The sequence below is a fragment of the Bhargavaea cecembensis genome, assembly GCF_001619585.1.
GTDB lineage: Bacteria > Bacillota > Bacilli > Bacillales_A > Planococcaceae > Bhargavaea > Bhargavaea cecembensis_A.
In genome coordinates this window covers 169,452-222,888 of record NZ_LQNT01000013.1, presented here as the reverse complement: position 1 = coordinate 222,888, position 53,437 = coordinate 169,452, and the positions used below count along the sequence as shown (strand labels likewise).

The window sequence follows — 53,437 nt, the reverse complement described above, 5'->3', positions numbered from 1 at the left end:
ATATCATTTGTTCCGTTTCCCCGACGGGGGTCGGGTTCCGGGAACTCATTTCATCAGCGTTTTGCTGTTCAGTTTTCAAGGTTCATTGTGTTCATCGCGTGTTGCCTCTCGGCTGTTGGCGACTTTACTATCTTAACACCCTCTCTCAGGAGTGTCAAGAAGTTTTTTTAGGCCGCTTGGCCCGTCCCTTAAGGACAAGAACTACTATACATGATAGGGCCGGCGGAAATCAACCCCTTTTCCCAAGAAAGAGTTTTCTGATTTTCCGCCCGTCCAAAACAAACAATGTAATCCCGGCCAGGACGATGAGTCCGCCCACGATCTGTGTAGGGATCAGAGTCTCGTTAAAGATGTAGTATGCCAGCACTGCCGCGCCTACAGGCTCAAACAGGATGGCAATTGAAATGACGTTTGTACTCACATAGCGAAGTGACCAGTTAAACAGGGTATGTCCAAACAGGTTTGGCAGAATGGCAAGCATCGCAAACCAAAACCAGTCCATCGCCGGATAAGGGCCGAACCGCTCGCCGGCGGCAATCACATAGAAGAATATTGCAATCGTGCTTACGCTGTAAACGATAAATGTATAGGTAATGAGGGAAATCCTCTTCCTGACATCCTGGCCGAACAACAGATATCCGGTAATCAGTGCACAGGCAGCCAGTGCCAGCATATCCCCGAAAAACGCTTCCCCACCCAGACGGAAGTCCCCCCAACTGATGAGGACACTTCCGCCGATGGCAATCAGTCCGGAGAGGATGGTCTTTAACGTAAGCTTCTCTTTAAAGAACAGGTATGTCCCTGCAAAGGCAAAGATCGGCTGAAGTGTCACGAGGACAGTCGAACTTGCCACCGATGTGTAATTCAGTGATTCAAACCATAGAATAAAATGAAACGCCAGAAAGACGCCTGCAATTACTGAAAAAAGCCAGTCTCTCTTGGAAATCAGCTTCACTTCATGTCTGTACTTAAGCAAAAAGGCCGGTGCCATAACAAGAACTGAAAACAGCATCCTGTAAAATGCGGTCACTCCTGAATCAGCAGAAACCAGCTTCACGAAAATGGCGGAGAAAGCCAGCGTGATGACACCGACCATGATCGGAATATATGGATGAATTGGAGGTTTGTCCACTTGCACATCTTCTCTCTTATATATAAAAGTCTTTCCCGGCGTTTCGCGCCAGCCCGGGAAGTGAATACAGATTATAGCCTAACAGAATTGGCGCCGTCTGCCCATAGTTGACGGAAAAGGGGGAATCCTATGGATTACTTGTTCGATACACGGTTGATTGAGACCGGTGTCCTTTTCAAGTTGGGCTTTTCAGGGTTGCTCAGTCTGGTCATCGGAATTGAGCGTGAGCTGAAGCGCAAGCCGGTCGGTCTGAAAACAAGCGTGGTCATCGCCACGTTCAGCTGTCTTCTGACAATCATCTCAATCGAGACTGCATACTCCACCCCGCCGCGCGACGACATCAATATCACGATGGACCCGCTCCGGCTCGCCGCTCAGATCGTCAGCGGCATCGGTTTTCTCGGAGCGGGAGTCATACTGAAGCGGGGCAATGATAACATCACCGGCCTTACTACGGCAGCAATGATTTGGGGAGCCGCAGGCATCGGAATTGCAGTAGGTGCGGGATTCTACATTGAAGCGGCCGTAGCTGTCGCAATCGTCATGATTGGCGTGGAGTTCCTCCCTCCCCTCATGAATATTGTGGGGCCAAAAAGACTTCGGGTAAAGGAATACACCCTTGTCACGGTTGTATCAGGGAGGGAAAATATCGAGGAACTCATCCGCTGCCTGGGGACACATGGCGCCGATCCGGAAAACATCAGGATGAAGATGATAAATGATGAAGGGCAACTCCCCGGCAGTCATGAAGTGGAGCTAAGGTTGTCCGTGCAGCCGAAAGTGAACTCATCCGAAATTTATGCCTGGCTGCATGAGCTTGACTACATCAGAGACGCAGAACTGACCGCAACACAATAACCGGAGGTGCACAATGAAAGAATTCTGGACGCTATTGAAGCAGGGAAATAAGCCTTCTCTTCTCGCGGCTGTCGTCAATACCTTTATCGCACTTATGAAAGGTGCAGGCTTTCTATTTACCGGTAATGTGGCACTCTTTGCCGAGACCATGCACTCGTTCGGAGACGCCGCCAACCAGTATTTCGTCTATGTCGGTTCAGCCCTATCGAAGAAAGCGCCGACCCGGCGCTTTCCGAATGGATTCGGGCGAATCGTCAACCTCGTCTGCCTGTTTGCAGTAGTCATCGTAGGCATCATGGCTTACGAGACAATCAAAGAAGGATGGCACCATATCTTCCATCCGTCGGAATCCAGCGGCTTCTGGATCAGTTTCACCATTCTCCTGATTGCCACTCTTCTTGAATTTTTCGTTCTGTATAAGGCGGGCAAGGAAATTCTGCATGATGCCGGCATCAAGGGCGGCCCGCTTGCACCGGTCACTTCCAGCTTCGCCAACCTGAAATATGCCCGTCCCGCGACAAAGCTGGTCTTCATGGAAGACACCGTTGCAACGGCAGGCGGTCTGCTTGCCCTCATTGCGGTAGTATTGGCGAAACTCTTCGGACTTAACTGGACTGAGGGTGTCGCCTCTGTCCTGATCGGTGCCATGATGTTCTACGTGGTCGGCATTATCTTCCTCGAAAATGCCCGCGGAGCAATCGGGGAGACGGACGAAGAGATGCTGAACCATATCGCTTTCCTTCTCGCGGAGGATAAGGATGTCCGGGACCTTCAAAAAGTGGAGGTCATTAAGGAAGGAGAATCCCTTCACGTCGAAGTCGTTGCCGAAATTGACAAGACGCTCTCTTTCGAGAAAGTCGACGATATTCGTGACAGGCTGCTCGATCTGATCGCAAGCCAGCGGAATGTTGCAGATGTCACCATCTCATTTGACGAGGACGATGGCATTAAGACCTGGAAACGTGATGGCCTTGGCAACAGGCCGACACCAGAAGACCTTGGAAAATTGCACTAAGAATATAAAAAGTTGCCGGTTCTGCAGAACCGGCAACTTTTTTATCTCTGTATTACAGGCTGTTATTCAGAATAGATTCTACTTCTTCCTTCTCGAGAGCAGCGAATTGGCCTACCGGAGCACCTGAATAGGATTTTTCCGCCATCAGGCTGATATTCTTGTCATCGATTCCGTAATCGGCAAGACGCTCCGGCGCTCCGATGGACGACCAGAAACTGCGGAGCCGGCTGACACCTTCAAGCGCAATTTCCTCGGTTGTTTTCCCTTCCGGATCAACGCCAAACACATTGACAGCCAGCTGTGCAAAGCGCTCCGGCCGGGTACCCTTGCGGATATTGTACTTCATCCATTCCGGGAACAGGATCGCAAGTCCGCCGGCATGGGGGATATCATAGATTGCAGAAACCGCATGCTCGATATTATGCGTTCCCCAGTCTCCCCTGTAGCCCATCTCCAGGAACTTGTTGAGCGCGATTGTTCCTGCGAACATAATAGTCCCGCGGAGTTCTGTATTCTCCATATCCTCCATCAGTTTCGGTGCCGTCCGGATAATTGCCCTCAGCACACCTTCGCACATTTCATCCTGCACGGGTGTATTGACCGCATTGTTGAAATACTGTTCAAAGATGTGGGACATCATATCCACGATGCCGTAGACGGTCTGATCTTTCGGAACGCTTGTTGTGTAGGCAGGGTCCAATATGGAGAACTTCGGGAAATTCTGGGGGCCGCCCCAACCGTACTTTTCCTGTGTTTCTTCATTTGTAATGACGGATCCGGCATTCATCTCGGAACCTGTCGCAGCAATAGTGAGGACCGTGCCAATCGGCAACGCTTCTTCAGGGATCGCTTTTCTCGTGACGAGATCCCATGCATCACCGTCATATTTTGCAGCAGTTGCAATCAGTTTGGAGCAGTCGATGACAGATCCCCCGCCTACTGCAAGGACGATATCGATCCCCTGCTCTTTACAGATGGCGGCACCCTTTTCGGCAGTTGTCACACGAGGGTTCGGTTCCACACCGGACAATTCGTGAACCTCGGCACCAATCTCCCCCAGTTCTCGCATGACATCATCATAAACTCCGTTCCGCTTGATGCTGCCTCCGCCGTATACAAGCAGGACCTTCTTGCCATACAGCGGCAATTCAGTTTTAAGTTTCTCGATCTGGCCTTCGCCGAAAATCAGTTTGGTCGGGTTTTGAAATGTGAATGAGTTCATTTCCTCGCCTCCTCCGGTATATTTTCTCATGAAGAACAGATGTTTTCCATTGTTCCGTCATCTTCCAGGCGCATAATCTTCGGGCCATGCGTCTATCCTATGGGTTGAGGAGGTGGCCTTATATGGAAGCTTTCCGCAAGATCGCTCTTGCCCTTACCATCATCGGTGCCCTTAACTGGGGCCTGGTATCGCTGTTCGATTTCGATGCCGTTGCAACGCTGGCCGGTGGCAGAGATACCATCATGGCCCGCATCATCTATGGAATCGTCGCAATCGCCGGCCTGGTGAGTCTCAGCTACCTGTTCAGGGATGAACCGGAACGGCACCATCGGATTGAGCGTGACGATTACGAATGGCAGACACGACCGCCTGCAGGGATGATGGAAGAGAAATGACAAAAGGACCGTCCCCTTTACGGGGACGGTCCTGACTTGTTACCTCACGCCCAGCCGCGGAAACGGGCAGCTTCAGCGGTTCTGCGGATGCCGACCATGTATGCAGCGAGACGCATATCAATGTTGCGGGATTTGGCTGTGTTATAGACATTTTCAAATGCCTCGGTCATCTTCTGGTAAAGCTTCTCATGGACCTCTTCTTCCGTCCAGTAGTAGCCCTGGTTGTTCTGGACCCATTCGAAGTAGGAGACGGTGACGCCGCCTGCACTTGCAAGAACATCCGGAACGAGGAAGATTCCGCGCTCGGTCATGATCTTTGTTGCTTCTGATGTGGAAGCACCGTTGGCCGCTTCAACGACGATTTTTGCTTTGATGTCGTGTGCATTGCCTTCATGGAGTTGGTTTTCAAGTGCTGCAGGAACGAGAATATCACAGTCCAGCTGGAACATTTCATCGTTCGTAATCGTGTCTTCGAACAGAGTCGTCACCGTACCGAAGCTGTCCCGGCGGTCCAGAAGATAGTCGATATCCAGGCCATCAGGGTTATGAAGTGCTCCGTACGCATCCGAAATTGCGATGACTTTTGCACCGGCGTCGTGGAGGAACTTGGACAGGTAGCTTCCGGCGTTGCCGAAGCCCTGGATGATGACGCGTGCGCCTTCGACTTCGATGCCGATGCGCTTTGCAGCTTCGCGGATCGAGATGATGACGCCTTCCGCAGTTGCACGGTCACGTCCCTGTGAACCGCCGAGGACGATCGGCTTGCCCGTGATGAAGCCCGGGGAGTTGAATTCGTCGATCCGGCTGTATTCATCCATCATCCAAGCCATGATCTGTGCGTTGGTCATGACGTCAGGCGCAGGAATATCCTTTGCAGGACCCATCACCTGGCTGAGCGCACGGACATATCCGCGGCTCAGGCGCTCGAGTTCTCCCATGGACATTTCACGGGGATCACAGATGATGCCGCCCTTGCCGCCGCCATATGGCAGGTCAACAATACCGGCCTTCATCGTCATCCACATTGCCAGCGCTCGGACTTCATCAGCCGACACGCCCGGATGGAAACGCACGCCGCCCTTTGTCGGACCGACTGCATCGTTGTGCTGTGCACGGTAACCCGTGAAAACTTTTACTTTTCCGTCGTCCATGCGGATCGGAATCCTGACTTCGGTCATACGGATCGGCTCTTTCAGCAGATCGTACATGCCTTCATCGTAGCCCAATTTATCCAATGCTTCATGGATCACTTTTTGTGTGGAGGTAACAAGATTTGTGTTCTCGCTCATGGTATTGATTCGCCTCTTTAAATCATATTAGTTGCTCGGCAATATTGTAACATAGTTCACCGGTTCGATGTCGACTTAAGTTCACAATTCATACACAGTCGATTATGCCGCAAATACCTCGCGGATTTTGCCGAGAGCCCAGTCAATTTCTTCTTTCGAGATAATGAGCGGAGGAGCAAAGCGGATGACCGTGTCATGTGTCTCTTTGCAGAGAAGGCCAAGCTCTTTCAGCTTCTCGCAATAAGGACGCGCTTCGTTATGCAGCTCGAGGCCGATAAAGAGTCCGCGGCCCCTTACTTCCTTGATATCCGTGTTGTCGATTTTGCTCAGTTCTTCCATGAAGTATTCACCGAGTTCAAGAGCTTTTTCCGCCAGGTTCTCTTCTTCAAGCACCTCAAGGGAAGCGATCGAGACTGCGCAGGCCATCGGATTTCCACCGAATGTGGAGCCGTGGGAACCCGGATTGAATACGCCGAGGACATCCTTGTCTGCAGCCACGCAGGAAATTGGGAATACTCCGCCGCCGAGAGCCTTGCCGAGAATATACATGTCCGGGTCAACATCTTCCCATTCACAAGCGAACATTTTGCCTGTCCGTGCCAGCCCCGCCTGAATTTCATCTGCGATGAAGAGGACGTTGTTTTCACGGCAGAATTCGCGTGCCTCTTTAAGGAAACCTTCACGCGGAATGATGATGCCTGCCTCGCCCTGAATCGGCTCGAGAATAATTGCGGCGGTATTGCCGTTGACAGCGCCTTTAAGTGCTTCGAGATCACCGTAATCGATATGGACGATGCCCGGCAGCATCGGACCGAAGCCGCGCTGATATTCAGGATCGGATGACATGGATACAGCAGTCATCGTACGGCCGTGGAAGTTGCCGTTGCAGACGATGATTTCAGCCTTGCCCTCTTCAACGCCTTTCACATCATAAGCCCAGCGGCGCGCCGCCTTGAAAGCAGTTTCGACTGCTTCTGCTCCCGTGTTCATCGGCAGGACCATTCCCTTGCCGGTGAGACTGCTGACTTTCTCATACCATGGAGCCAGCTGGTCATTGTGGAACGCACGCGACGTCAGCGTTACCTTGTCTGCCTGGTCCTTCAGCGCCTGGATGATTTTCGGGTGGCGGTGGCCTTGGTTCACTGCGGAATAAGCAGAAAGCATATCCATATACTTGTTTCCTTCAGGATCCTTTACCCAAACCCCTTCTGCTTCGGAAATGACGATCGGCAGCGGATTATAGTTTCTCGCACCATACTTGTCCGTCTGTTCAATGATCTGCTGTGTCTTTGTCATCCTTCTCATCCTCCCTCATATAAAAGGCGGACTCACACTGAGCGGTCCGCCATGAATAGTTAATAGTATAGACCTTTTTCGTTGATCAGTGCATCTCGGAAACGGTTTTCGCCTGCATATGAAGCGCAAGGTAGTCAGGTCCGCCCGCTTTCGAGTCGGTTCCGGACATGTTGAATCCGCCGAATGGCTGGTAGCCGACAACTGCAGCCGTGCAGCCTCGGTTGAAATAGAGGTTTCCGACGTGGAAGTCTTCGCGCGCCTTTTCAAGATGGAAACGGTTATTGGAGATCACCGCACCTGTCAGGCCATAGTCGGTGTTGTTGGCAATATCGATCGCTTCGTCAAAGTCTTTCGCTTTTGTGAAGGCGACAACCGGCCCGAAGATTTCTTCCTTCATGATGCGGGCTTCCGGATCGACATCTGCGAAGATTGTCGGGTTGACGAAGTAACCTTTGGAATCGTCACCTGTACCGCCATGAACAAGACGCCCTTCATTCTTGCCGATTTCGACATAGTCGAGAATCTTGTCATACGACGCTTGGTCGATGACAGGCCCCATGAAGTTGTTGTAGTCTTCCGGGTCTCCGACTGTAAGTTCTTTAGTCAGCTCAGCTACACGATCCAGCACCTGGTCATAGACGTCGCTCACGATTACTGCGCGCGAACATGCCGAACATTTCTGGCCGCTGAAGCCGAATGCGGATTTGACGATCGACTGTGCAGCCAGTTCGAGGTCTGCATCGCTATCAACGACAATCGTGTCCTTGCCGCCCATTTCCGCGATGACCCGCTTGAGCCAGATCTGTCCTTCCTGGACTTTTGCAGCGCGCTCGAAGATGCGTACGCCAACGTCACGGGAACCTGTGAAGCTGATGAAGCGTGTTTTTGGATGATCGACGAGATAATCACCGATATCACGGCTGGATCCCGGCACAAAGTTGATGACGCCCGCAGGGAGGCCTGCCTGTTCCATAAGTTCTACAAACTTATAGGCGATAACGGATGTATTGGATGCAGGCTTCAGGAGAACCGTATTCCCCGTAACCGCAGCGGCAACTGCCGTACCCGCCATGATGGCGAATGCGAAGTTCCAAGGAGAGATGACGACGCCGACTCCAAGCGGGATGTAGTTGAATCGGTTGTCTTCGCCCGGACGCTGTGCGATCGGAACACCGTCTTTCATGGCGATCATCTGACGGCCGTAATATTCGAGGAAGTCGATTCCTTCAGCCACATCAGCATCCGCCTCAGGCCAAGGCTTGCCTGCTTCCTTGGACAGGAGCGCCGAAAGCTCGAACTTGCGGCGGCGTGCAATCGCTGCTGCACGGAAAAGGATATCCGCGCGGACTTCAGGATTCACTTTGCGCCAGGTTTTGAATGTCTCTTGTGCAACCTGCATGGCTTGTTCCGCATGATCCTGGGTAGCCTTCGATACATATCCGATGATTTCTTCACGGTTGGAAGGGTTGAAGTTTTCCATTTTATCATCGGTATAGATGCGTTCTCCCCCGATGATGAGCGGAATCTCCTGACCGAGGTACTCTTTGACTACGTTGAATCCCTGCTCGTATGCACGTCGGTTCTCTTCATTCGTGAAGTCTGTAAGTGGCTCGTGTTTGTAAGGAATCAATTGAACTCCTCCTCCTGGTTATAATCGAGACGCTAAAAATATTTGCGCTCTTTTCATTTCACACTTATAATAATGCAAAAGATCATTGCGAATTTCAAGTCTAATCATTTGAAAAACGCAAAAAACTATTTTTGAGGTGGACCATGGCTATCGAAAAAGACGCGCTATGGCCCTTCTACGAATTCGCCGTGGAGCATGCCGCACTTGGCATCCACGCCGTTGACATGAATGGAAGGACCGTCATCTACAACGAAAAAATGAAACAGATCGAGGGACTTGACCTCGACGACCTTGCTGACCGGAGCGTGCTGGATATGTTCAGGTTCGGCCAGGAGGAAAGCACGATCATGAAAGTCATCAGGAGCGGGGAACCGGTACGGAATGTAAAGCAGACCTACTGGAACCGGAACGGACAGGAAATCACAACCGTCAATGACACCTATCCGGTCGTCGGGCCGGATGGGATGATCGGAGCGGTGGAGCTGGCCCGGGACGTGACCACGCTTGAGAAGTTTGTTCATCAGCCGCTCCGGACCTACGATGAGACCATTACGTTCTCTTCCATCACAGCTGAAAGCGAGGCGATGAAATCTGTGGTCGCCACCGCAAAAAAAGCTGCAGATGCGCATCTGCCTGTTTTACTGACCGGGGAAACAGGCACAGGTAAGGATCTTCTGGCCGGAGCCATGCACAGCAGTTCGGCAAATGCCGGAAGCCCGTACTATACGCTCTTTTGTCCGGGGCTCGACTCCGCCGACATCCACCGTATCCTGAAAGCGATCAGTAAAGATAAAACCTGTACGGTCTTCTGTGACCGGATTGATCTCATGCCGGTAAAGCTGCAGGAAGAACTGCTCAAGGAACTGGAATCACTCGGTGATGACTCCAGGCAGTTTATTGCAAGCATTGGCGGAGATGCATTCGATCTGATTGCAAACGGATCGTTATTGAAGGGACTTTACTATTTCTTCTCGTCCATCACCATTTATATCCCGCCGCTCAGAAAGCGGATGGACGACCTGTGGCCGTTCATCGATGATTACCTGGAGCGCCACCGCCAGCGTTTCGGTTCAGCGGTAAAGGGCCTCTCCCCCTTGGTTCGGGAGACGTTCGATTCCTATACGTGGCCGGGTAACCTGAAGGAGGTCGAACTGCTTCTGGAAGAGATCACTTCCCTTTTGACGACGGAGACCGAGATCACCCAGGAGTTGCTGCCCCACCACTTCAAACTGAAGGTGCAGGAGGAATTCTCCCCTGCCAAGCGTCCTCAGGACTTCGTCATGAGTGAAGGGCAGGAGTTTCTTCCATTGGACGTTTACCTGCGCGAAGCGGAAGATTATTATTTGTCCAAAGTGATGAATGTGTTTGAAGGGAATGTCACGAAAGCTGCACATGCACTCGGCATGAGCCGCCAGAATCTCCAGTACCATCTGAAGAAGATCCGCAACGGCCAATAAATGAAGGGGCCGTCTTTACGAAAAAAAAGCAAGGAAGCCGCCGGTTGCTGCCGGTTAGGCTTCCTTGCTTTTTGTTATTGGCCGGACTGGCGAATCCAGTCCTGGAGTTTGTCGCGGAGCGTGTTGAATCCGTCCGGTTCACGCTCATCGATGCGGTCCTGGAGGGATTTTCTCGGGCGATCCTCGCGGCGTGTCTGCGGACGTTCCTGAAGAGCGCGGAGCGAGAGGCTGATCTTGCCTGCCTCCTCATCGACGTCGAGCACTTTCACCTGTACTTCTTCCCCGACCGTCAGGTAATCATTGACGTCCTTAACGAAACCATAAGTGATTTCGGAAATGTGGACGAGGCCTTGTGTATCCTTGTCCAGGGCGATAAATGCCCCGTATGGCTGAATGCCGGCAACCTTTCCGGTTACGACATCTCCCGTCTGATAATTGCTTGCCATAAATACCGCTCCCAATCGCTTTGATTTACGAATCTGCCATTTGGCCATTGCAAATTATACCATACGGGAGTGCTTACGGCAAAAAGCGGTCGGGATTACGGGGCGTCCTGGCGGTCTACCAGCCAGAGGCCTTCAGGAGTGTAAGTCAGCCAAATCTGCTTCTGTTCGAAACCGGAGAATGGCTGGACATTGACTGGGGCTCTAACACCGGTTTCGTGAGGCACGACCTCGTATTCAGAAAATGAGAGGTGTACTTCTTCAAGCGCTTCTGTCTTTACTGTTTTCAACAACTTAGTGATATAAGCCGGGTTTCCGTCTGAAGCAAGTATTTCCATCATGTTTAAATCTTCTCTGTCAGCCGCCAATAATGCGAGTGCAGCCACCATAACCGGAGTGCTGTCCAATAGCAATGACCGATCGCCAGCAGCCGTCAGGTCCCGATACAAAGTTTCCGTCCTTACCCGAAAATCAGAGTTTCCGAAAGAACCATCCAGAAAAACATGATCGTCTATTTCTGAATATCGGTCATGCCCTTCACGCGCACCTTTCAGTGCAGATTGATAACTTGCTGTTACCAGCAGATCATAAGATTTCGACCGCTTCCATCCGGTCTTTTCCATCTCGGCCACGACCGGCGCCAATAATTTCCCGGAAGGAGACTCGGGCCGTCCGGCCAGTCGCTTCCAGAGCTCCCTCCGTTCCGCCAAAACTTTTCCGTCTTCTCCGAACACCCTGCCGCTCTCGCCTCCAAACACGAATTCCCCAAAATACCGAACAGCCAATTCTTCCGGCATTCTCCACTGATCACTTGTCTTCCTATCACCGGCCAGCTCTTCCAGTTTGATCAGTGTTTCTTCCAGTACAACCGGCTCTTGATCAGAAATTTTCTGCAGAGGCACCCTTTCTGCCACCCTTACTACCCTTGCTACCGACTCTTCAAGTCCATCCGCATGTTCTCCAAGGGTCGGCAGTTTTTCGGGAATCACATATACATGATCACCAAAGCGAATGATTTCTTCCGACAAATCGTAGCCTTCTTGCTCCATCAGCTGCAGAGCGTGCCGGAGGGATTCGGGATATTCATCGGCATTGGCGAGGAAGCCTTCTTTATCAAATTTCTCGCCATGAATTGCAGCCTCTATAAAATTCATGTGTTCCATTAATCGGTTTGAGAAGATCATCGCCAATTCCTGTTTCCGCATTTCAAATACGCGTATATATTCCCTGCTTTTTAGTTGATCATTATTAATCGGCTGTTCACTGAGCTGCATGGCCATCTCGGAAGGAAGGTCAAACACATCCAAGATTTCAGCCAGCTCCTCGTTCGCCTCCTTCTTTGTCGGTGCTTGACCTTTCTGTACGGCACGGTCAAGTCGTGAGATGAACAGCCTGAATTCCGACTTTCCTTCCTGAATCGTTATCAGATCCATCATATCCATGTCTTGCGCACCGATTTTTTCCTGGAACCTTTCTTTCTCTTCATCAAATCGGGTCTCCAGCTTCTTGACGTATGCGGCATCAACCGGCCCAGCCTGTACCGGGAGGATGAATGCTGCGGCGATCAGGAATCCGACTGCGGCAAGAAGCCCGGCCCCTGCCGCCCACCACCGTACACTCTTTGGTCCGTCTTTTTCTTGTTCAGCCAAAGCCAAAGTCGCCGGCTGATCGACCACGGGTTCCGGATATCGGATCCGGCCATAGGCACGACGCAGCAGACTGAGCTGCCGGTCAAGATCCCAATCCGGATCAGCTTCTGTGAGTATCCGTTCCCCCGTCTCCGCTGCCGTCCGTACCTCATCGGCCGTCAGCCGGCACACGGAACCCGCTTCTGCAGGATTGAAATCATGAAGCCTCATCAGGATAAACGGCAGTCTGATTCGGGCAGGAAGATCCCGAATTTCCCGATGAAGCTGATGGTCTTCTTCAAACCGGAAAAGATCCTCAGGTTCCTCCCCGTCAGGAGTACCTGCAATTATTCTTGCGGCCGTCCTGAACAAGATGACTTGGGGATTTGCTCCGTCAGTCAGTTCTTCCGTTGCCTCCCCGATTGCCCGCTCTGCGATCTCCCCTACCCTCTCATGCGGCACCCCTGCCTGGTGAAGAAAGCGGCGGACAATTCCCCCGAAAGATTCCGCCAATTCATGCTCCCCGTAGTCTTTTTCTTCTTCCCCCATTCCACACATCCTTTTCTTGTTTCTTCCTTTATTATATCAAATTTGCCTAATATTGAATTTTGTATTTTCAATTAGTGATATGGTCGTACTTTCTTTTTGGACAACTTGTTGTACAATGGGGGAATCAGTTTTCGGAGGGATCAGCTATTTATGTCAAATCGAGAAAATTGGACTTCCAAGATCGGCTTCATCCTGGCGGCGGCAGGCAGTGCCATCGGGCTCGGCGCCATCTGGAAGTTCCCATATATGGCGGGTACGAATGGCGGCAGCATCTTCATTTTGCTCTTCATTCTCAGCACCTTCCTGATCGGCCTTCCGATCCTGATTGCGGAGTTTCTGATCGGCCGGCGCGGCCAGGCGGACGTGGTCACGACCTTCCGCCGGCTGGCACCCGGCACGGCATGGCCGATTTTCGGTTTTCTTGGCTTCGCCTTGTCCATTATCGTTCTTTCCTTCTACAGCGTAGTCGGGGGCTGGATCCTTTCTTACCTGATCCGCTCAGCCGCTTACCTATTGGGAGGCGGAGCTCCTCAGGACTTCGGAGCTCTTTTTGATTCGATTATCGCCAGACCGGGTGAGGCACTCCTCGCTCAGGCCGTCTTCATGTTCCTGACCATCTGGATTGTCTCGCGGGGCATCAAGGGAGGCATTGAGCGCGCGAGCAAGTGGATGATGCCGATGCTGTTCGTCTTCTTCATCATCCTGGCCGTCCGCTCTCTCACTCTGGACGGTGCGATGGAAGGGATCCGCTTCATGTTTGTGCCGGACTTCTCATACCTGAACGGCGAGACGGCCCTGCTGGCACTGGGACAGGCTTTCTTCTCGCTGAGTGTCGGGATCGGCAGCATGATCACGTATGCATCTTATTTGCCGAAAGATGAGAACCTGATGAAATCAGGCTGGAGCGTGACAGTGCTGAACATCGTCATCTCCATCCTCGCGGGTCTTGTCATCTTCCCTGCCGTCTTCGCTTTCGGAGGGTCCCCCGCGGAAGGTCCCGGCCTAGTCTTTGTAATCCTGCCGGCCATCTTCGAATCAATGCCGTTTGGCTTCCTGTTTATGCTTCTGTTCTTTATCCTGATGCTGTTCGCCACTTTGACTTCAAGCATTTCGATGCTGGAGATCACCGTTTCGATCGGGATCCGGAACAAGTATGAACGGCGTAAAGGCGCAGCCTTCCTTTACGGCCTGATTGTATTTCTTGTCGGCATCCCAAGTGCGTTGTCATTTGGCATCCTGTCGGACGTGAAAATATTCGGCCTTTCGTTCTTCGATCTGGCAGACACGATTGTCTCCAAGTTCGGCATGCCGATCGGGGCATTCCTCATCTCCCTGTTCGCAGGTTACTATCTGTCCCGCCAGATTACCGAAGAAGAACTGGGCAGCTCAGGTTTCCAGGCGTCCGCCTGGCGCTTCCTCGTCCGCTATGTATGCCCGCTCGCCATCGTATTGATATTCATCTCCACCATTTGGGGATGAGGAAATACAATGAAATGAAAAAAACCGCCGTGAATGGCGGTTTTTTTATTTATAACGGACATCCTGCCCCGTATTTCAGGGCAATCAGTTTATAGGAGATCTCCATGCAGGCCTCATGCGGAATCCAAAGTTCAAAGGAGTGCTCATAGATCAGACGAATCCGCTCCGCCAGTTCAGACGGGTGGACGGCTTCATGAAGAGCTGCGATGACGTCGGCAATCTCGGTTTCGTAGGCTCCCTGTCCCTGATTGAACGGGTCCCACCGATCGAGAAGATCCGCCGCAAAATGATTAATTTCGATGGTATCCAACAGTACTCACCTATTTTTCAGTTCTTTGAATGATTATTAGCTATAATAGCACAGCCATAAAAAAAAGAAAGGGAGAAATTTTGGCTCCATTGGCGAACCCGCCTGCCGATAATTTGTTTCCCGGGAAATAGGACTTTAAATTTATCCATCATATAAAAATAAAAACAGCCGGCCTCATTGAGAGGGCGGCTGTTTTGCGTTCCGTTCGGCCAGAATGCGCTGCTCGAGTTCATGCGTCGCTTTTTCCTGCTCGGCGGATTTCTTTCTGATCCACCGGAAAGCCAGGTAGCAGAGGAACATGCAGACGAGCAATGACGCTACTGCCGGGATATACAGGGTCTTGTCTTCCGGAAAATAGAGGAACGGCATGAGAAGAACCGCTTCCATGATGATTCACTTCCTTGATGTGGATTCCGGGTGCAGGGTTACTTTTTAAGAATTTCAATCGACTGGATGACGACATCCTCAACAGGCTTGTCTTGAGCGCCTGTTTTAACGCCGGCAATCTCATCGACAACGTCCAGGCCTTCGACCACTTGGCCAAATACGGTATGGCGCTGGTCAAGCCAAGGCGTACCGCCTTTTTCTGCATAAGCCTCAATGATTTCTTTCGGGAAGCCTGCTCCCTCAAGCTGGCCGAGCATCTGAGAAGGGACATTCTTCGCCTGGACAATAAAGAACTGGCTGCCGTTCGTACCCGGGCCTGCATTTGCCATCGAGAGCGCGCCTCGGAGGTTGAACAGCTCCGGCGAGAACTCATCTTCGAAAGTGGAGCCGTAGATGCTCTCCCCGCCCATGCCGGTTCCTGTCGGGTCGCCGCCCTGGATCATGAAATCCGGAATGATGCGGTGGAAGATGATCCCGTCGTAATAGCCGTTCTCGGCGTGTGTGAGGAAGTTCTCGACCGTCTTCGGTGCCTGTTCAGGAAACAGCTTTACCTTGATCGGGCCATGGTTTGTATGAATGATCGCGAGTGCTTCGTTTTCTGCAGCTTCGTTCACCAGTTGAGGAAACATCGTATCTCTCCTTTTCTCCAGGTGCCGGGCGGCACGGGAGTATCAGTATCTTCATAAGTGTAACATACTGACCGGAAGGAAAACGATGAATAAGTCATGACACTTTTTTCGGGTTACGAAATGCTTTATAATGGGGATACTACGAAATAAAAAGGACGTTCGATAGATGTCTATACAAAAACGGAACTTTATCATCATCCTGGTGACCAACTTTCTGGTCGCCGGTACGATGACCATGATCATGCCGTTCCTGTCCCTTTACATCGACACATTCGGCAATCACTCCGATGCGTTTGTATCGAAGTGGGCAGGTCTCATCTTCGGCGCAACATTCGTATCGGCATTTATCATGTCGCCAATCTGGGGGCGGATCGGCGACAAATACGGCTTCAAGCCGATTCTCCTGATCAACGCATTCGGCATATCCGCGTTCATGTTCATGATGGGGTTTGTCGACGATGTGTACACATTCTTCTTTCTTCGCCTGGCAATGGGCGTTGTGACCGGCTTCATCCCGACTTCCCTTGCCTTTGTCAGTGCCCAGACCGCAAAAGCCGAAGCCGGCAAGACGCTCGGCACCCTGCAGATGGGGAGCGTATCCGGCACCCTCTTCGGCCCCGCCCTCGGAGGCCTGCTGGCGGACTCATTCGGATTTGAACTCGCCTTCATCATCTCTTCGGCGGCCATCTTCATCGCTGCCCTGATCGTGGCATTCGGAATCAAGGAACAGAAAAAAGAAAAAAAGAACCGCGATCATGTCTATTCCAGGAACACCATCGTCCGTTCCATTCTCAATCACCGGCTGATGCTGAACGTCATGATCATCACTGCACTGATCCAGATCGGGAACTTCAGCATCCAGCCGCTTCTTTCCCTCTATGTTGCGGAACTCACGGAAGCCGACCAAGTGGCATTTCTGGCAGGCCTCACGTTCAGCGCCGCAGGTGTCGGAAACCTTCTCTTCGCAAGAAAATGGGGGCAGCTCGGGGATAACTATGGGTATGAGCGGATACTGACGGTGCTATTGCTGCTGACGTTTGTATTTATGATCCCACAGGCACTTGTCACAAATCTTTGGCAGCTGATTATTCTGCGTCTCCTGTTCGGCATTTCGATCGGCGGACTCATTCCGGTCACCACTGCCCTGATCCGTAGGGAAGCGCCAGTGGATATACAGGGTGAGGTGCTCGGCTACAATACCAGCTTCCGCTTTTTCGGGAACATCATCGGTCCGATGTTCGGAGGAATCGTAAGCGGCTTTATTGGCATTTCGTCCGTCTTTTACGTAACGGCCGCCCTTTTCCTGATTGCCGTTGTCTCCCTGCACTTTACGCGAAAGCGCCCTTCAGAGGATTTCGAGGATGTGCTCGAGCGGCAGGAAATGCTTCACCCGCACTGAGACACTCCGCTTCAACACACAAAAGATGGATACAGAAAAAGTGCGCGGCTTCTGCCGGGCACTTTTTCGTGATGTTCATAAAGTTTTCATCATGGATTTTTTCCTGCTATTTTTAAATAGGAAGATCTCCTGCATCCATTGCAGAAACGACGGCGGGTACCAGTTTTCTTCAATGCAACCGCTTTACAATTGAGTTATAATGAGTCCTGTTACCCATCAACATAAACAAGTTTTGAAAGGAGGATCCTTCTTGATATCCGTGCTGCTGTTATTCGCACCGGTCGTGGCCGCTCTGTTCGTCCCGCTTTTGGCCAGCCGGCTGCGCGGAATTCATACCGGATGGTTCGTGCTCGCTGTTCCGGTATTGCTGTTCATTTATTATCTGGGCTTCCTGCCCCAAGTGAAAGACGGCGGGGTACATATCGGGGAGCTGTCATGGATTCCGTCATACGGTATTTCACTCACTTCCTACATAGACGGCCTCAGCCTTCTGTTCTCCCTCCTCATTACAGGAATCGGGGCCCTGGTCGTTCTCTATTCAATCTTTTATTTGGATAAGACGAAAGAGCGGCTTGGCAACTTCTATGTTTACCTGCTCATGTTCATGACAGCGATGCTCGGTGTCGTGCAGTCAGACAACATGATCGCCCTCTACGGCTTCTGGGAGCTGACATCGATTTCGTCGTTCCTGCTCATCGGATATTGGTACACCAGGGACGGCTCCAGATTTGGTGCGCTCAAGTCGATGATGATCACCGTATTCGGTGGCCTCATGATGCTCGGGGGCTTCGTTCTTCTTTACATCATGGGGGGGACGTTCTCGGTTCGCGAACTCGCGTCAATGGCCCCTGAATTGGCAGAACATTCTCTTTTCACCTGGGCACTGGTGCTCCTCTTGCTGGGGGCATTCACCAAGTCAGCCCAGTTCCCGTTCTACATCTGGCTTCCGGACGCGATGGAAGCGCCTACTCCGGTCAGTGCGTATCTCCACTCCGCGACCATGGTCAAAGCGGGACTCTATCTCGTTGCACGCTTTACACCGATTTTCGCGGCATCCGAAATCTGGGTGTGGCTGGTCACTTCGATCGGGGTTCTCACCCTGTTCTGGGGGTCCTTCTTTGCTGTGAAGCAAACTGACCTGAAAGGGATCCTTGCCTTTTCGACTGTCAGCCAGCTCGGGCTGATTATGTCCCTCCTCGGTGCTTCCGCTGCGGCATTCCATGTAGAAGGCGCTGCCGAAACGATGTTCAAGTATGCCGGCTTCGCCGCGATTTTCCATCTGGTGAACCACGCCGCATTCAAAGGCAGCCTGTTCATGGTCGCCGGAATTGTCGATCATGAGACCGGTACGCGTGACATCCGCAAACTTGGAGGTCTCATGGCACTGATGCCGGTCACGTTCACCATCGCGCTGATCGGTTCCCTGTCGATGGCGGGCCTTCCGCCATTTGGAGGTTTCCTCAGTAAGGAACTGTTCCTGACGGGAATGCTGAGCCTGGGAGAACTGGACCTGTTTGCCCCTGCTTCCTGGGGAACTGTGCTTCTCATAGTTGCATGGATCGCAAGTGTGTTCACGTTCATATACAGCTTCTATTTTGTGTTCCGCACGTTCACAGGGAAACACAAACCGGATCTGCTGCCAAAATCGGCACATGAAGCACCTGCCGGGATGCTCATCTCCCCTGCAGTGCTCGGTCTGATTGTTGTTGCGATCTTCTTCGTTCCCAACTTCATCGGAGACTGGATCGTCAAGCCTGCGGTTGCAGCCGTGCAGCCATTTATGTACGGATCCCCGGCTGATGTCGATGTCCATGTAGCCGCATGGCATGGACATGTCACTCCTGAATTGATGATGACGATCGGCATTGTCATCACCGGACTGGTCCTGTATTGGCTCTTGCCGAAGTGGCAGGGCGGCTACCGGGCTTTCCCTGAATACCTGACACTCAACAAGCTGTATGATTCATCGATGATTTTCGCGGAGAGCGGTATGAACCGGCTATCCCGTTCGTACATGAACGGACTGATCAGGAGCTATCTGATCTATATGTTTGCCGGAATTGTGATTATTGTCCTCGGATCAATGTTCGTAAAAGATGCCTTTGCCGTCTCGTTCGAAGGGACAGCGCCAATCGGCCCGGCCGAAATCGGACTGCTCACAGTGCTTGTCGGCTCAGTGCTGACCACACTCGTGGCCAGGAAGCGTCTTACAGCGATACTGGCCCTGGGGGCAGCAGGCTATGTGGTCGCTCTCCTGTTCGTCATCTTCAAGGCGCCTGACCTTGCGTTGACTCAATTGGTCATCGAGACGGTCTCTGTCGCCCTTTACCTGCTGGCGTTCTACCACTTGCCGAAACTGAGCCGGCATGATGAGAAGCGTAAATTCCGTGTCGGCAATGCGATCATTGCGGCGGGAGTCGGCCTGATGATGGCTCTCCTGGCCATGTCGGCAGCTTCGCAGAAAGCCCTGCCTTCCATCTCGCAGTTTTACAAAGACACTGTCTATTCGGAAGCAGGCGGCGGTAATATCGTCAACGTTATCCTTGTTGATTACCGGGGCTTTGATACGCTGTTTGAAATCGCCGTACTGTCAATTGCCGCGATCGGAATTCTTGGCATGATCAAACTCCGCCTGACCAGAAAGGGGGATCAGCATGAGAAGCAGTGATGTCATCATCCAGACAACCACCAAGGTCGTCTTTTACATCATTTTCCTCTTCGCCATCCACATTTTCTTTGCCGGACACTATACGCCCGGCGGAGGCTTTGTCGGCGGGCTGCTGACGGCCTCGGCCATCGTCCTCCTGCTGCTGGCCTTCGATATCCGGACTGTTAAGAAGGCATTGCCGATCAACTATACGGTGCTTATTGCAACCGGTCTGGTTCTGGCACTCGGGACGGCTTCAGCATCAATTCTGTTCAACGTCCCTTTCTTCACGCATGCCTATGATTACTTTACTCTGCCGCTATTCGGGGAGACTTCCCTTCATTCGGCGATGCTGTTTGATCTTGGTGTCTATCTGGTCGTCGTCGGCGCGACGATGAACATCATTCTTTCGATTGGAAGTGATGACTAAAATGGAAATTCTCATGTCGGTCATCATCGGTTTTCTCTTTATGGCAGCCGTCTACCTGATTCTCTCCCGAAGCCTCATCAGGGTCGTCATCGGGACAGGGCTGCTGAGCCACGGTGCCCACCTTCTCATTCTGACGATGGGCGGTTTCTCAGGGTCTGCTCCTCCCGTGCTGGAAGACAGCGTGACGGATTTCGTCGACCCGCTGCCGCAGGCACTGATCCTGACGGCAATCGTCATCAGCTTCGGGGTAACGGCAGTGTTTCTGGTCATGGCCTACCGTGCCTATCAGGAACTCGAGACGGACAATATGACTCTACTGAAAGGAAATGACGAACATGATTAACCTCCTGTTATTTCCGGTCCTGATCCCGTTCCTGACGGCAATGATCCTTATGTTCTTCCCTAAACGGGTGTCTGCCCAGCGGACAGTGACAGTTATCGGGATGATTGCGTCAGTAATCTCATCGGCTATCCTCCTTTACACGGTCATGCGGGATGGTGTCCAAGCCGTGACGCTCGGCAGCTGGCCTGCCCCGTTCGGTATCACGATGGTGTCGGATCCCCTATCCGCCGGTCTTGTCCTGACTTCTAATCTGATCACTCTTGCGATCGTATTCTATAGTTTCAGGTCCATCGGCGCAGGACGGGAAAAGCACTTCTACTACCCGGCGATGATGTTCATGCTCACAGGTGTGAACGGGGCTTTCACGACGGGCGATATCTTCAACTTATTCGTATTTTTTGAAGTCCTGCTCATGGCGTCTTATGTCCTGATCGTTCTCGGCGGCGAGAAGCGCCAGCTCCGGGAATCGATCAAATACATACTCGTCAACATCGTGTCATCCGCTTTCTTCGTAACAACCGTTGCCATGCTGTACTCCGTTACCGGAACGCTCAACATGGCCGACATTGCTGCGAAAGTGTCCGAAATCGGGCAATCCGGCATCCTGACGGTCATCGCGGTCATGCTCATACTGGTCTTCGGGCTGAAGGGCGCAATTTTCCCGCTGTACTTCTGGCTGCCAAGCTCCTATGCCGCCCCGCCGGTACCGGTTCTTGCCCTTTTTGGGGCACTCCTGACCAAAGTCGGCGTCTACGCCATCATGCGCACTGTGACTCTCCTGTTCCCTCATGACCCCGGGTTCACCCATGAGATGCTCATGATCCTGTCCATCCTCACAGTTGTGGCCGGCTGTATTGGAGCTCTTGCCTACTTTGACCTGAAACAGATTGTCATCTATAACATCATCATCGCCGTCGGAGTCATCCTGTTCGGTGTCTCACAAATGAACATGGCGGGACTGGAAGGCGCTGTCTTCTACCTGATCCACGACATGTTCATCAAAGCCGGCCTATTCATGCTCATCGGGGTGATCATTGCCATCACCGGAACTTCAAATCTCCGTGAAATGGGTGGTCTGCTGAAAACTTATCCCGCACTGGCCTGGACCTGGCTGGTTGCCGCTTTCGGTCTTGCAGGGATTCCGCCGCTGAGCGGATTCTTTGGAAAACTGCTGATCACCCAGGGCGCATTTGAAGCAGGCAATCTCTGGGGTGGCATCATTATCCTTGCTTCGAGCCTGATTGTCCTGCTGTCTGTCATCCGGATCTTCATCCACGCCTTCTGGGGCGAGCCGAAGCCGGTCAAAGGAACGAGCAAACAGATTTACCGCGGCCTCTTCGTGCCTGCCGCCCTGATTACAGCTCTGACCGTCTTCTATGGTGTCGGAACGGAATGGCTGCGTCCGGTCATGTTCGATGCCGCGGAAATCCTCCACCAGCCATCGATCTATATCGATGCGGTGTTAAAGGAGTAGATGGATCATGGCCTTTCAAATTCTATTGAATTTCATTCTTGCGTTTACGTGGATGTTCATCCTTAACTCGTTTGATGCGTCCACCTTCATCATCGGCTGGCTGCTGGGTCTTCTTCTGCTGACAATGATGCGGAGATTCTTTAAAGGACCTCTGTATACTCGGAGGATCTGGGCGATTATCAAACTGACCCTGCTCTTCCTTAAAGAACTCTGGCTCGCAAACATCCAGGTGTTCATGCTTGTCATCAAGCCGAAGCTGGATATCCAGCCTGCCATTTTCAGATATCAGACCAAGCTGACCAATGATTGGGAAATCACACTGCTCTCTGCACTGATCACCCTGACCCCCGGCACGGTGGTCATGAATGTGTCCGAGGATAAGAAGATGCTTTATGTACACGCCATCCATATCGATGATGTCGAGGAAGCTGTCACATCCATCCGGGATTCGTTTGAAAAAGCCATTATGGAGGTGAGCAGACCTTGATGATTCTATTCTGGGCATCCCTTGTGCTGATCGTCGTCTCTATGGCGATTATCCTATATCGGCTCATCAAAGGCCCAACAGCTCCAGACCGGGTCATCGCACTCGATGCAATGGGGGTCACACTCATCTCTGTAGTCGGCCTGCTGTCGATCCTGGTCGGGACGCGTTTCTTTCTCGAAGTAATCCTGCTTCTCGCCATCCTGTCCTTCCTCGGCACTGTCGCCTTCTCCAAGTTCATCGAGAAAGGAGAGGTTTTCGACCGTGGAGATTCTGATTAACATCCTGGTCGCTGTGCCCTTGATTGTAGGGGTCGTCTTTACTCTGGTGACGGCAATCGGCCTCAACCGTTTTCCCGACCCCTATACCAGGGCACATGCTGCCTCCAAGAGTTCTACAGTCGGGGTGCTGGGTATCCTACTCTCCGTCTTTCTTCACTTCTGGCTGATTGAAGGTCACTTTAGCCCCCGCATTCTGCTGGGTATTCTCTTCCTGTTCATCACGGCTCCGGTCGGTGCCCATATGATGGGACGGGCTGCCTATTTCTCCGGCGTAAAGCCGAGCGAACTGACCGTGAAGGACGAGCTTGGCGAGGATATCCGTCGCCATGAAGGCAAATAAAAATTAAAAAGCTTCTGCGGATGTGATTCCGCAGAAGCTTTTCTGTCTGTTACCAATAATATGGCCGGTACGGATATCCGTACGGATAATAATACGGATATGGATACGGATAGTACGGATAGCGGCCTCCGCCATAGAAGAGTGCACCACCCAGCAGACTGCCGGCAAACCCGCCAAGGAACGGACCGAAGAACAAATCGTTTCCCCCTCTCCGGAAAGGATAGCGTCGGTAACGAGGCATTTGCCTCCTCCCTTTCTCCGCTATCCTATGCCGGAAGCCCGGCCGGGACTGGGCGTTATTCGACTGCTGCTTCTTCCGCCATCAGGTCGACAAGCGTGGCAAGCGTACGCACCATGACGCCTGTGCCGCCTTTTGGTCCAAGATCGTGTGCGGACGAAGCACCGGACGTTCCCGCGATATCCAGGTGAATCCACGGGGTGTCTTCTGCAAACTCGCCGACAAATCCGCCGCCGAAAATCATATGGCCATCGCTTCCCGGTGAGTTGTTGAGATCCGCCACATCGCTCTTGCGGATCCGCCTCTTGTCGCTTTCGATAAGCGGGAGCCGCCAGACAAATTCTCCGGTTTCAGAGGCGGCTTCCAAAAAGGTTTCAAAGAATCCTTCATCGTTGGTGAGTGCACCTGTCTTATCATAGCCAAGAGCGGTGATGACGCCTCCTGTGAGCGTCGCGACGTCCACAAGGTAATCTGCCCCCGACTGCTTGGCATACGTGACGGCATCGGCCAGGACAAGCCGTCCTTCGGCATCCGTGTTCAGCACTTCGATCGTCTTGCCGCTCAGCGAGGTGATGACATCGTCCGGCTTGAAGGCGCTTCCTGAAATCATATTGTCCGTCGATGCGATCACCGCGATTACATTCTTCTTGGGACGGAGCTCCCCGATGATCCGCATGGCACCGAGAACTGCGGCTGCACCGCCCATATCGCCTTTCATGCCGACGATGCCGGTCTTCGTCTTAATAGAGTAGCCGCCCGTATCGAAGGTGATTCCCTTGCCGACGAGACCGACCACGTCCTCCCACTTTTCGGTTCCTTCATATTTCAGGGCGATCAGGCGAGGCTCTTCCACCGAACCCTGGTTGACTGCCAGGAGAGCACCCATGCCGAGTTCTTCCATCTCGGCGCGGCCGAGGACCTCGATTCCGAAGCCGTACAGCTCAGCCAGACGTGCTGCATAATCGGCCATTGCGGTCGCCGTAAGAATATTGCCCGGCGTATTCACGAGATCCCTTGCCTCGTTGACGGCATCCGCATAGACCCGCCCCACACCAAACGCGGGCTTGATCACATCTTCACCCGCATCCGCCAGAAGCGTGACCTCTCGAAGCTCGACCTGCTTCTCGTTGGACCCGGTTTTATAATCTTCGAATGAATAAGTGCCGAGCCCCAGGCCCTCCGCGGCCGCAAAAGCGATGTCCGCATCTTCAAAATCCCCGGAAGTGAACGATGCAGCCCAGATGGCTGCAGTTTCCGCTTTCATCTTGCGGAGTTCTTTGCCGGCCCCTGCAAACACTTTTCTGAGATCATCTGCACCTAGCGTCTTGTCATTTCCGAGTCCGGTGAAGAGGACACGTCTGAATCCGGCATCCGGCATGGCCGGTACGCGTGAGAACTCACAGCGCCCGGATGCGACATCCCCGGAACGGACCCACCCGGTAAGAGCCCCTCCGAACAAAGCATCCAGATGATCCCACCCTTCCACATGCTCAGGATGTTTCGGTACGCCCACGATCAGCACATCCGCCGTCATGTCCTTCAGGCTGTTTTTCTGTACGTTGACTTCCATCTTGATCCCTCCATCCAGCTTTCGTCCTCATTATACCGGAATGTCGGACTGTGGGTCAGCCGGCTCCTAGTGGTATGTTATAATTTTTATTATCTTCTGCCTGAAAGGTTGTGCCTCCATGTCCCTATTTCAAAACGCTCCTCTATGGGTGGCGGTGTTCAGTATTTTCTTTGCACAGTTCGTCAAGATCCCGATCCATTATCTGGCCACCCGGAAAGTGGATTGGAGGCTATTCACTTCAACGGGCGGCATGCCGAGCTCCCATTCCGCAGCGGTGTCCTCGCTGACGACTGCCATAGGATTCGAGCACGGCCTGGATTCCACCATCTTTGCGGTCTCTGCCGTCTTTGCGATCATCGTGATGTTCGACGCATCCGGTGTGCGATTCCAGGCGGGCCAGCAGGCGGTCGTCATCAACCAGATGCGTACCGATTTCCGGAATTTCATCCAAACGACCAGGGAATGGCCGCAGAAAGATGAGCAGCAGAAGATCGAGGAGCTGAAAACCCTCCTCGGTCACAAGCCGAGTGAGGTGTATGCCGGCGCTCTTACCGGTATTCTTCTGGCCGCCATTCTGTATGCATTCATACTCTGACCGTTCCAAATAACAAAAAAGCGTCCCGCGAGAGCGGAACGCTTTTTTTGTCTTATCAGAACATCCTGTAGCCCATTCTCCGAAGAATGATCATGACGATGCCTGCGAGGATGGCGCCGACCAAGCCGCCTATCAGGATGATGATATCTGCGGCGTGAAGGGAGACAAGTTTGTCTCCAAGGCTGCTGAAAGCCATGCCCGGGCTGGTGATGTAATCCAGTATCCGTACTTCATCCACGATCAGGATGACGATAACCGGATAGACGATCGCCATGAGCCAAGTCATGCGGAGCAGCATATTCAGAAGGAAGCCGATCCCGAAGAACATGACCATGAACAGCAGGAACGACAACAGAACTTCTACAATGGATAATGAACCGTCCAATTCGCTAACCTCCGATTTCCTTTCACCAGTTTACCGGAACGGGGGCCCGCTTTCAATAAGCCGGGTCCCGTTCACCAATCTGTCAGAAATCAGGGCCGGCTCCGCCTTTCCGGAAAAAGAACTTGTAACTCGTGTATCCGAAGATGTCTCCCGGCCAGGCTCCATGCACTTCAGGCAGACCGCCGTCGACGGCTTCGCCCGCAATCTCATGGATCAGCAGCGATGAATCCGGAGAGGCCGCCAACTCGCCGGGTGTCATCCATCTGGCTTCCGCAATTTCCCGTTCCTGTGGAATCACCGGTTGTGCATCCGAAACAGGCCGGAGAAGAAACAGCGCCATGTTATCGCTGATCTCCCCTTTCAGCACACCGGTCCGGAACCCAGCCATCCCGGTGAGCTCAGTCCGGATACCGGTTTCTTCGGCCACCTCTCGGACGGCCGCCTCATCCGCCCGTTCTCCGGGTTCCACGAAACCGGCCGGAAACGACCATTTGCCTTTCAGGCCGCCGTACGTCTTTTTCACGACCAGCCATTCTCCATTTCCGTTCATGACAATGCCCGCTGCGCCGAGCCATACTTTCCCCCGTTCTTTCCCCATACCTTCTCCTCCCGTCATCCCGACCGATGTCCCGGAATGGTCAAGTTTAAAAAATCTCCCCGAAACGGTTCCGTGAACATGACGGAGCCGAATCGGGGAGGTTTCCTTTACACAACAAATCGGGCGGCCCGCCCATGGAAAAGGACTGCGCCGCCCGGACATCCATTACAGAATGTCGAATTTGCCTTTCTTAATGACGAGCGACGGTCCGCCGATCATATAGAGCGCACGGTTGTCGATCATTTTCTTCAGGAAGCTGGCTTTCTTGCCTGTGACCAGCTTGCCGTCGAATACATTGCCGATCGCATCGTCATCGCCGAGCGAGCAGACTGTCCCTTTCAGGTCAGGAACAAATTTCTTCGTTTTGCCGCCTTTGGAGAGGCTGATGATGTTTTCAGCAACCTGAGCACCCTGCTGCATGGCGATCTGTGCTGTCGGCGGGTATGGACGGCCGGCATCCTCATTCATGAGGAACGCGCAGTCTCCGACGATGAATACATCGTCATAACCCGGCGCACGCATGTCTTCGCGCACGGCCACACGGGCACGCTTGCTTTCGATCGACGTTTCTTCGATCAGGCGGTTGCCCCGGACACCTGCAGCCCAGACAACTGTGCCGGCTTTGATGAATTCGAACTTCTCTTCACCGGTCTTGATCTTGACACCTTCAGGAGTCGCTTCCACGACTGGCGTGCCGATGGAGAATTCGATTCCTTTGGATTTCAGATAGGCTGTCGCATATTCAACAAGCTGCGGGTCGAAGCCAGGAAGGACCATCGGCGCGGCTTCCACACAGATGACGCGGACTTTTTCCCGTGGCACATCAAACTCTTCGCAAAGCTCAGGAACGCGGTTTCCAAGTTCGCCGAGGAACTCGATGCCCGTGAACCCTGCACCACCGACAACGATTGTCAGGCGGGAATCATCTTTATCCTCTTCCATCGACCAAGTCGCAAACTGATACTCGATATGTTCGCGGATCTGGCGCGCAGCATTCACATCTGCGATGCCGAGTGCATACTTGTCCAGCCCTTCGATTCCGAAGGTTTCGCCTTCAAAACCGAGCCCGATTACGAGATAGTCATACGTGAGTTCGCCTGCATCCGTGCCGACTTTCTTATTGTCTACATCGATCGATTCGACCGTTGCCTTGACGAACTTCACCTTGTTTTCATCGATGACGCGCTTGATGTCGTAGCGAACATCTTCCGGCTTAAGCGTTCCGGCAGCCGCTTCGTGGAGCCAGGTCGACTCGTAATGATAGTCGTTTTTGTTTACGAGGACAATGTCCATATCATCGGTGCCAATTTTCTTCTGAAGGTTGACGACTGTAGAAAGTCCGCCGTATCCGCCTCCGAGCACCAGAACTGTAGGTCTCTTCACTTAAATCCCAACCACCTTTATGAATGTGTATATGAATGCAGGACGGCCACAATGCCGTGGTTGTCACGGCATTGCGCCGTAATCGACAAAATCCATCACCTTTAGTTTAGTCCTTTACATGTGGGTTTTCAAGAGGTGGCAAGGAAATAAAAAAGACCGGAAATCCGGTCTTTTACTCAACATTTCTCTGGTGTGCCCTCTTTCCTGGCCGTCCGGAACGATGTACCGCAGCCGCAGGACGCGATGGCGTTCGGATTCTTGATGGTGAATCCGCCTCCCATGAGGGACTGCTTGTAATCGATCTTCGTGCCGCTCAGGATGCCGGCGTCATCTTTGGAGACGACGATAGGAATCCCATGCAGTTCGAGAAATTCATCATCCTCATTGCGCTCTCTCGTGAAGTTGAGGCCGTAGGTCAGTCCGCTGCAACCGCCGCCATTGACCCCGACACGAAGGAAAGAACCTTCCTCTTCATTGTTGACCATCATTTCCTTCACCTGATAGGCCGCAGCTTCCGTCAGTTCCACCACTTGTGTCATTTTTCCTCACTCCTTTTCTATCATCTTACCGCTTGTTGCCCGCCGGTTCAAATGAGCGGGCCGATTATTGAAAAGGATCCGCCTTGGCGGATCCGTAAGATCAAAATACCTGTTCGACTTCGACGACGCCCGGCACTTCTTCGACTAGCGCGCGCTCGATGCCGGCTTTGAGCGTAATTGTCGAACTTGGGCAGGTTCCGCAAGCACCAAGCAGGCGGAGTTTCACGATGCCGTCCTCGACGTCAACGAGTTCGCAGTCGCCGCCATCGCGGAGAAGGAACGGACGCAGTTTATCAAGGACTTCTTGCACACTATCCATCATCGCTGTTTCTGTCACTTCGATTCGACTCCTTTCACTGATTTCATTATAATGTGTTCAAGACAGAAAATCCATAACGGAAACCGGGGGGATTATTTAATGAATGAAAAAGGGATCAATATCGAAGTATACGGTGCCGATGTCATTTGCGCAAGCTGCGTGAACGCACCCTCTTCAAAAGATACATATGAGTGGCTGGAAGCCGCCATCACAAGAAAGTATCCCGGCCAATCGTTCCGGATCGATTATATCGATATCGAGCAGCCGATCGACGATCCGGTGCGCGCCGACATCGCGGCGCGTGTGAAGGATGACGAGTTCTTCTATCCGCTCGTCATGATCGGCGGAGAAGTTGTCGGCGAGGGCTACATCCAGCTGAAACCGGTATTCAGGGAACTTGAAAAGCACGGTTTTACAGCGGAAGCCTGAGCATATTTCATGGTTAGAGTCAGACTGCAGATACAATAGAGCGACACGCTCTTTTGACTGCAGTTTTTTCTTTTTCTGAGCATCTGATGATTTCACGAAGTTCACTAAGACGGCTTGCTTAAAAACACTGCACCCACTTTCAGCATATGCTAATCGAGAATGAAACATGGAGGTGCATGTGTTGGATGAATCATCGATGATTCGCAACCTTGAAAAGGCGATCGATGGGGAGTATCAAGCGATTTATTGCTATGAATATCTGGCTAATCAAGCGCCAGATGAGGACATCAGACAACGGATTATGGAAATTCGCTCAGATGAAATGCGCCATTATGAAAGATTCTGGAATGTTTATTATTCCCTGACAAACAAAGAGTATGAACCAAAGCTCAATGAGAAATGCCCCAGCACCTACTCGGCCGGTGTCTTGGCCGCATTTCTCGATGAGCAAAAGGCCACTGAATTTTATCTTAGGTCAATGAGAGAGGCATCCGCGGCAGAAGTGAGAAATGCTTTTGATTCTGCTGCAAGAGATGAGCAAAACCATGCAGTATGGTATCTTTACTATTTGATGGAGTCCGGTCAATAAAAACCCTCAGAAATTCGAATTGACACAAACAGCCCACCACGATTCAAAGGATTGAGGGTGAAAGAACGAATAAAAGAGGATGCCGCAACCGAACTGCATGTGCTTCGGTGCGGCGTTTTACATTCTAGAGATCTTACCGCCGCAACCTCTTCGCTACCCACCCATCGACCTTCCACGCGGATCCGCTTCGCCGTCACATCCACATTCTGAATCACCCCGGTATGTTTATGTGCCCTGTCCCTCCACCAGACATTTGTAATGTCTGGTTCTTCCCGGGGCAAAAGCATTCCAGCCCCTACTTACACCTTGAGCAACATAGAAAAAAGCGCCTGCATGGACGCTCATACTTGGATCTATGTCAGTTTTTAATCCTGATTGGTTACATACTTCTCATATGCAATAGACTCTTCTTCCAGTACAGAGACCACTATTTTTTCAATAGCTGATAGATAGACGGCGGTATACTCTGTGTCACCTGACTTTGCCTTTTCTATACACTCCGGTATACCCTCGAGCAGAAGTTCAAGTTTTCTCTGAATTCGCTCGCGAGATTCGCCTAGGTAGGTGATCTCTTTCCTTTCTTGGAACTGGTTTTTATCATCCTTCATAACTATTGTTCTCCTCACGACACTATTGTCGACTAATAATATGCTATCTACTTCATTTCGACAACTATTACTTTTATCCTTTTAGTATTATTTAACAAGAGCACCCAAAATGGATGCTCTTTTTATTTCCTAATTTATTTGTTTAGTTTACTAAGAATAATGCGCTCTCCATCCATGTTGATGACTTGGAAGTCTCCCGCATAGAAATGAAAGCTTTGCCCAACATTCACTATAGGGTTGTTGATGACTTCTTCGTTTTCCATGCAACGTCTGAGGAACGCCTTAACAGTTTCACTCTCAGTCCGCAACTCGAAGCCATTCGAAGATCTCCTTATTGTGCCGTTAACTTCATATACCCAATCATTAAGTGAAACTCTCCAAAATTCTATATCTTTCATTGGAGTTCCCCCTTCCTTTGTCATAATTCGACAAATCAGAAGGGAGTCCTTCCTCTAATGTTGTTGGCAAAGATTTCCCTCACCATCTTGGATCGTGTCGGTTATGACGACTCCAAGACATGATTGTGACTATACGCACGTCACCGAAAGAATGAAAGAGGATGTCGCAACGAAACTGAAAGAAAGCTTCGGCGACATCCTCAAAGGCGCAAATTCGGTATTTGTTGTTTTTCTCAACCCAAGAACGTTCAAACCTTTCGACCCCCTGGGGTGGAGTGTTCCTCAGCCATTATGCCATTTGTACATCCACAGGATGCCTGACTTCAGCAGGCGGGCGATTCGGCCGGTAACGGTCCGGTCGGCGAGGAAGGCAAAGCCTTTCTTTTTCCCGAGTGAACCGACGATGCCCTGGAGCTTGATCTCCGGCATTTTCTCAGGGAGGGTTTCGCCGTTCCAGCGCATTTTCAGAACCTTGACGATCTGCTCACCCTGCTCTTCGGCAAGATAGGCACTCGGGGCGTGAGGGAGCGCTGCGCAGTCGCCGACAACGTAGACGTTTTCGTTTTCAGGAATGTTGTGATGCGGTGTCAGGACGACCCGTCCCCCTCCCGCCTTCTCAACATCCAGCTTGCGCACGATTTCGACCGGACGGATGCCCGCTGTCCATACGACTGCATCTGCCGGGATCGAATTTTCGTGGTTGTAGAGCAGATGCGGCTCCACTTTAGTGATGTTCGAGTTGCTGACGACTTCAACATTGTTTTCATCAAACCAGGATTGGACATAATTACTGAGCCGCTCCGGGAAGTCTCTGAGAATCCGGGGTCCCCGGTCAAAGAGCTTAATTTTCAGGTCCGGACGGCTCTCGCGGAGTTCACTTGCAATCTCGATGCCGCTCAGGCCGGCACCGACGATGGCAACCGTCGCGCCGCCGGACAGACCCAGGACTTCTCGGTATGTATCACGGGACTTGCGGATGGTCTGGATGCTGTGGGTATATTCCTCGGCACCCGGCACATCATGATAGTTGTCATCGCAGCCGAGCCCGATGACGAGGTCGTCGTACCGGATGCTGTCGCCGTTGTCCAGATAGACGCATTGTTCACCCATGTTAATGTCGACAACCTCGGCGGTGACCGTACGGAGGCGCTCATGCTCAGGGAATTCGACACGGACTTCCGCATCAGGCACCGTCCCTGCCGCCAGGGCATAGAATTCAGTCTTCAGGCTGTGAAACGGCGTCCGGTCGATCAGGATGATTTCCCGGTCCTCAGGAAGTTGATTGGGCAGAAGGCGGAGCAGTATCCTCATATTACCGTAGCCGCCGCCTAACAGGACTAGTTTCTTCATGGTAATCTCCTTTGGTGAAGTTCGGTATTCGTTCTTAAATCTTGCGTTCCAACGCCATTATATCGGAATGTGAGAGGTTTCACAATAAGCCGTTTAATTGACGGGCAGACGAAAAAGGAGTACGATTTTCGGGTAGGAGAGGTGAATGTTTGTGAATCCGATCGTAGAATTCTGCATGAGCAACATGGCCTGCGGTTCACAGAAAACATTCGAGGAACTCGAACAGGACCCGAATCTTGACGTCCTCGAATATGGCTGCCTCAGCTTCTGCTCGCAATGTGCCGAATCGCTTTATGCGGTCGTCAACGGCGAGATCGTCGAAGGCGAGACACCGGATGAACTAAAGGAAAACATCTACCGATTTATCGAAGAGAATCCGCTGTTCTGATCCAGTCACATATAGATCAAAGCGCAATGCCGGCCGGCATTGCGCTTTTTAATTTTCTATCCATCCGTCGAGCGATCCAAGGGCATAGGTCGGCTGTTCCTCATATTTTGCGAGATCTCCGGTCCGGGTGACACCGGTGTCGACATGCAATGTATCAATGCCAAATCGGATACCGGCCGTGATGTCGGTTTCATAATTGTCCCCTACCATGATCATCTCTTCTTTTTTCAGCCCGTGCCTATCCGCAAGGGCCTGCAGCATCGGGACAGCGGGCTTGCCGATATAAAACGGAGCTACACCGGTCGCAAGCTCGATAAGCCCGGCGAAGGCACCGTTGCCGGGCACGAGGCCACGTTCGGTCGGATACGCTTTGTCACTGTTGGTTGCAACAAAAGCCGCTCCCGCGGAGACTGCAAGCGAAGCATTGGCGAGTTTATCGTAGGTGATTCCGCGGTCTATGCCGACCACAACGGCTTCCGGTGATTCCTGTACAATCCGGTGGCCCGCCGACATCAGTGCTGTCCGCAGCCCCTCCTCCCCGATCATATAGACCGGAAGAGGTCCGTGATTTTTCAGCAGGTGATCAGCCGTCGCAACCGATGAGGTCATGATTTCTTCAGGGGCGGCTGCGATGCCCATCCGTGCCAGCTTCTCGGCCTGATTTTCCGGCGTCAGGGCGGAGTTGTTGGTCACAAAAAACACGCCGGCCCCTTTCTCCCTCAGCTTTCTGATAAAACTTACCGTTTCAGGAATCGGCTCAGCACCCCGGTAGACTGTACCGTCAAGGTCAAAACACCAGGCCCGGTATTCCTTCATTCATTGTCCTCCGGAAGAAAAGCGGAAACCGGCCCGAGTTCCTCGGTCAGATAACGGCGCGTGGAGTCCGGGAAAAGCCGGAGAGCCGGCATCGTCTGGTTAAGCACACGCTCGACTTCGGCGGAGTCGACATCCATGAATTCACGGACAATCATTTTTCTCAGGCCGATCAGCTCTTTTAGCGGTGCCTCCATATCAACTTCAACCACTTTTTCATCAAGGAGAATATCGATGATGTCCTCATAGCTTCCCGGATCCCGCATGATGAAACCGTCGATAAGCGTATTGCCGATGTCAATTACCGATTCAATCAGGTTGTGGGCGATACGCTCCTGCGCCAGCTTCCCTGCCGGACTTTCTGTCCATTCGGAACGGCTTTCATAAACCTCAAAAAGCTGCTCCATATGGGATGCGGTCTGTTCCACTTTGTTACGGTCGATAAAATACACGATTTTTCCTCCTGTCGGTTCAAGACGAAAACCCGCAACGGTTTATTCACCGTTTTGCGGGTCATCCTGTTCCATTTCTTGCGGGGCACCCTGTTTTTTAGAGTTCCCTTTTGGCTTCGGAATTTTCTTGAGGACAAAATGAGCACAGCCGAAGTTGCAATGCTCATACAGATAGTCCTCGAGTGTGCTGATTTTCGTCGCAATGGTCGCCTTCGGATTTTTATCGTCGAAGAAGCCGCGAAGCCTGAGCTGACCATAGCCCCAGTCACCGACGATGTAGTCATACTTGGTGAGGATGTCGCTGTAACGGGCTTCAAGCGCATCTTCCTGAAGGGCTTCCCGGTAATCCCTGACCACTTCGTACTCGGTGTTTTCGATCTTGATCATGTTCGTTCCTTCTTTCAGGATTGGACGGCCAGTTCGCTTTCACCGCGGCGCTGACGCTCGCGGGCTGCTGCGTTAACCTGCTCATCCGCGTGGTAGCTGCTGCGCACCAGTGGGCCGGCTTCACAATGCGAGAATCCTTTGGTCATGGCAATTTCACGGAGTTCGCCGAATTCCTGTGGCGTGTAGTATTTCTGAACGGCGATATGTTTCTTCGTAGGCTGGAGATACTGTCCGATTGTCATGATGTCCACATTGTTTGCGCGGAGATCGTCCATCGTCTCGATGATTTCTTCCCATGTCTCGCCTAGGCCAACCATCAGGGAGGACTTTGTCGGGATTTCCGGCTGCATCTCCTTCGCCCGGCGCAGGAACTCGAGGGAACGGTCGTAGGTTGCCCGTGCGCGTACCCGCTTAGTCATGCGGCGCACCGTCTCGATGTTGTGGTTCAGAATATCCGGCTTGGCGTCCATCAGTGTCTTCAGGCTGTCATAATCACCTGCAAGGTCGGACGGCAGCACTTCTACCGTGGTAAATGGATTTTTGCGGCGGATGGCCCGAATGGTTTCTGCCATCACACCTGCTCCCCCGTCGCGCTGATCATCGCGGGCCACCATTGTGATCACGGCATGCTTAAGATTCATCAGTGCTACGGAATCGGCCACGCGTTCCGGTTCGGCAAGGTCAAGTTCGTTCGGCAGGCCCGTCTTGACCGCACAGAAACGGCAGGCCCTTGTGCAGACGGCACCAAGAATCATGAATGTGGCCGTCCTGCGCTCGCCCCAGCACTCATGAATGTTTGGGCAACGCGCCTCTTCACAGACAGTATGCAGGCCTTTTTCGCGCATCATCTTTTTAAGGTCGACATAGTTCTCATTGGTGTTCAGCTTGATTTTAAGCCAATCCGGCTTTCGGATATGCTCGTTTCCGGGCTTGCATGATGTCATCGCCATCGGCTCCATTCTCTCTGTATTGAAAATGCTCACTGTTTTCAATGTAACACAATGGACAAGTTGGAACAACAGCCATCGGCAGGTTCCGGATCCCGGCAGGCACAAAAAAAGCGCCCCGTATAGGGACGCTTTTGTTTTAACGTTTTTTGGCTTTTGAGACAGCGTTCACAATGCTTGCCGCGAGTCCGCCCCAAATAATCAGAATGCCGAGGATCATCATGAAGATCGCCGATCCGCTCATGGAACTTCCCCCTTATGATTGGTCTCTGTCATATGGCTCAAGTGCATGTCTGTTCCACTTGATCAGGGTGAACAGGATGCCCAGTATAAGTGCCGCGATGGCAACCGCCCACCCTGCCCCCATGATGAAGGCATCCGAATATCCTTCATAGTTGCCGGTTTCCGTATCAAAGCGTTTGCCGAGGTTCGTCCGGAACAGATCGAACATCATATACCCGAGCACAAGCGGTGTAATGAACTTCAGCGAGAAGTTCCACCATCCTCCGATCTGGATATCGGACATCGGATTGGCATGGTCCTTGAATACATCAAGTTTTCGGAAGACCCAGGCGACTGCGATGACTTCGACCAGCCCGATGAAGGCAACGCCGAATTGGTTGATGAAGTAGTCGGCCACATCGAGGAAGTAAAGTCCTCCGCGTGTAGTGAACAGAAGCGAGATCAGCGAGGCAAGGCCTGCTCCGAAAAGGACTGCCTTATTCCGCGAGATTCCCAGTTTCTCGGAAAGGCCTGCCACATACGTCTCACAGATGGAAATGAGCGATGTAAGCCCTGCCAGGACGAGAGACAGGAAGAACAGAACTCCGAAAAGGGCGTTCATGCCCGGGAACTCATTGATGATCTGCGGGAACACCGCAAAGGCGAGTCCGACGCCTGCCGTAGCCACTTCGTCGACGGGGACGTTGCTCTGGACGGCCATGAACCCGAGTGCGGCAAAGACGCCGATCCCTGCAAGAAGCTCAAAGCCCGAGTTCGCAAAGCCCGTGATGAAGGCGTTGTTCGTGATATCCGATTTCCTGGGCAGGTAACTGGAGTAAGTGATCATGATGGCAAATGCGATTGAGAGACTGAAGAAGATATGGCCATAGGCCGCTACCCAGACGGTACCGTTCGCAAGCTGGCTGAGGTCCGGCTTGAAGAATGCATCGAGCCCGGTCAATGCGCCTGGCAGTGTGACCGCCCGGATGACAATCAGCAGGAAGACGATGACGAGTGCCGGGATGAAGATTCTGTTAGCCAGCTCGATTCCCTTCTTGACACCTGCAAACAGGATGCCGAAGACGATGATCCACACAAGAATATGCGGGATCAGGACGCCCGGCACAAACCCACCGACCTGCCCCGGTGCATCGGCCAGGTTCAGCACATCACCAAACAGGAAGCCCGTAGTGTCGTCTCCCCACTGAAGGTTAAACGAATACACGGTGTATTTCATCGCCCATGCGATGATGACCGAGTAATAGGTGGAGATGACGAATGCGACAAAGACGCCCCACCAGCCGAGCCATTCGGCCTTTTTCCCTTCCATGCGGAAGAAGGAGAGCGGTGCCGAGCCGCGGTACTTCTGCCCGATTGTGAACTCCATGATCAGGATCGGGATTCCGGCGGTCAGAAGCGCAAATAAATACGGTATGAAAAATGCCCCGCCGCCATTTTCATAGGCGACATACGGAAAACGCCAGATGTTCCCCAGGCCGATTGCGGACCCCACCGCAGCCAGAATAAAGCCGGCCCTCGTCCCCCATTGTGAACGCTGTCCCATATTGATCCCCCTTGATGTTTCTCCCCGTCCATCCCCCATATTTCTAATAAACGGGAAGATTTATTTTATTCAGACTTCTTTAATCCTATTGTAAGTATAACGACCCTGAAATATGAAGTCAAAGTCTTTTTTCTTTTTCGACAAGATTCAGAGGCATAACAAAAGACAGGGGTATATCCCCTGTCTTATGTCTCAATTCCCTGTATGTCCATGCACGGCTGGGCTGGCTGTGCGCCCTTTTGTCATCCAGAAGATAATAACTGCCGCAAGCAAGACTGCTACAGTCAAAAGCCCGAGAGCAAGAGAGTCGGTAAGGCCCATGATCACGTAACCGATTGTTGCGATGACCGCACTGGCCAGTGCATAGGGCAACTGGGTTGCTACGTGGTCGATATGATTTGAACCCGCTCCGGTCGACGACATGATCGTCGAATCGGAGATCGGCGAGCAGTGGTCGCCGAAGACCGCTCCACCAAGAACCGCAGCAAGCGACGCGATCAGCATCTCAGGTGCAGCGTTCAGCATGATTTCGCCTGCGATTGGAAGCAGGATGCCGAATGAACCCCAGGAAGTTCCGGTGGAGAAAGCCATTACTCCGGCAAGAACAAACATGATCGCAGGAAGGAGTTCCACAGGAATGTTTGCGCGCTCAACCACGCCTGAAAGGAATGCACCCGTTTCAAGCTCCCCGATCAGATACGTGAGTGCCCATGCAAGAATGAGGATGGACACTGCCGGCATCATGGCCCTGACGCCGCTGATGAATGCTGGGGCGATAAAGTCGGATTTCCGAAAGTCCGCTTTCCCCGGCTGGGTCAAGTAGAGAATCATAGCGACTGCTACACCGGCAAGGCCTCCGGAGAGCAGGGACAGCGGCACATCGGTCATCTCAAAGATGGTCCAGATATCAGCGCGGCCATATTCAGCTATGCTTCCGCGGTAGCCCGTCAGCATCATTCCGCCGAACGTGACGGCGACGAGTGTGACAATCGGAAGCACGAGGTCGATGACCCGTCCGTTGTTGTGGACAGGGAACTCTTCCTTGAGCTCACCCGGCACGTCCTTTTGTGGATCAAACAGCTCCCCTTTTTCCATCGCCCGGCGTTCATGCTTGCGCATCTCGCCAAAGTCGAAGTTGGTGATGGCCGCGAAGAAGACGAAGACCAGTGTGGCGAACACATAGAAGTTCATCGGGATCATGAGCAGGAATGCTTCAAGCGCTGAATACGAAACAACGGAAGCACCCGCGAGAATCGTGCCGATGACTCCGATCAGGTAGGCACCCCAGCTGGAAATCGGGGCAATCGCACAGATCGGGGCAGACGTCGAGTCGATGAAGTATGCCAGCTTTGCCCGGGAAATCTTGTGGCTGTCCGTAACAGGACGCGCAATCTGACCGACGGCCAGCGCGTTAAAGTAATCATCGACGAAAATCAGGATTCCGAGAAACACCGGAAGCAGTCTGGCACCCCGGCGGGTCCGGATACGCTTGGTCGCCCATTCGGCAAATGCCCGGCTTCCGCCGGAAAGGCTGACGAATGCGGTCAGCACGCCAAGCAGGATGACAAACAGCGTGATGAAGATGTTATAGGTGTTGAGCCCGCCGTCCCAGAAGGTGATGGTCAGCGCCGTCCAGAATGTCTTCAGGGACTCCAGGGGGCTGAACGAAGCAGCAATCAGTGCGCCCGCGATGATCCCTGTGCCGAGCGAGAGAAGCACACGCTTCGTGATCAGCACCATGACGATGGCGATCAGCGGCGGCAGGATCGAGAAGATAGTACCTGACATGGTTTTCATTCCTCCGTTTTTCCGAGGGGGTAAGAGCCTTTCCGCAAAAGCAAAAACGGCCGGCACCCTGCGCTGTTTGCGCAAAGGGAAGCCGGCCGCCACTACGTTCGTCAGTTGAAATACCTCATCACAACGTACGATCTGTAGCTCTCCATACGGATTATCCGTATGACAGTGCCATCCCTGTTCGGAATGGCCCCAGCGGACCTTCGCTGACTCTCCGGTCCACTTCGGCAATGCTTCCTTTTACGCACGGTCATCGTTGTCAACTCACGTGTGCTACTCATAAGCGATTGCGGCCTCTACCCAATCGGTCTATTTATATCATGTCACCGATAATATCAGATAGACCTTCAGTTTGCAATAACAACTTATTCCTCCGGAAGCGGAATCGGAACCTCGATCGATGGCGGGTCCACATTTTCTCCCTTGTTGAAGATGTGCGGCACCTGCCCCTGTACGAGTCCGATGGCGATCGGAATCTGCTGCTCGACGGCTGACTGTTTTGATGCGAACGGCACGATGATCTGGACATTCACCTGGATGATCGCGTTCACTTCTACCAGTGCGTTGTTGATGCCGAACTCACGAATTTCCGTCTTGGCGTTTGCATGGACATTGCCGATCACATGAAAGCGGATTGGTATTTTTGGCCCGAGATTTCCGAGCATCGGCATCCCGATCGCCTGCCCGAGCGGTACGAAGAATACGATTCCGCCCCTGTCCTTCATCGTCTCCACGTCATACTCGATGTTTTCAATTTTTGGCAGTGCGCTCAAGTCGCCGGCTTCCGCCATTTCAAGATGATCCTCGACAAGTCCATGGGTTTCTGCAATGAACCGGTTGATGATCTCTGTATTGAGTTTGGCGGTCACGACTTCCGACTGCTCCGCCGGTACATACTCGATAATGTCGTTCACATCCAGAACATTGGCCGTTCTCGCGTCAATCGCTTTGGCGATCACCTGCGAGGCGATTTTACTCGTCTGCACTTCCGCATATTCGGTGAGCGCCGGTGTGAGCCGGGCATTCACAAGGTAAAACATCAAACCCATCAGGACCAGGCCGATCGGGAGGAGAAGCGGCAGGAGCCGCCTTTTTCCCGCTCCGGGTCGCAGCCTCCTCCTGCGCGCATAAGGAAACTTCAATAAATAATCCCCCTGCCCCATCTTACGGGGAGAGGGATGGTTTTATGAGGACGGGTTTCCGAACTTCCGAATGGCAAATCCGGCCAGGACGTCCCTGATCAGTTCCGGCATGAAATACTCTTTCGTGGCCTGCTTGAATCCCGGAAAGAAAAAGCCATATGTGAACAGATCCAGCGTCGCAAGCTTGTACGCCTGGTCCGGCTCCACAGGACTGCCTGACACATGCAGCTTGCCGTCCGCCCCGCGGCCGATTCCGTGATGAATCATCGCCCCCATCTTCTCACCGCGGAATCCCAGACCTTTGAGCCGGATATCCGGCCACTCGGAATTCAGGCTCAACTCGTAAGCCTCTTCAAGTTCCCAGCCTGTCAGCGTGATGACACACGGGTTAATCGGATGAGGCAGGAGACGGTGCAGATCCATCCCGGAAACCTTGCCCTCCGGCAGACTGCCCAGAAAGATTCCCGAATTGAACATGGCACAATCAGCGCCTGTGTGGGAAAGGAGAGCATCGGCGAACAAGTCAGAGAGAGGCGTCGGCCCTTCCCAGCCGCCCCTGAGTTCGGACGGGTTCAGGAACACAGTTGCCGACAGCAGTTCCGCTGCCTTCTTCCTTAACTGCCTGTCATAGCTTCTGTCGTCTTCGGATATGGGAAGTGTCTCCGTATCGTGAACCTTCGCCGATGCTTCAATCACCCGCGCATTGGCATGGTCGAATGTCAGCGTCACTTCACCGACGTATTGTCCCCATTTCCCGGCAGCCGCGATCAGCGTGCCGCCGACTTCCCTGCCATCCGGATAAAGGTGATGAGTGTGTCCTCCAAGGATGACATCAATCTGTCCTCCGGTATTCTCTGCGAGCCGGTCGTCTTCCGATGAGCCCATGTGAGACAGGCAGACAAGGATGTCCGACTGCCCGGTAACGCGCGGCGCTGCCGCCTCCAGGGCGGAGCGTGGTCCCGTCACCTTCCATCCAAGGCGTTCATAAGAGGTGCTGAAATCGGCCGTGGCAGCGATCAGTCCGAGGCGAATGCCTGATCGGGTAGTCAGATAAGCTTCCGGCACCGTCCAGCCGGGCCGTTTCCCTTCTTCCGTATATAGGTTATCCAATATGACAGGAAACTCCGCTTCCCCGTAAAGATCGGAAAGTTCTTCCGGGGACAGCGTAATGCCCTCATTGTTGCCAATTGTGACAGCATCATAGCCGATCTCATTCAGCATCAATACATTCCCCTTGCCTCTTGTAGCATCCGTATAGGGATGGGAGCGGTCGATATGGTCACCGATATCAAACATGTAGCAAGTCTCCCCCTGTTCCTTATGAAGTGCCTTGCGCTTCATAAGGAAGTCCCTGATTCTCGGCCATCTTTCAAAATGGCTATGGAGGTCGTTCGTATGATAAATATGAATGATTTCTTTCAACGTGCAATCAGCCCCAAATTCCTTCATAGATGGACCGGATTCCTGTAATCAGAAGGATGATCCGAAGTGCGGTGACAAGTGCTTCCGAGTTCAGCCGTTTGTTCATGGCCGCCCCTATCTTTGCCCCTATGTATGCAGCCGGCACGACGGGCAGCGTGTAAAGCCACGGAACATTGCCCAGGGTGATATGGCTCGCAGCGTTGACGATGGCCGACAGAAATACCATGAACATCGACGTCCCAACTGCCACATGCGGCGGAAAAAGGAACAGCAGGATCATCGCGGGAACGAGGATGGAGCCTCCGCCGATACCGAAGAGCCCCGAAGCAAATCCGACGACAAACGTCAGCATGACCGCAAACCAGACGGGATAACCGTATTTATGCAAAGTTCCTTCCGGATCCCGGAAGGTGCGGGGACTGCCATTCTCGACAAACCATCGGACTGGTTTCAGGTGTTTTCTCACAAGCAGAAGTACCGACAGGAAGATGAGCAAAATGCCGAAATACAGGTTAAACGACGGCAAATCCAGCCCTTTGTTCACGTAGGCACCCAGAATCGTTCCGGGGATGCTGCCCGCGAAAAAGATCAGCCCGCTCCGGTAATCAACCGTCCCCGACTTCATATAGGATAACGTCGAAGACAGGCCGATGAAGATCATCATGATGACGGATAGGCCGACGATTTTCTGCGGAGTCAGGCCCGGCACCCAGCCCAGTGTGATACCGAAATAAAGGGCCGCCGGCACGAGGACCACGCCGCCTCCGAGGCCGACCAAAGCCCCGACGATTCCGGCAAAAAGCCCTGTCACGGCAAGGATAACAAACTCCATCAGAGGCCCTCCCCGCCGAACAGATCCAGCTGCTGTGCGCCCGGCCGGTCCGTTTCAATTCCCGCGATCCCCATGAACCGCTTGGCGTTTTCTGCGGCATGTCCGCCCGAGTTGTTGTTGAAGACGACATAAACTTCTTCCGAATCGATGCCGGAAATGTCTCCGGCCAATCCTGTCAGTTCGGTGTCATTATAGTCATACAGATAGCGGACTTCCCGCCACTTCTTGTCGTCACGCCCATTGGCCGTCCACCCCGTCGTGTTTCGCCCATGCAGCCGGACAAGCGTCTTGTCTTCCCTAGTTGGAACAGGCACGAACGGGATACTGCCTTCTCCTGCCTGTGGCTCGTCACATACCGAGTGAATGAACCGCTGTTCCCTCAGAAAGTCGAGTGTCCCCTCCCGGTATTTTTCCGAGTACCAGGACTGATGCCGGAACTCGACCGCCACATTGATCCCCTCGAGGTATTCCCTCATCTTCCTCAGGACCCCTACATTCTCTTTCGTACAGCCGAACCATGGCGGGTACTGTGCGAGAACCATCGGGAGCTTGCCTGCCTCGAGCATCGGACCGACTGACAGCCGGAAAAGCCGGAACATCTCTTCTTCCGATTCATACGGGAGCCGGCCGCGGTGGTGACCGGTCATGCCCTGATACGCCTTGACGATGAAACCGAAGTCATCCGGCGTCTCTCCGATCCATTTCCGGATATTCCGTTCAGACTGGATAGCGTAAAAGGTTGAGTCCAGCTCAACGACTTTGAAATGGCCGCTGTAGTCCTTCAACTTCTCCGTTTTCTTGGAAGTGGGGCTGTAAACATCCGGGTGGTCTCCCCAACCGGTCAGGCCAACCCTGATCATGGGCCTCCCTCTCCCTTCATCCTATTTTCATATGATTCATCTTATCACAATACCCGCACCGGAGACCCGGAAAGCCGGTGGTTAAAGGGAAAAGGAGGACAGTGTTTAATCACTGTCCTCCCTTTCCACACACTCATGGAGTGAATCGCAGTAGAATCTCCCGTCATACAGTCTTTGATCATTAAAATTCCTGGTAAACCGCCGGATCCTGGTCGTCAATGCGGCCGTCCGGACGGCTCAGCGAATCAATTTTACCCATATCCTCCAAAGACAGTTCGAAGTCGAAGATCGACAAGTTTTCACACTGGCGATCCGGATGTGAGGAACGCGGAATAGAGACATTTCCGTGCTGATAATGCCAGCGAAGAACGATCTGTGCAGGGGTCCTTCCGTATGTTTCTGCCAACTCCATGATCGACGGCTCGCTCAAGACACCCCGCCCGCGAAACAGCGGACTCCATGCTTCTGTCACGATTCCCCGTTCTTCATGCCATTTTCGCTGCTCTGCCTGATTAAAGAACGGATGCATCTCGATCTGGTTGATGACCGGCAGCTCCCCTGTTTCTTTTTCCAGCTGCTCAATATGTTCCGGAAGAAAGTTGCTGACGCCGATCGATCGGACCAGCCCGCGCTTTTTGGCCTCGATCAGTGCCTGCCAGGCCTCCACAAACTTACCTTCCTTCGGGTTGGGCCAGTGAATCAGATACAGGTCAAAGTGTTCCAGATGCGCACGGTAAAGGGATTCTTCGATGGCTTTCAGTGCTTCTCCGTAATCATGATAACGGCCGGGCAGCTTGGAGGTGACCATCAGTTCTTCCCGGCTGACCCGGCTTTTCCTGATTGCCTCGCCAAGTGTCCCTTCGTTCTCGTAATTATAGGCAGAATCAAGCAGCCGATATCCGTTGCTGATTGCCGATTCAAATGAGGAAACCGCTTCGCTGCCTTTCAAGAATACCGTTCCATAGCCTATCGCAGGCAAATGTTGACCGTCTTTCAGTCTAATAAAAGGAATATCCAAATTGATTCTCTCCTTTCCTCTTTACCCCATACCACAAGCAACCTTCGGTTAAGCCAATGAGGTAAAAGTCATAGGACTGGTCAGAAAAGCCGATTGACAAACATCTTATGGAAAATTAATATTTTAATATAAATAATCTAAATATTATTTACGATCTCAATCTTGAACTTCGGTTCAGCGTCGGAAAATAGGACGCCCTCGTGCTGAAGAAAGACATTCAATATTGAGTATCAGCTAAAAAGATCGGACAAAGACGAGAATACTGCGTACTTCTGTCCTTTTTTGTTCTGATTGAAGTTTTTGGAAAGGGGATTGAATATGCAGGAACAGACACTGGAAAGAGGTTTGAAAAACAGGCATGTCCAATTGATCGCCATCGGGGGAGCCATCGGTACCGGGTTATTCCTCGGAGCAGGAAAGTCCATCCATTTGGCAGGGCCTTCAATTTTACTGTCTTATCTGATCACTGGCATTATTTTATTTCTGATTATGCGAGCGCTCGGCGAACTCCTGATGAGTAATTTGGACTATCATTCTTTTGTTGACTTTGTGAAGGACTACTTCGGGGAAATGGCAGCGTTCATCACAGGATGGACCTATTGGTTTTGTTGGATCTGTATTGCCATGGCTGACCTGACTGCCATCGGAATCTATTCGCAGTATTGGTTTCCGGAGATTCCCCAATGGATGCCCGGGCTCATCGCACTCATCGTATTGCTATTCATGAACCTGGCGACGGTAAAGCTTTTCGGAGAAATGGAATTTTGGTTTGCCCTGATTAAAATCATTGCGATTATCGGCCTGATCGTAGTCGGTATTTTCATGATTATCAAAGGTTTCTCCACCGATTCAGGAACGGCAGCATTCTCGAATATCTGGAATAACGGCGGATTGTTCCCGAACGGCATCAGCGGCTTTATCCTTTCGTTCCAGATGGTTGTATTCGCCTTTGTCGGAATTGAACTCGTCGGACTCACCGCAGGAGAAACGGAAAATCCCGAAAAAGTCCTTCCGAAAGCGATTAACAGCATCCCGATCCGAATCTTGATTTTCTATATCGGGGCCCTGTTCGTGATTATGAGTGTGTATCCTTGGGATGCCATCAATCCCGCGGCAAGCCCGTTTGTCCAGGTTTTTGTTGCCGTCGGCATTGCAGCGGCTGCAGCAATCGTCAATTTTGTCGTTCTGACTTCAGCGGCCTCCGCCTGCAACAGCGCGATTTTCAGCACAAGCCGGATGCTTTATTCCCTCGCCAAGGAAAAAGAGGCACCGGAACGGTTTGCGAAACTGGACCGGCGCAAAGTTCCGTCCAAGGCCTTATTCTTCTCGGCAGGTGTGATTCTGATTTCCGTTATCTTGAACTACATCATGCCTGAAGGTGTTTTCACCCTGATCACGAGCATATCCACAGTCTGCTTTATCTTTGTCTGGGGAATCACCGTCCTCAGCCATCTGAAATATCGCAAGACAAGACCTGACCTGGCCAGGGTGAACAAGTTCAAGATGCCGCTTTACCCGTTCGCCAACTATCTGATCCTGGCTTTCCTGGCATTTGTATTGGTCGTGCTCGCGATTGCGGAAGATACCCGGATTTCACTGATGGTGACACCGGTCTGGTTTATCATTCTGGCCGTGATCTATAAGACCCGCATATCCAAGAAAATTGAAGTCGTCAATGTTGACGACCATGAGCCAGTCAAATATTGAAATTCGTCAATCTCCAGAACGCTATCCATATTGTTCATGAAGCACAAAAAACCCTTGCCTACCGTTAAAGGCAAGGGTTTTTAATATTGGATCGGCAAAGGTTATTCGGTTGATATAAGTGAAACTGCTCCTTTAAAAGGAACACTTAAGCGGTCATTTTTGACCTCAAGCCACCGTTAGCCATCTATGAATCGTTCAATCCTTCCCAGGCATCCATACATATATAGGTTATGGTCCACATAAAGTAATACTTATAAATTTATGTTTATCTGTGGGTATCAAGAACATTGATTTTAATATAGGGGGATTGTCTATGTCCGTTTTTGATCCACAGAAATTATCCGTCAAACTCATTCCACCTGCCACTTTCGCTCAGCCGGCTGAAGGAAGAAAATATACTCTCACGCATTCAGATGTTACAGCAGAATTATTTTTGGATATTGGATATGTGTACAACTACAAATCCATTGACCCCAAAATGCGTGACGAAGTATTGGCAGAATGGAAAAGAGATTCACACGGCTGTCTAAATTTGATCGGAACAGCGTATGTCGATGGTGGTGAGTTCAGTCAAAGAGTTGCAGACACCCGTTTTAAAGTATTTAAAAAAGAAATGGCTACAGCACTTAATGGAATTATCTATGGTGACCGTCAATTTTACGTACATTATCCCTTCCTCGTCGATGCCCCCATCTTTATCTACTACTTATCCAGTTATCCGCAATATAGGCAGGTTGCTTTTTATGGTACACCACGCCAGTATTTGAACCAAACGATTAAACAACACCAAAAATGACGGATACTTATCCTGATATTACTAAAAAAAGAAGGCGAACTATAATCAGTTCGCCTCCTGCACTAGAAATCAGCTCTGCCGACAATTTTACATTTTTTAACCGATCGAACCTTCCATTTCGAACTTGATGAGACGGTTCATTTCGACCGCGTATTCCATCGGAAGTTCTTTTGTGAATGGCTCGATGAAGCCCATGACGATCATTTCCGTTGCTTCTTCTTCGGAGATGCCGCGGCTCATGAGGTAGAAGAGCTGTTCTTCGGATACCTTCGAGACTTTTGCTTCGTGCTCGAGGGAGATGTTGTCGTTCAGGATCTCGTTGTACGGGATCGTGTCGGACGTGGACTGGTTGTCCATGATAAGCGTATCGCACTCGATGTTGGAACGGGCACCGGACGCCTTGCGGCCGAAGTGCACGATTCCGCGGTACGAAACCTTGCCGCCCTGCTTCGAGATCGACTTGGAGACGATTGTGGAGGACGTGTTCGGTGCAAGGTGCATCATCTTCGCGCCTGCATCCTGGTGCTGGCCTTTGCCTGCAAGTGCGATGGACAGCGTCAATCCACGCGCGCCTTCGCCCTTGAGGAGGACAGCCGGATATTTCATCGTCAGCTTGGAGCCGATGTTGCCGTCGATCCATTCCATTGTTGCGTTCTCTTCTGCAACCGCGCGCTTCGTAACGAGGTTGTAGACGTTGTTTGCCCAGTTCTGGATGGTCGTGTAACGGCAGTACGCGTCTTTCTTGATGATGATTTCAACAACCGCCGAGTGGAGTGAGTTAGTCGTGTAGACAGGTGCTGTGCAGCCTTCTACATAGTGAACGCTCGCGCCTTCATCAACGATGATGAGCGTACGCTCGAACTGTCCCATGTTCTCGGAGTTAATGCGGAAGTATGCCTGAAGCGGTGTATCCACCTTCACGCCCGGCGGGACGTAAATGAAGGAACCGCCCGACCATACCGCCGAGTTCAGAGCGGCGAACTTGTTGTCCGCTGACGGGATGACCGTTGCCCAGTGCTCTTTGAAGATGTCTTCGTTTTCGCGCAGCGCGGAGTCGGTGTCCTTGAAGACGATGCCCATCTCTTCGAGGTCTTCCTTCATGTTGTGGTAGACAACTTCGGATTCATACTGGGCGGAAACACCTGCAAGGTATTTCTGTTCCGCTTCCGGAATGCCCAGTTTGTCGAACGTGCGCTTGATTTCTTCAGGGACTTCATCCCATGAACGCTCAGTCGCTTCCGACGGCTTGACGTAGTACGTGATTTCATCGAAATTCAGCTCGCTGAGATCGCCGCCCCACACTGGCATCGGTTTTTTATAGAAGATGTCGAGAGCTTTCAGGCGGAAGTCGAGCATCCATTGAGGCTCTTCTTTCATCCTGGAGATTTCTTCGACGATTTCTTTCGTCAGACCGCGCTTCGAACGGAAAACCGATACGTCTTTGTCGTGGAAGCCGTATTTATAATCGCCGATTTCCGGCATTTGTTTAGCCATTACTGTTCCTCCGTTCAGTTTGGATTGGCGTCGCTGTCGACGCCTTTTTCCATTGCCTTCCAAGCAAGGGTCGCACACTTGATGCGGGCAGGGAACTGGGAGACGCCGGATAGCGCTTCGATGTCCCCGAGATCCAGGTCTTCATCCAGGTCTTTCCCGAGCATCATGTCGGAAAAAGCTTTGGACAGCCTGACTGCATCTTCTGCAGATTTCCCTTTGATCGCCTGCGTCATCATCGACGCGGATGCCATGGAGATCGAGCATCCTTCGCCATCGAACTTCGCGTCCTGCACGATTCCGTCTTCCACCTGCATCGTCAGGTGGATCCGGTCTCCGCAGGTCGGGTTGTTCATGTCGATGGTAAGTCCTCCGTCTGCGAGTTCACCTTTGTTGCGTGGATTTTTATAGTGGTCCATGATGACCCGTCTGTACAGCTGATCGAGATTAATGGATGACATCAGAGAAATACTCCTTTGCAATGCGGAGCCCATCTGCGAGGCGGTCGACATCTTCTTCCGTGTTGTACACGTAGAAGCTTGCCCGCGCCGTCGCTGTCGCACCCAGGCGCTTCATGAGCGGCTGTGCGCAGTGATGGCCGGCACGCACGGCGATCCCGTTCATATCAAGAACCGTCGCGACGTCATGCGGATGCACTCCGTCGAGATTGAAAGTTACAATACCGGCACGGAGATCCGGGTCTGCCGGCCCGTAAATCGTCAGACCGTCGATTTCCGACATCTTTTCCATGGCATAGGCCGCAAGATGCTTTTCATGACGGTCGATGTTGTCGAGGCCGATTTCCTCAAGGAAATCGATCGCCGCACCGAGACCGATGGCACCGGCGATGATCGGCGTGCCACCCTCGAATTTCCATGGAAGCTCTTTCCACGTTGATTCGTAAAGGCCGACAAAATCAATCATTTCACCGCCGAATTCAACCGGCTCCATGTCTTCAAGAAGGGCCTTTTTGCCGTACAGGACACCGATGCCTGTCGGTGCGCACATCTTGTGTCCGGAGAATGCGAAGAAGTCGCAGTCCAGATCCTGTACATCGACTTTCAGGTGAGGTGCGGCCTGTGCGCCGTCCACCACCATCACGGCACCGTGCCGGTGGGCAATTTCCGCAATTTCCTTGATCGGGTTCTTCGTGCCGAGCACGTTCGATACATACATGACCGAGACAATCTTGGTCTTGTCGGTTACCGTCTCTTCAACTTTATCGAGAGAGAGGGTGCCGTCGTCTTCGAGGTCGACGTATTTCAGTGTCGCCCCCGTTTCCTTGGCCAGCTGCTGCCATGGAATGATGTTGGAGTGGTGCTCCATCATCGTGATGACGATTTCGTCCCCTTCTGAAACATTCGCCCGGCCGTAGCTTTGTGCGACCGTGTTGATCGAGGTTGTCGTACCACGGGTGAAGATCACTTCCTGTACGGACGAGGCGTTAATGAAGTCCGCGACCTTCTGGCGCGCGCCTTCATATTCGTCTGTTGCCCGGTTGCCCAGGGTGTGGACACCGCGGTGGACGTTGGAGTTGTCGTTTTCATAGTAGCGTTTGACCGCTTCGATCACGACATCCGGTTTCTGTGAAGTGGCTCCGCTGTCGAGATAGACGAGCGGATGGCCATTCACTTGCTGGTCGAGAATCGGGAAGCGTTTTTTGATGTCTTTACTGATCATCAGCGCACTTTCCTTTCAATAACCTCCGACAGCTGTTTCTTGACACCTTCTATTGGAAGCTGGGAAACGACAGGTGCCAGGAAGCCGTGGACAATCAGGCGCTCCGCTTCCACACGGGAGATGCCACGGCTCATCAGGTAGTAAAGCTGCAGCGGATCGACCCGGCCTACGGAAGCGGCGTGTCCCGCTGTAACATCGTCCTCATCAATCAGAAGGATCGGGTTCGCGTCACCGCGTGCTTTTTCACTCAGCATGAGAACACGGGATTCCTGGACAGCATCCGACTTCGATGCCCCGTGCTCAATCTTTCCGATACCGTTGAAGATGGTCGATGCCTCTTCCTTCATGACGCCGTGCTGCAGGATGTATCCTTCAGCGCCCTTGCCCCAGTGTACGGTCTTGGCTGTAACGTTTTGCTTTTGCGACCCGCGTCCGACCAGTACAGACTTGGAATGGCCGACCGATCCGTCGCCAACGAGATGGGTCACATTCTCGTAGATCGTATCGCAGTCGTTCATCAGTCCGAGCGCCCATTCAATTGTGGCGTCACGGCCGGCAACCCCGCGGCGGTTGACGTAGGAAGTAAAGCCTTCAGCAAGCACGTCCACTGCGCCGTAAGTGATTTTCGCCCCGTCTTTTGCAATGACTTCGGAGATGATATTGACGAGTCCCTTGGAGTCCTTTGAAAGCGACAGGTAGTTCTCTACATACGTGAGAGAGCTGTTGTCTTCCGCCACGATAATCGCATGGTTGAAGAGGGACACATCTTCGCCCTCATGCAGGAATAGGACCTGCACAGGCTCCTTCACTTCTACGCCTTTCGGAACATAGACGAAGACACCGCCGTTCATAAATGCAGCATGGAGGGCTGTCAGCTTGTGCTCATCCACTTTGACTGCATCCTTCATGAAATACTGCTGAAGCAGGTCGGAATGCTCGCGTGCGGCCGTAAAAATATCGGTCAGGATTACGCCCTGCTCTTTCAGCTCATCCGACAGTTTGATGTAGGCCGGCGTGTTATTCCGCTGGACATAGATGTTTTTCTGGTTTTCGATATCAATGAGCGCACGCGCATCCTGCGGGAGATCCGCAAGGCCCGTCAGCGGCTCGTCTTTCACTGCGTGGACCGGAAACTCGGTGAAGTTCCAGTTTTGGATCTTCGTTTTGTCCGGCTTCGGCAGCTGGAGTGTTTCAGCAAGTTGATAGGCTTCGGAGCGCTTTGACGCGAGCCATTCCGGTTCGCGGTTCGATTCCGAATAGGAACGCACGTCCTCGCCGGTCAATGCCAATTTCGTTTCAACCGTCATTTCGTTCGTCCCCTTCCGTTATGCTTCTTGTCCGACAGTTTCATCTTCGATGCCGAGCTCTTCCTTGATCCAGTCATAGCCCTGTGCCTCGAGCTTCTGGGCAAGTTCCGGACCGCCGGATTTGACCACTTTGCCCTGCATCATGACGTGGACATGATCAGGCGTGATGTAGTTGAGGAGACGCTGATAGTGCGTGATGATCAGGCAGCCGAAGTTTTCGCCGCGCATTTCGTTGACACCCTTGGAGACGACTTTGAGGGCATCGATGTCAAGACCGGAGTCGATTTCATCGAGGATGGCGAATTTAGGCTTCAGCATCATGAGCTGAAGGATTTCGTTGCGCTTTTTCTCTCCGCCGGAGAAACCTTCGTTCAGGTAGCGCTGTGCCATTTCCTGATCCATTTCGAGCGTTTCCATCTTGCTGTCGAGGTCGCGGATGAATTTCATGAGGGAAATCTCATTGCCCTCTTCACGCTGTGCATTGATGGCGGAACGGAGGAAGTCGGCATTCGTTACACCGGAGATTTCGCTCGGATACTGCATGGCGAGGAAAAGGCCAGCTTTGGCACGCTCGTCCACTTCCATTTCAAGAACGTCTTCGCCGTCGAGTGTTACTGTGCCGGCTGTAACTTCATATTTAGGATGCCCCATGATAGCCGATGCGAGCGTGGATTTACCCGTCCCGTTCGGTCCCATGACAGCATGGATTTCATTTGTATTGATCGTCAGGTCGACGCCTTTCAGGATTTCTTTGCCTTCGATTTCGACGTGCAGACCTTTGATTTCGAGAGTAGACATCCGAATACCTCCAGTACGGATGGCCGTGCCATCCTTATTTATCATCATTCTAATCTTAACTGAAACCGGGGATGCTTGCAAATCATTTAGACAGGTTACGGCCGGCTCACATAGAATGGCAGAAATACTGTCATTTCAAGGATACCGGGCCTTCCTGTCCATCATTGACATCCATTTTCAATTATGCACCATTTAGTGAGAATCGAAACCGATTGATAAAAGGACCGGCGCCTAAAGCGCCGGTCCTTTTGGACGGGTTCATTATGATTCGGTCATGTTTGGTGATGGCCACCCGTCTCCGGTCTCATGCCGAAGCTTTGACTGCGGGCATATTCCCTCTCCCGCTGTTTTTCCACTTCCAGCTGCAGCTTCGGATTTAAGCGGTAATCCTCATAGCCGATGCCGTGCGTACTCCGGAAACTTTGTGCCATCCTGTCCGTATACTCGAGCCTCATGGGGTCGATAATGAACCATTCCTTTCGATTTTGCCGGCTTCGGCCGGTTTGATTTCCCTTCTAGTGTACCCCAAGGTCACACATTAAAACAAGAAGGAAAAGTCAGACTACTTTCGTCCCGGCGGATGTTGTCGGCGCTGTTTCAGCCGAGGTGGCAAAACGGTCGGTGATGATTGCGAGCGCGCCATCCCCTGTGACATTCGTTGCCGTGCCAAAGCTGTCCTGCGCCATATAGAGGGCGATCATCAGCGCAACCATCGGCTCCGTGAAGCCAAGCATTGATGAAAGGAGTCCGATCGCCGCCATGACCGCTCCGCCCGGTACGCCCGGTGCCGCGATCATCGTCACACCAAGAACCGCGATGAACTGGAGCATCGGGCCGATCGTGACCGGCATCCCGTTCATCAGCATGACACCGATCGCACAGGTTGTCAGCGTGATTGTACTTCCCGACAGGTGGATGTTGGCAAACAGCGGCACCGTGAAATCGACTACTTTTTCAGATGCGCCAGTCTTGCGTGCCTGGCGGACGGTAACCGGAATGGTCGCCGCAGACGACTGTGTGCCGAGTGCCGTGAAGTATGCCGGAGCCATCGTCTTCAGCAGCATAAGCGGGTTGCGCTGCGTGAGTGCACCAGCAGCCGTGTACTGGAGAAGAAGCATGATCAGATGCATGGCGATGATCAGGACAAACACCATTGCAAAAACTGAAAGCACGCTTGCCACCTGGCCTGCATACGTCATGTTAAGGAATACACCGAAAATATGGAACGGCAGCAGCGGGATGATGACACTGCTGATTGTCTTTTCGATCAGTTGCTGAAATTCGTCGAAAACCGAAAAAAGCGTTTTGCTGCCGGTGGCCGCCATCCCGATTCCCATGAGGAAAGCGAAGATCAGGGCTGTGAGTACGCCCATGATCGGCGTAATCTCAAGCTCGAAAAATGCTGAGGCCAACGCTTCCGATGGATCGCTGATAGAGTCGGCAGATGGGCTGCCGATCAGCCCCGGAAGGAGGTTGGATGCCACGAAAAATGCCAGAATCCCTGCAACGATTGTGGAAAGATACGCCAGGCCCGTTGAAAGTCCGAGCATCTTGGCAGAACCTTTCCCAAGTTTGGCGATGCCGGGTGCGATAAATCCGATAATGATCAGCGGAACGACAAAGCTCAGGAATCCGCCAAACAGCATATTAAATGTCGCTCCGAGTTCCACGAACCAGAGCCCGTATTTTTCCGGGATCC

At 52.3% G+C, this 53,437-nt stretch carries 58 protein-coding genes and 1 riboswitch (1 of these 59 running past the window's edge); of the genes, 19 read left to right on the top strand and 39 right to left on the bottom strand.

Going from position 1 to position 53,437, the window contains the following annotated elements:
- Nucleotides 1–229: 229 nt before the first annotated feature.
- Nucleotides 230–1,132 (bottom strand): DMT family transporter, encoded by a 903-nt coding sequence (locus AV656_RS15750; protein ID WP_063183846.1) that lies wholly within the window; start codon nucleotides 1,130–1,132, stop codon nucleotides 230–232.
- A 129-nt stretch (nucleotides 1,133–1,261) separates the two neighbouring features.
- Between AV656_RS15750 and AV656_RS15745 the strand changes: the two genes are divergently transcribed.
- Nucleotides 1,262–1,990 (top strand): MgtC/SapB family protein, encoded by a 729-nt coding sequence (locus tag AV656_RS15745; protein WP_063183844.1) that lies wholly within the window; start codon nucleotides 1,262–1,264, stop codon nucleotides 1,988–1,990.
- 13 nt (nucleotides 1,991–2,003) lie between these two features.
- Complete coding sequence (locus tag AV656_RS15740) at nucleotides 2,004–3,005, top strand: cation diffusion facilitator family transporter (protein ID WP_063183841.1); 1,002 nt, start codon at nucleotides 2,004–2,006, stop codon at nucleotides 3,003–3,005.
- 52 nt (nucleotides 3,006–3,057) lie between these two features.
- Here the strand turns inward: AV656_RS15740 and AV656_RS15735 are convergent, their stop codons facing one another.
- Nucleotides 3,058–4,227, bottom strand: a complete 1,170-nt coding sequence (locus AV656_RS15735) for an iron-containing alcohol dehydrogenase (protein ID WP_063183839.1) — start codon at nucleotides 4,225–4,227, stop codon at nucleotides 3,058–3,060.
- Between the two features lie 122 nt (nucleotides 4,228–4,349).
- On the opposite strand from AV656_RS15735, the gene AV656_RS15730 reads away from it, so the two are divergent.
- Nucleotides 4,350–4,622, top strand: a complete 273-nt coding sequence (locus tag AV656_RS15730) for a DUF378 domain-containing protein (protein ID WP_063183837.1) — start codon at nucleotides 4,350–4,352, stop codon at nucleotides 4,620–4,622.
- Nucleotides 4,623–4,666: 44 nt separating this feature from the next.
- Here AV656_RS15730 and AV656_RS15725 read toward each other — a convergent pair whose 3' ends face one another.
- The 3 genes from AV656_RS15725 to pruA form a co-directional block, all read right to left on the bottom strand.
- A complete protein-coding gene (locus AV656_RS15725) occupies nucleotides 4,667–5,911 on the bottom strand; it encodes a Glu/Leu/Phe/Val family dehydrogenase (protein ID WP_063183835.1) in 1,245 nt (414 codons plus the stop codon).
- A gap of 102 nt (nucleotides 5,912–6,013) precedes the next feature.
- Nucleotides 6,014–7,207, bottom strand: a complete 1,194-nt coding sequence (locus AV656_RS15720) for an ornithine--oxo-acid transaminase (RefSeq protein ID WP_063183832.1) — start codon at nucleotides 7,205–7,207, stop codon at nucleotides 6,014–6,016.
- An 85-nt stretch (nucleotides 7,208–7,292) separates the two neighbouring features.
- Nucleotides 7,293–8,837: an L-glutamate gamma-semialdehyde dehydrogenase gene (gene pruA / locus AV656_RS15715; protein WP_063183830.1), complete on the bottom strand. Its 1,545-nt coding sequence runs from the start codon at nucleotides 8,835–8,837 to the stop codon at nucleotides 7,293–7,295.
- A 143-nt stretch (nucleotides 8,838–8,980) separates the two neighbouring features.
- Between pruA and AV656_RS15710 the strand changes: the two genes are divergently transcribed.
- Nucleotides 8,981–10,294, top strand: coding sequence for a sigma 54-interacting transcriptional regulator (locus AV656_RS15710; RefSeq protein WP_063183828.1), 1,314 nt, complete (start codon nucleotides 8,981–8,983; stop codon nucleotides 10,292–10,294).
- 74 nt (nucleotides 10,295–10,368) lie between these two features.
- Here the strand turns inward: AV656_RS15710 and yugI are convergent, their stop codons facing one another.
- On the bottom strand, nucleotides 10,369–10,740 hold the full coding sequence (gene yugI, locus AV656_RS15705; RefSeq protein WP_063183826.1) for a S1 domain-containing post-transcriptional regulator GSP13: 372 nt from the start codon (nucleotides 10,738–10,740) through the stop codon (nucleotides 10,369–10,371).
- A gap of 95 nt (nucleotides 10,741–10,835) precedes the next feature.
- Nucleotides 10,836–12,914 carry a hypothetical protein gene (locus AV656_RS15700; protein WP_063183824.1) on the bottom strand — a complete coding sequence of 693 codons (2,079 nt, stop codon included), beginning with the start codon at nucleotides 12,912–12,914 and terminating at the stop codon, nucleotides 10,836–10,838.
- 150 nt (nucleotides 12,915–13,064) lie between these two features.
- Between AV656_RS15700 and AV656_RS15695 the strand changes: the two genes are divergently transcribed.
- Nucleotides 13,065–14,393, top strand: coding sequence for a sodium-dependent transporter (locus tag AV656_RS15695; protein ID WP_063183821.1), 1,329 nt, complete (start codon nucleotides 13,065–13,067; stop codon nucleotides 14,391–14,393).
- Nucleotides 14,394–14,442: 49 nt separating this feature from the next.
- Here the strand turns inward: AV656_RS15695 and AV656_RS15690 are convergent, their stop codons facing one another.
- The 3 genes from AV656_RS15690 to AV656_RS15680 all read right to left on the bottom strand — a co-directional run bounded on the left by AV656_RS15690 (nucleotide 14,443) and on the right by AV656_RS15680 (nucleotide 15,719).
- Nucleotides 14,443–14,703, bottom strand: coding sequence for a DUF1871 family protein (locus tag AV656_RS15690; protein ID WP_063183819.1), 261 nt, complete (start codon nucleotides 14,701–14,703; stop codon nucleotides 14,443–14,445).
- 174 nt (nucleotides 14,704–14,877) lie between these two features.
- Nucleotides 14,878–15,090, bottom strand: a complete 213-nt coding sequence (locus tag AV656_RS15685) for a hypothetical protein (RefSeq protein ID WP_063183817.1) — start codon at nucleotides 15,088–15,090, stop codon at nucleotides 14,878–14,880.
- Nucleotides 15,091–15,128: 38 nt separating this feature from the next.
- The gene (locus AV656_RS15680) at nucleotides 15,129–15,719 is read right to left on the bottom strand and encodes a peptidylprolyl isomerase (RefSeq protein ID WP_063183815.1); all 591 of its coding nucleotides are present in this window, start codon (nucleotides 15,717–15,719) and stop codon (nucleotides 15,129–15,131) included.
- Nucleotides 15,720–15,885: 166 nt separating this feature from the next.
- Here AV656_RS15680 and AV656_RS15675 point away from each other — a divergent pair, with 166 nt between their 5' ends.
- The 8 genes from AV656_RS15675 to mnhG all read left to right on the top strand — a co-directional run bounded on the left by AV656_RS15675 (nucleotide 15,886) and on the right by mnhG (nucleotide 23,117).
- Nucleotides 15,886–17,118 carry an MFS transporter gene (locus AV656_RS15675; protein WP_063183814.1) on the top strand — a complete coding sequence of 411 codons (1,233 nt, stop codon included), beginning with the start codon at nucleotides 15,886–15,888 and terminating at the stop codon, nucleotides 17,116–17,118.
- Between the two features lie 250 nt (nucleotides 17,119–17,368).
- Nucleotides 17,369–19,786 carry a Na+/H+ antiporter subunit A gene (locus tag AV656_RS15670; protein ID WP_156484895.1) on the top strand — a complete coding sequence of 806 codons (2,418 nt, stop codon included), beginning with the start codon at nucleotides 17,369–17,371 and terminating at the stop codon, nucleotides 19,784–19,786.
- Nucleotides 19,773–20,195, top strand: a complete 423-nt coding sequence (locus tag AV656_RS15665; protein WP_063183811.1) for a Na(+)/H(+) antiporter subunit B — start codon at nucleotides 19,773–19,775, stop codon at nucleotides 20,193–20,195. Before AV656_RS15670 ends, AV656_RS15665 begins: the two co-directional genes overlap by 14 nt.
- Before the next feature lies 1 nt (nucleotide 20,196).
- On the top strand, nucleotides 20,197–20,538 hold the full coding sequence (locus tag AV656_RS15660) for a Na(+)/H(+) antiporter subunit C (protein ID WP_063183809.1): 342 nt from the start codon (nucleotides 20,197–20,199) through the stop codon (nucleotides 20,536–20,538).
- Nucleotides 20,531–22,012, top strand: coding sequence for a Na+/H+ antiporter subunit D (locus AV656_RS15655; protein ID WP_063183807.1), 1,482 nt, complete (start codon nucleotides 20,531–20,533; stop codon nucleotides 22,010–22,012). The genes AV656_RS15660 and AV656_RS15655 overlap by 8 nt, the downstream gene beginning before the upstream one ends.
- A 7-nt stretch (nucleotides 22,013–22,019) precedes the next feature.
- Complete coding sequence (locus AV656_RS15650; protein WP_063183805.1) at nucleotides 22,020–22,499, top strand: Na+/H+ antiporter subunit E; 480 nt, start codon at nucleotides 22,020–22,022, stop codon at nucleotides 22,497–22,499.
- Nucleotides 22,499–22,777: a Na(+)/H(+) antiporter subunit F1 gene (locus AV656_RS15645; protein ID WP_156484898.1), complete on the top strand. Its 279-nt coding sequence runs from the start codon at nucleotides 22,499–22,501 to the stop codon at nucleotides 22,775–22,777. Before AV656_RS15650 ends, AV656_RS15645 begins: the two co-directional genes overlap by 1 nt.
- A complete protein-coding gene (gene mnhG, locus AV656_RS15640; protein ID WP_063183801.1) occupies nucleotides 22,761–23,117 on the top strand; it encodes a monovalent cation/H(+) antiporter subunit G in 357 nt (118 codons plus the stop codon). The genes AV656_RS15645 and mnhG overlap by 17 nt, the downstream gene beginning before the upstream one ends.
- A 49-nt stretch (nucleotides 23,118–23,166) precedes the next feature.
- Here the strand turns inward: mnhG and AV656_RS15635 are convergent, their stop codons facing one another.
- Both AV656_RS15635 and AV656_RS15630 read right to left on the bottom strand, forming a co-directional pair.
- Nucleotides 23,167–23,313 (bottom strand): hypothetical protein, encoded by a 147-nt coding sequence (locus tag AV656_RS15635; RefSeq protein WP_419865563.1) that lies wholly within the window; start codon nucleotides 23,311–23,313, stop codon nucleotides 23,167–23,169.
- 100 nt (nucleotides 23,314–23,413) lie between these two features.
- Nucleotides 23,414–24,925: a leucyl aminopeptidase gene (locus AV656_RS15630; RefSeq protein ID WP_063183796.1), complete on the bottom strand. Its 1,512-nt coding sequence runs from the start codon at nucleotides 24,923–24,925 to the stop codon at nucleotides 23,414–23,416.
- 118 nt (nucleotides 24,926–25,043) lie between these two features.
- On the opposite strand from AV656_RS15630, the gene AV656_RS15625 reads away from it, so the two are divergent.
- Nucleotides 25,044–25,520, top strand: coding sequence for a divergent PAP2 family protein (locus AV656_RS15625; RefSeq protein ID WP_063183793.1), 477 nt, complete (start codon nucleotides 25,044–25,046; stop codon nucleotides 25,518–25,520).
- 55 nt (nucleotides 25,521–25,575) lie between these two features.
- Here the strand turns inward: AV656_RS15625 and AV656_RS15620 are convergent, their stop codons facing one another.
- The 5 genes from AV656_RS15620 to AV656_RS15600 form a co-directional block, all read right to left on the bottom strand.
- Entirely contained in the window at nucleotides 25,576–25,905 is a 330-nt protein-coding gene (locus AV656_RS15620) for a YuiB family protein (RefSeq protein ID WP_063183790.1), read from the bottom strand.
- Between the two features lie 82 nt (nucleotides 25,906–25,987).
- Complete coding sequence (locus AV656_RS15615; RefSeq protein ID WP_063183788.1) at nucleotides 25,988–26,503, bottom strand: NUDIX domain-containing protein; 516 nt, start codon at nucleotides 26,501–26,503, stop codon at nucleotides 25,988–25,990.
- A gap of 165 nt (nucleotides 26,504–26,668) precedes the next feature.
- On the bottom strand, nucleotides 26,669–27,886 hold the full coding sequence (locus AV656_RS15610; RefSeq protein WP_063183786.1) for an NAD(P)/FAD-dependent oxidoreductase: 1,218 nt from the start codon (nucleotides 27,884–27,886) through the stop codon (nucleotides 26,669–26,671).
- 176 nt (nucleotides 27,887–28,062) lie between these two features.
- Nucleotides 28,063–28,425, bottom strand: coding sequence for a HesB/IscA family protein (locus AV656_RS15605; RefSeq protein ID WP_063183784.1), 363 nt, complete (start codon nucleotides 28,423–28,425; stop codon nucleotides 28,063–28,065).
- Between the two features lie 100 nt (nucleotides 28,426–28,525).
- Nucleotides 28,526–28,747: a NifU family protein gene (locus AV656_RS15600; RefSeq protein ID WP_231877323.1), complete on the bottom strand. Its 222-nt coding sequence runs from the start codon at nucleotides 28,745–28,747 to the stop codon at nucleotides 28,526–28,528.
- Between the two features lie 96 nt (nucleotides 28,748–28,843).
- On the opposite strand from AV656_RS15600, the gene AV656_RS15595 reads away from it, so the two are divergent.
- Nucleotides 28,844–29,173 (top strand): YuzD family protein, encoded by a 330-nt coding sequence (locus AV656_RS15595; protein ID WP_063183779.1) that lies wholly within the window; start codon nucleotides 28,844–28,846, stop codon nucleotides 29,171–29,173.
- A gap of 181 nt (nucleotides 29,174–29,354) precedes the next feature.
- Nucleotides 29,355–29,762, top strand: a complete 408-nt coding sequence (locus tag AV656_RS15590; protein WP_231877318.1) for a ferritin-like domain-containing protein — start codon at nucleotides 29,355–29,357, stop codon at nucleotides 29,760–29,762.
- A gap of 365 nt (nucleotides 29,763–30,127) precedes the next feature.
- Here the strand turns inward: AV656_RS15590 and AV656_RS15585 are convergent, their stop codons facing one another.
- From AV656_RS15585 to AV656_RS15575, 3 genes are all read right to left on the bottom strand, one after another.
- Entirely contained in the window at nucleotides 30,128–30,370 is a 243-nt protein-coding gene (locus AV656_RS15585) for a hypothetical protein (protein ID WP_063183768.1), read from the bottom strand.
- Nucleotides 30,371–30,504: 134 nt separating this feature from the next.
- Nucleotides 30,505–30,768, bottom strand: a complete 264-nt coding sequence (locus AV656_RS15580; protein ID WP_063183766.1) for a hypothetical protein — start codon at nucleotides 30,766–30,768, stop codon at nucleotides 30,505–30,507.
- Between the two features lie 282 nt (nucleotides 30,769–31,050).
- Nucleotides 31,051–32,118 carry an NAD(P)/FAD-dependent oxidoreductase gene (locus AV656_RS15575; protein ID WP_063183763.1) on the bottom strand — a complete coding sequence of 356 codons (1,068 nt, stop codon included), beginning with the start codon at nucleotides 32,116–32,118 and terminating at the stop codon, nucleotides 31,051–31,053.
- A gap of 145 nt (nucleotides 32,119–32,263) precedes the next feature.
- On the opposite strand from AV656_RS15575, the gene AV656_RS15570 reads away from it, so the two are divergent.
- A complete protein-coding gene (locus AV656_RS15570) occupies nucleotides 32,264–32,506 on the top strand; it encodes a YuzB family protein (protein WP_008301113.1) in 243 nt (80 codons plus the stop codon).
- A gap of 48 nt (nucleotides 32,507–32,554) precedes the next feature.
- On the opposite strand, the gene AV656_RS15565 is transcribed toward AV656_RS15570, so the two are convergent.
- From AV656_RS15565 to AV656_RS15515, 12 genes are all read right to left on the bottom strand, one after another.
- Complete coding sequence (locus tag AV656_RS15565; RefSeq protein ID WP_063183761.1) at nucleotides 32,555–33,322, bottom strand: TIGR01457 family HAD-type hydrolase; 768 nt, start codon at nucleotides 33,320–33,322, stop codon at nucleotides 32,555–32,557.
- On the bottom strand, nucleotides 33,319–33,771 hold the full coding sequence (locus tag AV656_RS15560) for a DUF86 domain-containing protein (RefSeq protein WP_063183758.1): 453 nt from the start codon (nucleotides 33,769–33,771) through the stop codon (nucleotides 33,319–33,321). The genes AV656_RS15565 and AV656_RS15560 overlap by 4 nt, the downstream gene beginning before the upstream one ends.
- A gap of 42 nt (nucleotides 33,772–33,813) precedes the next feature.
- Complete coding sequence (locus tag AV656_RS15555) at nucleotides 33,814–34,158, bottom strand: YutD family protein (protein WP_063183757.1); 345 nt, start codon at nucleotides 34,156–34,158, stop codon at nucleotides 33,814–33,816.
- A gap of 14 nt (nucleotides 34,159–34,172) precedes the next feature.
- On the bottom strand, nucleotides 34,173–35,102 hold the full coding sequence (lipA, locus tag AV656_RS15550; protein WP_082818800.1) for a lipoyl synthase: 930 nt from the start codon (nucleotides 35,100–35,102) through the stop codon (nucleotides 34,173–34,175).
- A 142-nt stretch (nucleotides 35,103–35,244) separates the two neighbouring features.
- Nucleotides 35,245–35,349, bottom strand: coding sequence for a methionine/alanine import family NSS transporter small subunit (locus AV656_RS16245; RefSeq protein ID WP_082818799.1), 105 nt, complete (start codon nucleotides 35,347–35,349; stop codon nucleotides 35,245–35,247).
- A gap of 12 nt (nucleotides 35,350–35,361) precedes the next feature.
- Nucleotides 35,362–36,891 carry a sodium-dependent transporter gene (locus AV656_RS15545; protein ID WP_063183755.1) on the bottom strand — a complete coding sequence of 510 codons (1,530 nt, stop codon included), beginning with the start codon at nucleotides 36,889–36,891 and terminating at the stop codon, nucleotides 35,362–35,364.
- Nucleotides 36,892–37,083: 192 nt separating this feature from the next.
- Nucleotides 37,084–38,679, bottom strand: coding sequence for a Na+/H+ antiporter NhaC family protein (locus AV656_RS15540; RefSeq protein WP_063183754.1), 1,596 nt, complete (start codon nucleotides 38,677–38,679; stop codon nucleotides 37,084–37,086).
- Between the two features lie 136 nt (nucleotides 38,680–38,815).
- Nucleotides 38,816–38,992: riboswitch (Lysine riboswitch) on the bottom strand.
- 58 nt (nucleotides 38,993–39,050) lie between these two features.
- Nucleotides 39,051–39,827: a sporulation protein YunB gene (yunB, locus tag AV656_RS15535; protein ID WP_063183751.1), complete on the bottom strand. Its 777-nt coding sequence runs from the start codon at nucleotides 39,825–39,827 to the stop codon at nucleotides 39,051–39,053.
- A gap of 42 nt (nucleotides 39,828–39,869) precedes the next feature.
- Complete coding sequence (locus AV656_RS15530) at nucleotides 39,870–41,276, bottom strand: bifunctional metallophosphatase/5'-nucleotidase (protein WP_063183749.1); 1,407 nt, start codon at nucleotides 41,274–41,276, stop codon at nucleotides 39,870–39,872.
- Nucleotides 41,257–42,081, bottom strand: a complete 825-nt coding sequence (locus tag AV656_RS15525) for a sulfite exporter TauE/SafE family protein (protein ID WP_063183747.1) — start codon at nucleotides 42,079–42,081, stop codon at nucleotides 41,257–41,259. Before AV656_RS15525 ends, AV656_RS15530 begins: the two co-directional genes overlap by 20 nt.
- Nucleotides 42,081–42,941, bottom strand: a complete 861-nt coding sequence (locus AV656_RS15520) for a DUF72 domain-containing protein (protein ID WP_063183745.1) — start codon at nucleotides 42,939–42,941, stop codon at nucleotides 42,081–42,083. The genes AV656_RS15525 and AV656_RS15520 overlap by 1 nt, the downstream gene beginning before the upstream one ends.
- Nucleotides 42,942–43,122: 181 nt before the next feature.
- The gene (locus tag AV656_RS15515; RefSeq protein ID WP_082818798.1) at nucleotides 43,123–43,959 is read right to left on the bottom strand and encodes an aldo/keto reductase; all 837 of its coding nucleotides are present in this window, start codon (nucleotides 43,957–43,959) and stop codon (nucleotides 43,123–43,125) included.
- 318 nt (nucleotides 43,960–44,277) lie between these two features.
- Between AV656_RS15515 and AV656_RS15510 the strand changes: the two genes are divergently transcribed.
- Both AV656_RS15510 and AV656_RS15505 read left to right on the top strand, forming a co-directional pair.
- Nucleotides 44,278–45,666: an amino acid permease gene (locus AV656_RS15510; protein ID WP_063183741.1), complete on the top strand. Its 1,389-nt coding sequence runs from the start codon at nucleotides 44,278–44,280 to the stop codon at nucleotides 45,664–45,666.
- Nucleotides 45,667–45,979: 313 nt separating this feature from the next.
- A complete protein-coding gene (locus tag AV656_RS15505; RefSeq protein WP_063183739.1) occupies nucleotides 45,980–46,462 on the top strand; it encodes a staygreen family protein in 483 nt (160 codons plus the stop codon).
- Between the two features lie 96 nt (nucleotides 46,463–46,558).
- Here the strand turns inward: AV656_RS15505 and sufB are convergent, their stop codons facing one another.
- The 7 genes from sufB to AV656_RS15470 form a co-directional block, all read right to left on the bottom strand.
- Complete coding sequence (gene sufB, locus AV656_RS15500) at nucleotides 46,559–47,956, bottom strand: Fe-S cluster assembly protein SufB (RefSeq protein ID WP_063183737.1); 1,398 nt, start codon at nucleotides 47,954–47,956, stop codon at nucleotides 46,559–46,561.
- A gap of 14 nt (nucleotides 47,957–47,970) precedes the next feature.
- Nucleotides 47,971–48,414 (bottom strand): Fe-S cluster assembly sulfur transfer protein SufU, encoded by a 444-nt coding sequence (gene sufU, locus AV656_RS15495; RefSeq protein WP_063183734.1) that lies wholly within the window; start codon nucleotides 48,412–48,414, stop codon nucleotides 47,971–47,973.
- A complete protein-coding gene (locus AV656_RS15490) occupies nucleotides 48,401–49,633 on the bottom strand; it encodes a cysteine desulfurase (RefSeq protein ID WP_063183732.1) in 1,233 nt (410 codons plus the stop codon). Before AV656_RS15490 ends, sufU begins: the two co-directional genes overlap by 14 nt.
- Entirely contained in the window at nucleotides 49,633–50,940 is a 1,308-nt protein-coding gene (gene sufD, locus AV656_RS15485; RefSeq protein ID WP_063183730.1) for a Fe-S cluster assembly protein SufD, read from the bottom strand. Before sufD ends, AV656_RS15490 begins: the two co-directional genes overlap by 1 nt.
- A gap of 18 nt (nucleotides 50,941–50,958) precedes the next feature.
- Nucleotides 50,959–51,738, bottom strand: a complete 780-nt coding sequence (sufC, locus tag AV656_RS15480; RefSeq protein WP_063183728.1) for a Fe-S cluster assembly ATPase SufC — start codon at nucleotides 51,736–51,738, stop codon at nucleotides 50,959–50,961.
- Between the two features lie 272 nt (nucleotides 51,739–52,010).
- Nucleotides 52,011–52,169, bottom strand: coding sequence for a hypothetical protein (locus AV656_RS16540; RefSeq protein ID WP_197462265.1), 159 nt, complete (start codon nucleotides 52,167–52,169; stop codon nucleotides 52,011–52,013).
- A 126-nt stretch (nucleotides 52,170–52,295) separates the two neighbouring features.
- Nucleotides 52,296–53,437 carry the 3' portion of a dicarboxylate/amino acid:cation symporter gene (locus tag AV656_RS15470; protein ID WP_063183724.1) on the bottom strand. The gene runs 76 nt beyond the window's last position, so 1,142 of the gene's 1,218 nt are visible here — the last part of the coding sequence; its start codon lies beyond the right edge, outside the window; its stop codon occupies nucleotides 52,296–52,298.

Bases quoted from the DNA above. Each gene is read 5' to 3' on its own strand.
- AV656_RS15745 (WP_063183844.1), top strand. From the start codon at position 1,262: ATGGATTACTTGTTCGATACACGGTTGATTGAGACCGGTGTCCTTTTC.
- AV656_RS15740 (WP_063183841.1), top strand. From the start codon at position 2,004: ATGAAAGAATTCTGGACGCTATTGAAGCAGGGAAATAAGCCTTCTCTT.
- AV656_RS15735 (WP_063183839.1), bottom strand. From the start codon at position 4,227: ATGAACTCATTCACATTTCAAAACCCGACCAAACTGATTTTCGGCGAA.
- AV656_RS15730 (WP_063183837.1), top strand. From the start codon at position 4,350: ATGGAAGCTTTCCGCAAGATCGCTCTTGCCCTTACCATCATCGGTGCC.
- AV656_RS15725 (WP_063183835.1), bottom strand. From the start codon at position 5,911: ATGAGCGAGAACACAAATCTTGTTACCTCCACACAAAAAGTGATCCAT.
- AV656_RS15720 (WP_063183832.1), bottom strand. From the start codon at position 7,207: ATGACAAAGACACAGCAGATCATTGAACAGACGGACAAGTATGGTGCG.
- AV656_RS15710 (WP_063183828.1), top strand. From the start codon at position 8,981: ATGGCTATCGAAAAAGACGCGCTATGGCCCTTCTACGAATTCGCCGTG.
- yugI (WP_063183826.1), bottom strand. From the start codon at position 10,740: ATGGCAAGCAATTATCAGACGGGAGATGTCGTAACCGGAAAGGTTGCC.
- AV656_RS15700 (WP_063183824.1), bottom strand. From the start codon at position 12,914: ATGGGGGAAGAAGAAAAAGACTACGGGGAGCATGAATTGGCGGAATCT.
- AV656_RS15695 (WP_063183821.1), top strand. From the start codon at position 13,065: ATGTCAAATCGAGAAAATTGGACTTCCAAGATCGGCTTCATCCTGGCG.
- AV656_RS15685 (WP_063183817.1), bottom strand. From the start codon at position 15,090: ATGGAAGCGGTTCTTCTCATGCCGTTCCTCTATTTTCCGGAAGACAAG.
- AV656_RS15680 (WP_063183815.1), bottom strand. From the start codon at position 15,719: ATGTTTCCTCAACTGGTGAACGAAGCTGCAGAAAACGAAGCACTCGCG.
- AV656_RS15675 (WP_063183814.1), top strand. From the start codon at position 15,886: ATGTCTATACAAAAACGGAACTTTATCATCATCCTGGTGACCAACTTT.
- AV656_RS15665 (WP_063183811.1), top strand. From the start codon at position 19,773: ATGAGAAGCAGTGATGTCATCATCCAGACAACCACCAAGGTCGTCTTT.
- AV656_RS15660 (WP_063183809.1), top strand. From the start codon at position 20,197: ATGGAAATTCTCATGTCGGTCATCATCGGTTTTCTCTTTATGGCAGCC.
- AV656_RS15655 (WP_063183807.1), top strand. From the start codon at position 20,531: ATGATTAACCTCCTGTTATTTCCGGTCCTGATCCCGTTCCTGACGGCA.
- AV656_RS15650 (WP_063183805.1), top strand. From the start codon at position 22,020: ATGGCCTTTCAAATTCTATTGAATTTCATTCTTGCGTTTACGTGGATG.
- AV656_RS15645 (WP_156484898.1), top strand. From the start codon at position 22,499: ATGATTCTATTCTGGGCATCCCTTGTGCTGATCGTCGTCTCTATGGCG.
- AV656_RS15630 (WP_063183796.1), bottom strand. From the start codon at position 24,925: ATGGAAGTCAACGTACAGAAAAACAGCCTGAAGGACATGACGGCGGAT.
- AV656_RS15625 (WP_063183793.1), top strand. From the start codon at position 25,044: ATGTCCCTATTTCAAAACGCTCCTCTATGGGTGGCGGTGTTCAGTATT.
- AV656_RS15615 (WP_063183788.1), bottom strand. From the start codon at position 26,503: ATGGGGAAAGAACGGGGGAAAGTATGGCTCGGCGCAGCGGGCATTGTC.
- AV656_RS15605 (WP_063183784.1), bottom strand. From the start codon at position 28,425: ATGACACAAGTGGTGGAACTGACGGAAGCTGCGGCCTATCAGGTGAAG.
- AV656_RS15600 (WP_231877323.1), bottom strand. From the start codon at position 28,747: ATGATGGATAGTGTGCAAGAAGTCCTTGATAAACTGCGTCCGTTCCTT.
- AV656_RS15595 (WP_063183779.1), top strand. From the start codon at position 28,844: ATGAATGAAAAAGGGATCAATATCGAAGTATACGGTGCCGATGTCATT.
- AV656_RS15585 (WP_063183768.1), bottom strand. From the start codon at position 30,370: ATGAAGGATGATAAAAACCAGTTCCAAGAAAGGAAAGAGATCACCTAC.
- AV656_RS15580 (WP_063183766.1), bottom strand. From the start codon at position 30,768: ATGAAAGATATAGAATTTTGGAGAGTTTCACTTAATGATTGGGTATAT.
- AV656_RS15575 (WP_063183763.1), bottom strand. From the start codon at position 32,118: ATGAAGAAACTAGTCCTGTTAGGCGGCGGCTACGGTAATATGAGGATA.
- AV656_RS15570 (WP_008301113.1), top strand. From the start codon at position 32,264: ATGTTTGTGAATCCGATCGTAGAATTCTGCATGAGCAACATGGCCTGC.
- AV656_RS15565 (WP_063183761.1), bottom strand. From the start codon at position 33,322: ATGAAGGAATACCGGGCCTGGTGTTTTGACCTTGACGGTACAGTCTAC.
- AV656_RS15555 (WP_063183757.1), bottom strand. From the start codon at position 34,158: ATGATCAAGATCGAAAACACCGAGTACGAAGTGGTCAGGGATTACCGG.
- lipA (WP_082818800.1), bottom strand. From the start codon at position 35,102: ATGACATCATGCAAGCCCGGAAACGAGCATATCCGAAAGCCGGATTGG.
- AV656_RS16245 (WP_082818799.1), bottom strand. From the start codon at position 35,349: ATGAGCGGATCGGCGATCTTCATGATGATCCTCGGCATTCTGATTATT.
- AV656_RS15545 (WP_063183755.1), bottom strand. From the start codon at position 36,891: ATGGGACAGCGTTCACAATGGGGGACGAGGGCCGGCTTTATTCTGGCT.
- AV656_RS15540 (WP_063183754.1), bottom strand. From the start codon at position 38,679: ATGTCAGGTACTATCTTCTCGATCCTGCCGCCGCTGATCGCCATCGTC.
- AV656_RS15530 (WP_063183749.1), bottom strand. From the start codon at position 41,276: ATGAAGGAATTTGGGGCTGATTGCACGTTGAAAGAAATCATTCATATT.
- AV656_RS15525 (WP_063183747.1), bottom strand. From the start codon at position 42,081: ATGGAGTTTGTTATCCTTGCCGTGACAGGGCTTTTTGCCGGAATCGTC.
- AV656_RS15520 (WP_063183745.1), bottom strand. From the start codon at position 42,941: ATGATCAGGGTTGGCCTGACCGGTTGGGGAGACCACCCGGATGTTTAC.
- AV656_RS15510 (WP_063183741.1), top strand. From the start codon at position 44,278: ATGCAGGAACAGACACTGGAAAGAGGTTTGAAAAACAGGCATGTCCAA.
- AV656_RS15505 (WP_063183739.1), top strand. From the start codon at position 45,980: ATGTCCGTTTTTGATCCACAGAAATTATCCGTCAAACTCATTCCACCT.
- sufB (WP_063183737.1), bottom strand. From the start codon at position 47,956: ATGGCTAAACAAATGCCGGAAATCGGCGATTATAAATACGGCTTCCAC.
- sufU (WP_063183734.1), bottom strand. From the start codon at position 48,414: ATGTCATCCATTAATCTCGATCAGCTGTACAGACGGGTCATCATGGAC.
- AV656_RS15490 (WP_063183732.1), bottom strand. From the start codon at position 49,633: ATGATCAGTAAAGACATCAAAAAACGCTTCCCGATTCTCGACCAGCAA.
- sufD (WP_063183730.1), bottom strand. From the start codon at position 50,940: ATGACGGTTGAAACGAAATTGGCATTGACCGGCGAGGACGTGCGTTCC.
- sufC (WP_063183728.1), bottom strand. From the start codon at position 51,738: ATGTCTACTCTCGAAATCAAAGGTCTGCACGTCGAAATCGAAGGCAAA.
- AV656_RS16540 (WP_197462265.1), bottom strand. From the start codon at position 52,169: ATGGCACAAAGTTTCCGGAGTACGCACGGCATCGGCTATGAGGATTAC.